47 protein-coding genes, 1 tRNA gene and 1 pseudogene (1 of these 49 cut by a window edge) are annotated in these 52,104 nt (G+C 66.9%); 22 read left to right on the top strand and 27 right to left on the bottom strand.

Features of this window, described 5'->3' with window-relative positions; all coding sequences use genetic code 11:
• Positions 1–65 precede the first annotated feature (65 nt).
• On the bottom strand, positions 66–491 hold the full coding sequence (locus tag AC0L6G_RS16485; protein ID WP_473252677.1) for a CBS domain-containing protein: 426 nt from the start codon (positions 489–491) through the stop codon (positions 66–68).
• A gap of 108 nt (positions 492–599) precedes the next feature.
• Positions 600–1,229, bottom strand: coding sequence for a rhomboid family intramembrane serine protease (locus AC0L6G_RS16480; RefSeq protein ID WP_473252676.1), 630 nt, complete (start codon positions 1,227–1,229; stop codon positions 600–602).
• Between the two features lie 177 nt (positions 1,230–1,406).
• On the opposite strand from AC0L6G_RS16480, the gene hfaA reads away from it, so the two are divergent.
• The 4 genes from hfaA to AC0L6G_RS16460 all read left to right on the top strand — a co-directional run bounded on the left by hfaA (position 1,407) and on the right by AC0L6G_RS16460 (position 7,042).
• Entirely contained in the window at positions 1,407–1,847 is a 441-nt protein-coding gene (hfaA, locus tag AC0L6G_RS16475; RefSeq protein WP_291535706.1) for a holdfast anchoring protein HfaA, read from the top strand.
• Positions 1,844–2,860 carry a holdfast anchoring protein HfaB gene (gene hfaB / locus AC0L6G_RS16470; RefSeq protein ID WP_473252675.1) on the top strand — a complete coding sequence of 339 codons (1,017 nt, stop codon included), beginning with the start codon at positions 1,844–1,846 and terminating at the stop codon, positions 2,858–2,860. Before hfaA ends, hfaB begins: the two co-directional genes overlap by 4 nt.
• The gene (gene hfaD / locus AC0L6G_RS16465) at positions 2,787–4,046 is read left to right on the top strand and encodes a holdfast anchor protein HfaD (RefSeq protein WP_473252674.1); all 1,260 of its coding nucleotides are present in this window, start codon (positions 2,787–2,789) and stop codon (positions 4,044–4,046) included. The genes hfaB and hfaD overlap by 74 nt, the downstream gene beginning before the upstream one ends.
• Before the next feature lie 107 nt (positions 4,047–4,153).
• Entirely contained in the window at positions 4,154–7,042 is a 2,889-nt protein-coding gene (locus AC0L6G_RS16460) for a M16 family metallopeptidase (RefSeq protein ID WP_473252673.1), read from the top strand.
• A 128-nt stretch (positions 7,043–7,170) separates the two neighbouring features.
• Here AC0L6G_RS16460 and AC0L6G_RS16455 read toward each other — a convergent pair whose 3' ends face one another.
• Positions 7,171–8,070, bottom strand: a complete 900-nt coding sequence (locus AC0L6G_RS16455; protein ID WP_473252672.1) for a hypothetical protein — start codon at positions 8,068–8,070, stop codon at positions 7,171–7,173.
• Positions 8,071–8,385: 315 nt separating this feature from the next.
• Between AC0L6G_RS16455 and ileS the strand changes: the two genes are divergently transcribed.
• Positions 8,386–11,316: an isoleucine--tRNA ligase gene (ileS, locus tag AC0L6G_RS16450; RefSeq protein WP_473252671.1), complete on the top strand. Its 2,931-nt coding sequence runs from the start codon at positions 8,386–8,388 to the stop codon at positions 11,314–11,316.
• A gap of 389 nt (positions 11,317–11,705) precedes the next feature.
• Here ileS and tipF read toward each other — a convergent pair whose 3' ends face one another.
• Complete coding sequence (tipF, locus tag AC0L6G_RS16445) at positions 11,706–12,980, bottom strand: flagella assembly cyclic-di-GMP phosphodiesterase TipF (protein ID WP_293828211.1); 1,275 nt, start codon at positions 12,978–12,980, stop codon at positions 11,706–11,708.
• Positions 12,981–13,090: 110 nt separating this feature from the next.
• On the opposite strand from tipF, the gene AC0L6G_RS16440 reads away from it, so the two are divergent.
• Together AC0L6G_RS16440 and AC0L6G_RS16435 are read left to right on the top strand one after the other, a co-directional pair.
• Positions 13,091–13,861: an SDR family NAD(P)-dependent oxidoreductase gene (locus AC0L6G_RS16440; protein WP_291535696.1), complete on the top strand. Its 771-nt coding sequence runs from the start codon at positions 13,091–13,093 to the stop codon at positions 13,859–13,861.
• A complete protein-coding gene (locus tag AC0L6G_RS16435) occupies positions 13,851–14,807 on the top strand; it encodes a lysophospholipid acyltransferase family protein (protein ID WP_473252670.1) in 957 nt (318 codons plus the stop codon). The genes AC0L6G_RS16440 and AC0L6G_RS16435 overlap by 11 nt, the downstream gene beginning before the upstream one ends.
• On the opposite strand, the gene AC0L6G_RS16430 is transcribed toward AC0L6G_RS16435, so the two are convergent.
• From AC0L6G_RS16430 to AC0L6G_RS16400, 7 genes are all read right to left on the bottom strand, one after another.
• Positions 14,744–15,250 carry a response regulator gene (locus AC0L6G_RS16430; protein WP_473252669.1) on the bottom strand — a complete coding sequence of 169 codons (507 nt, stop codon included), beginning with the start codon at positions 15,248–15,250 and terminating at the stop codon, positions 14,744–14,746. The two genes, AC0L6G_RS16435 and AC0L6G_RS16430, sit on opposite strands and share 64 nt — an antisense overlap.
• Before the next feature lie 66 nt (positions 15,251–15,316).
• Positions 15,317–16,177, bottom strand: coding sequence for a M23 family metallopeptidase (locus tag AC0L6G_RS16425; RefSeq protein WP_473252668.1), 861 nt, complete (start codon positions 16,175–16,177; stop codon positions 15,317–15,319).
• Entirely contained in the window at positions 16,174–16,374 is a 201-nt protein-coding gene (locus AC0L6G_RS16420) for a DUF2093 domain-containing protein (protein WP_291535692.1), read from the bottom strand. Before AC0L6G_RS16420 ends, AC0L6G_RS16425 begins: the two co-directional genes overlap by 4 nt.
• A gap of 40 nt (positions 16,375–16,414) precedes the next feature.
• Complete coding sequence (locus tag AC0L6G_RS16415) at positions 16,415–17,668, bottom strand: cation:proton antiporter domain-containing protein (protein WP_291535690.1); 1,254 nt, start codon at positions 17,666–17,668, stop codon at positions 16,415–16,417.
• 233 nt (positions 17,669–17,901) lie between these two features.
• The gene (murG, locus tag AC0L6G_RS16410) at positions 17,902–18,990 is read right to left on the bottom strand and encodes an undecaprenyldiphospho-muramoylpentapeptide beta-N-acetylglucosaminyltransferase (protein WP_473252667.1); all 1,089 of its coding nucleotides are present in this window, start codon (positions 18,988–18,990) and stop codon (positions 17,902–17,904) included.
• Between the two features lie 151 nt (positions 18,991–19,141).
• Positions 19,142–20,776, bottom strand: a complete 1,635-nt coding sequence (locus AC0L6G_RS16405) for a TonB-dependent receptor (RefSeq protein WP_473252666.1) — start codon at positions 20,774–20,776, stop codon at positions 19,142–19,144.
• Positions 20,694–23,192, bottom strand: coding sequence for a TonB-dependent receptor domain-containing protein (locus AC0L6G_RS16400; RefSeq protein WP_473252665.1), 2,499 nt, complete (start codon positions 23,190–23,192; stop codon positions 20,694–20,696). The genes AC0L6G_RS16405 and AC0L6G_RS16400 overlap by 83 nt, the downstream gene beginning before the upstream one ends.
• 515 nt (positions 23,193–23,707) lie before the next feature.
• Between AC0L6G_RS16400 and AC0L6G_RS16395 the strand changes: the two genes are divergently transcribed.
• On the top strand, positions 23,708–25,186 hold the full coding sequence (locus tag AC0L6G_RS16395) for a S10 family serine carboxypeptidase-like protein (RefSeq protein WP_473252664.1): 1,479 nt from the start codon (positions 23,708–23,710) through the stop codon (positions 25,184–25,186).
• Positions 25,187–25,268: 82 nt separating this feature from the next.
• Here the strand turns inward: AC0L6G_RS16395 and AC0L6G_RS16390 are convergent, their stop codons facing one another.
• Positions 25,269–25,997, bottom strand: coding sequence for a TetR/AcrR family transcriptional regulator (locus AC0L6G_RS16390; RefSeq protein WP_473252663.1), 729 nt, complete (start codon positions 25,995–25,997; stop codon positions 25,269–25,271).
• Positions 25,998–26,116: 119 nt separating this feature from the next.
• On the opposite strand from AC0L6G_RS16390, the gene AC0L6G_RS16385 reads away from it, so the two are divergent.
• On the top strand, positions 26,117–26,986 hold the full coding sequence (locus AC0L6G_RS16385; RefSeq protein ID WP_473252662.1) for an NmrA family NAD(P)-binding protein: 870 nt from the start codon (positions 26,117–26,119) through the stop codon (positions 26,984–26,986).
• 186 nt (positions 26,987–27,172) lie between these two features.
• Here AC0L6G_RS16385 and AC0L6G_RS16380 read toward each other — a convergent pair whose 3' ends face one another.
• From AC0L6G_RS16380 to AC0L6G_RS16370, 3 genes are read right to left on the bottom strand one after another with little or no spacing between them, the layout of a single operon-like run.
• Positions 27,173–28,396 (bottom strand): class I SAM-dependent methyltransferase, encoded by a 1,224-nt coding sequence (locus AC0L6G_RS16380; RefSeq protein WP_473252661.1) that lies wholly within the window; start codon positions 28,394–28,396, stop codon positions 27,173–27,175.
• Between the two features lie 36 nt (positions 28,397–28,432).
• Complete coding sequence (locus AC0L6G_RS16375) at positions 28,433–29,236, bottom strand: DUF1365 domain-containing protein (RefSeq protein ID WP_473252660.1); 804 nt, start codon at positions 29,234–29,236, stop codon at positions 28,433–28,435.
• Entirely contained in the window at positions 29,233–30,570 is a 1,338-nt protein-coding gene (locus AC0L6G_RS16370; RefSeq protein WP_473252659.1) for an NAD(P)/FAD-dependent oxidoreductase, read from the bottom strand. Before AC0L6G_RS16370 ends, AC0L6G_RS16375 begins: the two co-directional genes overlap by 4 nt.
• Positions 30,571–30,733: 163 nt before the next feature.
• Here AC0L6G_RS16370 and AC0L6G_RS16365 point away from each other — a divergent pair, with 163 nt between their 5' ends.
• The 3 genes from AC0L6G_RS16365 to AC0L6G_RS16355 are packed head-to-tail and all read left to right on the top strand — an operon-like array spanning position 30,734 to position 32,747.
• On the top strand, positions 30,734–31,312 hold the full coding sequence (locus AC0L6G_RS16365) for a sigma-70 family RNA polymerase sigma factor (RefSeq protein WP_473252658.1): 579 nt from the start codon (positions 30,734–30,736) through the stop codon (positions 31,310–31,312).
• Positions 31,309–31,947: a cadmium/peroxide/UV radiation responsive anti-sigma factor ChrR gene (gene chrR, locus AC0L6G_RS16360; protein ID WP_473252657.1), complete on the top strand. Its 639-nt coding sequence runs from the start codon at positions 31,309–31,311 to the stop codon at positions 31,945–31,947. The genes AC0L6G_RS16365 and chrR overlap by 4 nt, the downstream gene beginning before the upstream one ends.
• Complete coding sequence (locus AC0L6G_RS16355) at positions 31,908–32,747, top strand: DUF1295 domain-containing protein (protein WP_473252656.1); 840 nt, start codon at positions 31,908–31,910, stop codon at positions 32,745–32,747. Before chrR ends, AC0L6G_RS16355 begins: the two co-directional genes overlap by 40 nt.
• A 6-nt stretch (positions 32,748–32,753) precedes the next feature.
• On the opposite strand, the gene AC0L6G_RS16350 is transcribed toward AC0L6G_RS16355, so the two are convergent.
• The 4 genes from AC0L6G_RS16350 to AC0L6G_RS16335 form a co-directional block, all read right to left on the bottom strand.
• Positions 32,754–33,161 carry a DUF2177 family protein gene (locus AC0L6G_RS16350; RefSeq protein WP_473252655.1) on the bottom strand — a complete coding sequence of 136 codons (408 nt, stop codon included), beginning with the start codon at positions 33,159–33,161 and terminating at the stop codon, positions 32,754–32,756.
• A gap of 246 nt (positions 33,162–33,407) precedes the next feature.
• A complete protein-coding gene (locus AC0L6G_RS16345; protein WP_473252654.1) occupies positions 33,408–34,883 on the bottom strand; it encodes an alginate export family protein in 1,476 nt (491 codons plus the stop codon).
• A 118-nt stretch (positions 34,884–35,001) separates the two neighbouring features.
• Positions 35,002–36,273, bottom strand: a complete 1,272-nt coding sequence (locus AC0L6G_RS16340; protein ID WP_473252653.1) for an Nramp family divalent metal transporter — start codon at positions 36,271–36,273, stop codon at positions 35,002–35,004.
• Between the two features lie 174 nt (positions 36,274–36,447).
• Entirely contained in the window at positions 36,448–37,398 is a 951-nt protein-coding gene (locus tag AC0L6G_RS16335; RefSeq protein ID WP_473252652.1) for a dihydrodipicolinate synthase family protein, read from the bottom strand.
• Between the two features lie 170 nt (positions 37,399–37,568).
• On the opposite strand from AC0L6G_RS16335, the gene AC0L6G_RS16330 reads away from it, so the two are divergent.
• Positions 37,569–38,564 carry a LacI family DNA-binding transcriptional regulator gene (locus tag AC0L6G_RS16330; protein WP_473252651.1) on the top strand — a complete coding sequence of 332 codons (996 nt, stop codon included), beginning with the start codon at positions 37,569–37,571 and terminating at the stop codon, positions 38,562–38,564.
• Positions 38,565–38,622: 58 nt separating this feature from the next.
• On the opposite strand, the pseudogene AC0L6G_RS16325 reads toward AC0L6G_RS16330, so the two are convergent.
• The 4 genes and pseudogenes from AC0L6G_RS16325 to istA all read right to left on the bottom strand — a co-directional run bounded on the left by AC0L6G_RS16325 (position 38,623) and on the right by istA (position 42,152).
• Positions 38,623–39,305 (bottom strand): annotated as a pseudogene (locus AC0L6G_RS16325) (IS6 family transposase).
• Between the two features lie 160 nt (positions 39,306–39,465).
• Entirely contained in the window at positions 39,466–39,768 is a 303-nt protein-coding gene (locus AC0L6G_RS16320; protein ID WP_473252650.1) for a DDE-type integrase/transposase/recombinase, read from the bottom strand.
• A gap of 157 nt (positions 39,769–39,925) precedes the next feature.
• Positions 39,926–40,654, bottom strand: coding sequence for an IS21-like element helper ATPase IstB (istB, locus tag AC0L6G_RS16315; RefSeq protein WP_003170613.1), 729 nt, complete (start codon positions 40,652–40,654; stop codon positions 39,926–39,928).
• The gene (istA, locus tag AC0L6G_RS16310) at positions 40,641–42,152 is read right to left on the bottom strand and encodes an IS21 family transposase (protein WP_164952576.1); all 1,512 of its coding nucleotides are present in this window, start codon (positions 42,150–42,152) and stop codon (positions 40,641–40,643) included. Before istA ends, istB begins: the two co-directional genes overlap by 14 nt.
• A 170-nt stretch (positions 42,153–42,322) precedes the next feature.
• Here istA and AC0L6G_RS16305 point away from each other — a divergent pair, with 170 nt between their 5' ends.
• Positions 42,323–42,661 (top strand): hypothetical protein, encoded by a 339-nt coding sequence (locus tag AC0L6G_RS16305; protein ID WP_473252649.1) that lies wholly within the window; start codon positions 42,323–42,325, stop codon positions 42,659–42,661.
• Positions 42,662–42,813: 152 nt separating this feature from the next.
• Positions 42,814–42,954 (top strand): hypothetical protein, encoded by a 141-nt coding sequence (locus tag AC0L6G_RS16300; RefSeq protein WP_312782109.1) that lies wholly within the window; start codon positions 42,814–42,816, stop codon positions 42,952–42,954.
• Positions 42,955–43,009: 55 nt separating this feature from the next.
• On the opposite strand, the gene terL is transcribed toward AC0L6G_RS16300, so the two are convergent.
• From terL to AC0L6G_RS16285, 3 genes are read right to left on the bottom strand one after another with little or no spacing between them, the layout of a single operon-like run.
• Complete coding sequence (terL, locus tag AC0L6G_RS16295) at positions 43,010–44,482, bottom strand: phage terminase large subunit (protein WP_473252647.1); 1,473 nt, start codon at positions 44,480–44,482, stop codon at positions 43,010–43,012.
• Positions 44,479–44,886, bottom strand: a complete 408-nt coding sequence (locus AC0L6G_RS16290) for a DUF5681 domain-containing protein (RefSeq protein WP_473252646.1) — start codon at positions 44,884–44,886, stop codon at positions 44,479–44,481. The genes terL and AC0L6G_RS16290 overlap by 4 nt, the downstream gene beginning before the upstream one ends.
• Positions 44,887–44,898: 12 nt before the next feature.
• Positions 44,899–46,317 (bottom strand): site-specific DNA-methyltransferase, encoded by a 1,419-nt coding sequence (locus tag AC0L6G_RS16285; protein ID WP_473252645.1) that lies wholly within the window; start codon positions 46,315–46,317, stop codon positions 44,899–44,901.
• A 309-nt stretch (positions 46,318–46,626) separates the two neighbouring features.
• Between AC0L6G_RS16285 and AC0L6G_RS16280 the strand changes: the two genes are divergently transcribed.
• From AC0L6G_RS16280 to AC0L6G_RS16270, 3 genes are read left to right on the top strand one after another with little or no spacing between them, the layout of a single operon-like run.
• A complete protein-coding gene (locus AC0L6G_RS16280; RefSeq protein WP_473252644.1) occupies positions 46,627–46,878 on the top strand; it encodes a DUF3489 domain-containing protein in 252 nt (83 codons plus the stop codon).
• Entirely contained in the window at positions 46,875–47,306 is a 432-nt protein-coding gene (locus tag AC0L6G_RS16275) for a DUF2924 domain-containing protein (RefSeq protein WP_473252643.1), read from the top strand. The genes AC0L6G_RS16280 and AC0L6G_RS16275 overlap by 4 nt, the downstream gene beginning before the upstream one ends.
• Complete coding sequence (locus AC0L6G_RS16270) at positions 47,303–48,940, top strand: recombinase family protein (RefSeq protein ID WP_473252642.1); 1,638 nt, start codon at positions 47,303–47,305, stop codon at positions 48,938–48,940. Before AC0L6G_RS16275 ends, AC0L6G_RS16270 begins: the two co-directional genes overlap by 4 nt.
• Before the next feature lie 407 nt (positions 48,941–49,347).
• Here AC0L6G_RS16270 and AC0L6G_RS16265 read toward each other — a convergent pair.
• Positions 49,348–49,437: transfer RNA gene (locus AC0L6G_RS16265), tRNA-Ser, on the bottom strand.
• A gap of 139 nt (positions 49,438–49,576) precedes the next feature.
• Between AC0L6G_RS16265 and msrA the strand changes: the two genes are divergently transcribed.
• From msrA to AC0L6G_RS16245, 4 genes are all read left to right on the top strand, one after another.
• On the top strand, positions 49,577–50,227 hold the full coding sequence (msrA, locus tag AC0L6G_RS16260; protein WP_293825302.1) for a peptide-methionine (S)-S-oxide reductase MsrA: 651 nt from the start codon (positions 49,577–49,579) through the stop codon (positions 50,225–50,227).
• 72 nt (positions 50,228–50,299) lie between these two features.
• Positions 50,300–51,622: a 2-oxoadipate dioxygenase/decarboxylase HglS gene (gene hglS / locus AC0L6G_RS16255; RefSeq protein ID WP_473252641.1), complete on the top strand. Its 1,323-nt coding sequence runs from the start codon at positions 50,300–50,302 to the stop codon at positions 51,620–51,622.
• A 71-nt stretch (positions 51,623–51,693) separates the two neighbouring features.
• On the top strand, positions 51,694–51,981 hold the full coding sequence (locus tag AC0L6G_RS16250) for a type II toxin-antitoxin system RelE/ParE family toxin (RefSeq protein WP_293825306.1): 288 nt from the start codon (positions 51,694–51,696) through the stop codon (positions 51,979–51,981).
• On the top strand, positions 51,981–52,104 hold the start of the coding sequence (locus AC0L6G_RS16245) for a HigA family addiction module antitoxin (protein WP_291535622.1). It continues 176 nt past the right edge of the window; only the first 124 of its 300 coding nucleotides appear in the window; it begins with the start codon at positions 51,981–51,983; its stop codon lies off the right edge, out of view. The genes AC0L6G_RS16250 and AC0L6G_RS16245 overlap by 1 nt, the downstream gene beginning before the upstream one ends.

Genomic DNA, 52,104 nt, shown 5'->3' with positions numbered 1-52,104 from the left:
AAAACTGGCGGCACAACGGTCGTCAAACCGTCATGCATCGCCCCGGCCGCCCTGGGCAGCCTGCCTCAACCGGCGATATAGGATCGCAGACTGTCGGCTTCCTGGGCGTGTTCGGCGATCTGGCATTTCACGACATCCCCGATGGAGACGACGCCGATCAGGCGCTGGCCTTCCAGCACGGGCAGGTGACGGATGCGACGGTCGGTCATGCGCGCCATCAGGGCGGACATCTCTTCGCGGGGTTCGGCGAAGATCACCTTGGCGGTCATATAGTCGGCGACCGGGCGCGCCAGGGCCGCGGCGCCGTCGATGGCCAGGGCCCTGACTACGTCCCGCTCGGAAAAGACGCCGGCGACCAGATCGCCGTCGCAGACGACCAGTGCGCCGACGCCCTTCTCGTCCAGCGTCCGGCACGCATCGGACACCGTCGTTTCCGGCGCGATGGCGAAGACGGCGTTTCCCTTGGTCTTGAGGATTTCGGCGACGAACATCGCGGCTCCTTCTCTGGGTTTCAGAGACGACCGCAGGGCCGGGATGGCGACAGGGCCGCATCTCGAAACCGATGATCGCTCATACGCGCCCTGCAGGCAATGTCGCGGTCAACCTCGGGCCGGCGCCCGCGCCGCCGGGCGGCCGAACGCCCGCGCCAGGGGACCGATCGCCAGTATGCCGACGACGAAGCCCGCCGCATGCGCCTCCCAGGCGATGCCCGCCCCGTCTGCACCGGGAACGTAGCCGATCAGGCCGGTCACGGCGTTGACGCCCATCCAGGCGATCGAGGCGGCGACCACCCGGCGATCGGTCAGGGCCAGCACCGCGCCGCCGGGCGCCACCCCCATCAGCCGGGTCGCCGCGCCGATCAGGCCGAACACCGCGCCCGACGCCCCCACCATCGGCGCAGTGGATCCCCAATGGATCAGCCCATAGCCCAGCGTCGCCAGGGCGCCGCACATCACATAGAAGAGCAGATAGATCGTCGGGCCGATGCGGTCGCCGAACAAACGCGCGACCGGCGCGCCGAAGGCCAGGGCGCCGATCGCATTGACCCAGGCGTGGGTCCAGCCGCCGTGCACCAGCATGGCCGTGAACAGCCCGCTCCAGCGCCCCACCTCCAGATCGGCTGGGGCGAAGGCCAGGCTCATTCCCATATCGGGCAGGTCGCGCTGGAACAGATACAGCAAGGGGATTGACGCCGCGATCAGCAGCGCGGCCACCGGCGCGTTGAACATCCGTTCTTTGGGCGGCTTCCGGGGCGGCGGAGCTTCGAATCGACCGGGCGCGTCTGACATGACCCACAGATGCGCAAGGGATTCCACGACATCAAGCGCTTCTTAATAACCTTAATGCAAGGGTGAGCTGCGGATCGCCGAACAGGGATCCGTCATTCGCCTGCGAGGAACCGACCCGTGCCCGTCAAGAGGCTGCTTTTTCCAATCGCTGTCCTGGCCGTCGCGGCCCTGGCCAGCATCCCGGCCGCCGCGCAATCGACGGGATCGGGCGGCGCGTCCCGCTTTCAGCAGGGCTATGGCGGCGCCCGCTCGGCGGCGGCCAATGCGACGACCGGCTCCACCCGCGACGCCAACGGCAACCGCCTGATCGTCAACGGCATCATCCAGTCGGGCGCCTCATCCTATTCCAGCCAGTCCGGCGGCGTCGCCTCGGCCTATGCGGGCGCGGGCGCGTCCGGCAACAGCGGCTCGACCATCGGCGGGTCGACCGCCATCGGCAATCAGCTGAACGTGGTGGTGCAGGGCAGCCGCAACACCGTGATCGTCAATTCTAACCAGACCAACACCGGCGCCGTCAACGCCGGCACGGCCTTGAACGGGAACATCAACCTGCCATGAGCCGTCGCTTCCTCCTTCGCGGGTCCGCCGCCGTCTCGGCCGCCGCCCTGCTGCTGGCCGGCTGCGTCAGTCCGGTCGCCGGGCCGTCGGGCCAGTACGCCGCGCCCATCGGCAATGCGCCGGTGACGGCCAATCCCACGCCCTATTCCGCCGCCCTCTATTGCCTGGCCGACTACGCCCGTCGCTACAACCTGCCCTCGCCGCGCATGGCCGTGGGCCGGATCAGCGACTATACCGGCACCGTCTCGTCGGACGGCGGACGCCAGATCACCGGCGGCGCCTCCCTGATGGCGACCTCCGCCCTGGCCAAGGCCGGCGCCCAGATCGTCGAACGCTACGACACCTCGGTCTCCGAGCTCGAACTGCGCTACGCCAACAACAAGCTGATCGGCGATCGCGCCCCGGACGCCCAGGGTCCCGAAGACACCCAATACCGCCGCATCCTGGCCGGCCAGGTGCCCGGCTCGGACTTCTATGTCGTCGGCGGCATCACCGAGGTGAACTACAACATTCGCTCCGGCGGCATCGACATCGCCGGCGGCGAGGTCGACAGCAACCGCCCCGGTTCGGGCATTCTGAACCACCGCGTCTATGTGATGAACATCGCCATGGACCTGCGCCTGGTCCAGACGACCACGCTGGAGGTCGTCGATGTCGTCTCCTATCAGAAGCAGATCATCGGCCGGGAGATTTCGGCTGGCGTGTTCGACTTCCTGAACGGCAACGTCTTCGACATCTCGGCCGGGTCGGGCGGGATGGAGCCGACCCAATTGGCCGTCCGCGCCCTGGTCGAGCGGGCTACGGTCGAGTTCATGGCCAACCTCTACGGCGCGCCTGGCCCCGAAGTCTGCCTCAACGCCGCCAACGATCCGCTCGGCGATTCCACCGTCGGTCCCACCGGCGGCTATTATCCGGCCTACCCCACTCAGGATACGAACAATGGCCAGACACGCGCCGATCCGTCTCGCTGGCATGATGGCCGCGACGGCGACATTCGCCGTTCTCGCCACTGAGGCGAGCGCCCAGGCGACCCCGGCCTGCGATCCGGCGCTGGGCGAGGCCTGTTTCAGCCGCCAGACCCAGTCCGGCGACGTCACGGGCCAGGTCGACCTGAACCTGACGGTCGATCAGCTGACCGTCAGCACCAGCGCCCAGGGCAACGCCCTGGCGGGAGGCGTCACCGACGCCTCCGCCGGCCTGGTGTCGCGCCAGACCATGACGGGCTCGGCCCGCGCGGGCAGCACGGCCGCTCTGAACGGCGAGGCCGACGGCCAGATCAGCGTGACCACCCAAGCGGGCGGGAACTACCTCGGCGTCACCACAGACGGCGCGACCTTCGCCGTGGACGCCGCGCAATCCGCCACGGGCGATCAGGTCCGCGCACAAAGCGTCGTGCGCGCCCCGACCGGCCGCATGCTCCAGGGCGGGTTCGCCAACAGCGTCGCGGCCGCCAACACCGCGGCCCTGAGCGGTCCGTCCTCGTCCCTCACGGGCGTCATCGACCAGCAGGCCCAGACCACCGTCTTCTCCGAAACGGTCGCGGACATCCAGTACATCCCCGCGCCGGCCGTCTTCGCCGCCCAGTCGACAGCCAACGTCGTACAGACCAACACCACCGGCGCCTCGCACCAGGATCTGGCCGTGCGCCAGTCCAACGCGCCCTCCACCGTCGAGGCCCGCACCGACGTCTATGTCGACAACGCCTGGGACCTGACCGCCAGCGCCAACGCCGGCGCCAACCAGGCGATCATGACCAACGCCGGCGGCTCCATGCTGGTGAACGTGGACCAGGCCAACGCCGGGCGGGTCCGTGCCGACGCGCGCGTCCAGACCAACCTTCAGGGGCAGACCGTGCTGGCGGCCCGCAGCGTCGCAAACGAGACCGTCGCCGGAAACAACGACATCTATCTGAAGCTGGACAACACCCAGCTCAACACCGGCGGGGTCGAGGCCGACGCGACCTATATCGGCGTCAACGGCTATGACGCCTATGTCGGCGCCGATGCGGTCGGCAATGCGGTGACGGGCTACGCCTGCTCGCAATGCGGCGGCGACGTCAACATCAACAACAATCAGACCAATAGCGGCAATGTGACGGCGACCACGAACGCCACGGTCGGGGCCGGCCGCGCCGCCGTGGTCGGCGCCAACGCCGTGGGCAACACCGCCAGCTTCTACATCAGCCGCCCCGGCGGCTGATCGAAGATGACGAGTCCGTAAGCTCGCCCGACCGCTTGTCGAAAAGGCAAGCTCGCTTTACACATCCGGCATCGCGCCGTCGAGAGTCGCGGTTTCGGAGTGATTTCATGCGTTCTGCGCGCCATCTGCTGTTCGTCGCGGTCTCTGGACTGGCCCTGACCACCGGGGCTTTCGCGGCCCCCGCCCTTGCGCAAACCGCCGCGCCCGCAGCGGCCTCCCCGAACGCCCAGGTCGCCCCGTCCGATCCCTGGGCCCAGGCGGCCAGCGACGTTCCGGCCGATCCCGCCGTCCGTTACGGCCTGCTGCCGAACGGGATGCGCTACGCCCTGCTGCACAATGCGACGCCTCCGGGTCAGGCCTCGTTCCGCCTGCGCATCGACGCCGGCTCGCTGATGGAGCGCGACGACCAGAAGGGTCTGGCCCACTTCATGGAGCATATGGCCTTCAACGGCACCAAGGACGTGCCGGAAAACGAGATGCTGCGCATCCTCGAACGCCTGGGTCTGGCCTTCGGCGCCGACACCAACGCTTTCACCAGCTTCGACCAGACCGCCTATATGTTGGAGCTGCCCAACACCAAGGACGAGACGGTCGATCCCAGCCTGCACATCCTGCGCGAGATGATGTCGGCGGCCATGATGGCGCCGGACGCCATCGATTCCGAGCGCGGCGTCATCGTCGGCGAGGAACGTACCCGCGACACGCCGCAACTGCGTGTGCTGAAGACCCAGCTCGGCCTGCTGGCGCCCGGTCAACGTCTGTCGGAACGCCTGCCGATCGGCGACCTCGACATCATCCGCACCGCGCCGCGCCAGCGCTTCGTCGACTTCTACGACGCCTACTATCGCCCCTCGCGCGCGACCTTCATCGCCGTGGGCGACTTCGACGTGGATGCGATGGAGGCCAAGGTCCGCGCGGCCTTCGGCGACTGGAAGCCGACCGCCGCCGATGGTCCGGAGCCCGACCTGGGAACCGTCGCCCCGCGTCAACCACAGACCAGCATCCTGGTCGAGCCGGGCATCCAGTCCTCCATCCAGATCAACTGGATCAAGGCCCCGGACCTCAGCCCCGACACGGCCGCCGAACGCGCCGCCGACGTCCGTCGCGGCCTGGGTCTGGCCGTGCTGAACCGTCGCCTGGGCGAGATCGCCCGCGCCGACAACCCGCCCTTCATCGGCGCCGGCGCCGGCTATCAGTCGCTGTTCGATAGCCTGGACGCCGGTACCCTGTCGGTCGCCTTCAATCCCGGCGACTGGAAGCGTGCGCTGGAAAGCGTCGAGCAGGAAAGCCGTCGTCTGGCCGAATACGGCGTCAGCGACGCCGAGCTTCAGCGCGAAATCGTCAACACCCGCACCGCGCTTCAGAACGCCGTGGCCTCGGCCGCGACCCGTTCGACCTCGACCTTGGCGAACGGTCTCCTGGGCGCCGTCAACGACGACCAGGTCTTCAGCGCGCCCCAGACCAATCTCGATCTGTTCAACAAGGCTGTCGAAGGCCTGACCGTCGACCAGGTCAATCAGGCGACCAAGGCGGTCTTCGAGGGCCAGGGCCCGCTGCTGCTGTTCAGCTCCCCCGTCCCGGTCGAGGGCGGCGAGGCCGCCGTCACCGCTGCGCTGGAGGCCTCGCGCAACACCCCGGTGCAAGCCCGCGCCGCCGAGGCCGAGCTGAAGTGGCCCTATGACAATTTCGGCGCCCCGGCCCAGCCGGCCGCGCGCAGCGAAGTCGCCGACCTGGGGGCGACCCTGGTCCGCTTCCCGAACGGCACGCTGCTGAACATCAAGAAAACCGACTTCCGCGCCGATCAGGTGCTGGTCAGCGCCCGCACGGGCCTGGGCGAATTGGGTCTGCCCGCGGACCAGCTGTCGCCGCTGTCGATGGCCAGCACCATCCTGACCGCCGGCGGCCTGGGCAAGCTCAGCCTGGACGAGATGAACCGCGTCCTCAGCGGCCGCACCTATGGCGCCTCGGTCAGTCAGGCGACCGACGCCTATGTCTTCTCCGGCGCCACCAAGCCCGCCGACCTGCAGTTGGAGCTTCAAGTTCTGGCCGCCTATCTGACCGATCCGGGCCTGCGCGCCGCGCCGTTCGAGCAGACCAAGGCCCTGTTCCCGCAGATCCTGGCCCAGATGGGCGCGACCCCGCGCGGCGTTTTCCAGCGCGACGCCTCGGGCCTGCTGGCCGGCGGCGACGTTCGCGAGACGACGCCGACGGCCGAACAGGTCGCCGCCATCCAGATCGAAGACGTGCGAAACGGCGTCCGTTCGGCCCTGGCTCAGGGTCCGGTCGAGATCACGGTCGTCGGCGACGTGGACATCGACGCGGTGATCGCCGCCGTCGGCTCCACCTTCGGCGCCCTGCCCGCGCGCGGCCCCCAGCCCACGCCGCCCGCCGGATCGACCGAACGACGTTTCCCTGCGCCGACCGCGGCGCCGGTCCAGCTGCACCACACCGGCCCGGCCGAACAGGCCCTTGGCTTCGTCGCCTGGCCGACCACCGACCAGGTCCGCGACCGCAAGACCGCCCGCCAGCTTTCGATCCTGGCGGACGTGCTGCAACTGCGGCTGAACGACGAGATCCGCGAGAAACAGGGTCTGGCCTATTCGCCCAGCGCCGGCTCCACGGCCTCCAGCGTCTTCCCCGGCTATGGCTATGTCGCCGTCACGGCCGAGACGCCGCCTGCTGCCCTGCCCAAATTGTTCGAGACGGTCGACGCCATCGCCGCCGACCTGCGCGACAATCCCGTCAGCGAGGACGAACTGAACCGCGCCCGTCGTCCGGCGGTCGAGCGCCTTCGCCGCAACATGGCCGACAACGGCTATTGGCTGACGCAACTGTCGCAAGCCCAGTCCGACCCGGCCGGCCTGGACCAGACCCGCAACCAGCTCTCGACCCTGGAAGCCGTCACCGCCGCCGACCTTCAGGCCCTGGCGCGTCAGTATCTGAAGTCCGGCTCCGCCTGGCGCGCCACGGTCACGGCCCAGCCTGCGGCTCAATAATTCAAAAAACCCCGGCTCGCATCGTGCGGGCCGGGGCCAGTCTTTTCAGGATCGCCGACGGAGAGCCGACGATCCCTTGTCTCTCATTGCGCCTGAGCGGCGGCTGAACGGCCCGGTTCGGCTCCCGTTCAGAACACCCGGCCGCCGACGCCGCCGTCCAGGGTGATCGCCCCGGTCAGCACCGTCGCGCTTTCGACCTGTTCCTCGCGGTATTCGGTATATTCCTCTTCCCGGTACATCGTCAGGATCTTGATCCCGGCGCCGTAGCGCCGCAGCAGCGAGCGCTCGTTGCAGTCGCGCTCCGGCTTCTCGGGCCGGCATTCCAGCCGGCCGCCGTTCCCCAGCCACAGGGCCTCGTGCTTGCGGCAGGTCATGGTCGTGCCGTGGTCGAAGCTGACGTCGCCGTCGTAGTCCGCGATCGTCGCCTGCAGCCACGTTCCGGCCAGGCAGCGATAGATTTCGCCTTCGAAGCCGTCGGCGATCTCGCGGTCCGGCCGCACCTGGGACGCAGGGTGCGGCGTCTGGCGGTCGTCGATGCAGACGGCCTGGATGACGACCCGCTTCATCATGCTGCGGAAGGCGCTATAGGGCGTGCGCACGGTCTGGGCGACCATGCCCTCGACGGCCAGGCCCTGGATCGTGGTCGGATAGGGCTGGTCCACGCTGATGTAGGCCGCCCCGCCGCCCCCGCCGTAGCCGCCCGAAAAGCCGCCGGCCCGCGCGTTCAGATACGACCGCGCCCCCACGTTGGCGCTGGCGTTCGCATTGGCGTTCGCGCCGACGTTCACGTTCACATTGACGTTGGTGTTGACGTTGTTGTTCCAGCCGCCGTAGCCCCCACCGCCGCCGCAGTTTCCGCCGCCGCCGCCGCCGCATGACGGAGGCTCGGGCGGGGGCGGCGGCTCGCACGAGGTGCACGGCGGCGGCTCGCAGCCCGATCCGCATTGCGCCAGGGCCGCGCCGGCGCCGGCCGAGACGGCCAGTCCGGCCGCCAGGCCCAGCATCCATTTCGTGATCCGCAGCCGCATCGGCGGGAACTCCCAAGCGAATATCGTGTCGGCCGAACGGGATTTCGGCCGATCCTGCCGTCACAAAACGGCAAAAGCCTTTCGTTTCCGTTGATGGCGACCACGCTTCGGGATGGCGCGATGCCGCATCGGTCTGCTAGACCGCCCGCTCAATGACCGTCCGCGTCTTCCTTCGCCCGATCTCGATTAGCCGCCCGGCGTAGCGCCTATGGGCCATCCGGCCCCGTGCACGCCGGGATCGACAGCCCTCACGCAGCGCGACGCGCGATAGGGCGAACAGAAAAGCGAACGACAACCCAGACGCCGAGACGACCCATGGCCGACGCCGACACCCAATCTTCCGCTCGCGACTATCGCGACACCGTCTTCCTGCCAGAGACGCCGTTTCCCATGCGCGGCGGCCTGCCGCAGAAGGAGCCGCTGATCCTGGAGCAATGGGGCGACCTCTACGGGCGGCTGCGGGCGCAGCGGCAATCCGAAAACGCCCCCCTCTACGTCCTGCACGACGGCCCGCCCTATGCGAACGGCGACATCCACATCGGTCACGCCCTGAACAAGACGCTGAAGGACTTCGTGATCCGCAGCCGCTTCCTCTTGGGCTACGACGTCGATTACGTCCCCGGCTGGGACTGCCACGGCCTGCCGATCGAGTGGAAGATCGAGGAACAGTTCCGCGCCAAGGGCCGCCGCAAGGACGAGGTCTCCAAGGCCGAATTCCGCGCCGCCTGCCGCGACTACGCCGGCAAATACATCGACCTTCAGCGCGACCAGTTCAAACGCCTGGGCGTCACCGGCGACTTCGCCAACCGCTACGCCACCATGGACTTCTCGTCCGAGGCGGCCATCGTCGCCGAGTTCCACAGGTTCAAGAACTCGGGCCAGCTGTATCGCGGCTCCAAGCCCGTCATGTGGTCGCCGGTCGAGCGCACGGCCCTGGCCGACGCCGAGATCGAATACCACGATCACGTCAGCCCGACGATCTGGGTCAAATTCCCGGTCACGGCCATGTCCGACGACCACCCCGACGACCTGCTGGCCTTCCGTAATCCGACGCCTTCGATCGTCATCTGGACGACCACGCCCTGGACCATCCCGGCCAACCGGGCCATCAGCTACGGCCCCGAGATCGCCTACGGCCTCTACGAGGTCACGGCGATGGAAGAGGGTCTGGAATTCGCCCCCTGGGCCAAGCCGGGCGACCGGCTGATCCTGGCCGACAAACTGGCTGAGGACGTGTTCAAGGCCGCCAAGGTCGCCGCCTGGACCCGCGTCTACGACATCGATCCGTCCGGCCTGGAGACCGCCCACCCGCTGGCGGCGCTGGACAGCGGCTACGGCTTCTCGGTGCCCCTGCTGGCCGGCGACCACGTCACCGACGACGCGGGCACGGGCTTCGTCCACACGGCGCCCGGCCACGGCGCCGACGACTTCGAGGTCTGGAAGGCCCATGGTCACCACGAGGTGCCGGACACCGTCGATCCGGACGGCGCCTATTACGACCACGTCCCCCTGTTCGCCGGCCTCAAGGTGCTGGAGACCGAGGGCAAGAAGACCGGTAAGTTCGGCCCCGCCAACGGCGCCGTGATGGAGAGGCTGATCGAGGCCGGAAACCTGCTGGCGCGCGGTCGGATGGAGCATTCCTATCCGCATTCGTGGCGCTCCAAGGCGCCGATCATCTTCCGCAACACGCCCCAGTGGTTCATCCGCATGGACACGCCGCTGGATGGGCCGCTGAAGTCCGGCGACACCCTGCGAGAGACGGCGCTGAACGCCATCGACGACACCGCCTTCCACCCGGCGGCGGGCAAGAACCGCATCCGTTCGATGGTCGAGGGCCGTCCCGACTGGCTGGTCAGCCGCCAGCGCGCCTGGGGCACGCCGCTCGCCATGTTCGTCGACAAACAGACCGGCCAGCCTCTGCACGACCCCGAGGTCGACGCCCGTATCGTCAAGGCCGTGGCCGAACACGGCGCCGACATCTGGTTCACCGCCCCCGACGCCGATTTCCTGGGCGCCCACGACCCGGCCCGCTACGAAAAGGTCGAGGACATCCTGGACGTCTGGTTCGACTCCGGCTCGACCCACGCCTTCACCCTGGACCCGCGCCTGCCGGAAAACGGCTATGCCGGCGACCGTCCCGCCCACTGGCCCGCCGACCTCTATCTGGAAGGGTCGGACCAGCACCGCGGCTGGTTCCAGTCGTCGCTGCTGGAGGGCTGCGGCACACGCGGGCGGGCGCCGTTCAAGGCGGTCCTGACCCACGGCTTCACCCTCGACGAGAAGGGGGAGAAGATGTCCAAGTCCAAGGGCAACACCACCGATCCCCTGACCATCATCAAGGAGAGCGGCGCCGATATCTTGCGCCTGTGGGTGGCCTTGGTCGACTATTCCGAGGACCAGCGGATCGGCAAACAGATCCTCCAGACCACGGTCGACGCCTATCGCAAGCTGCGAAACACCGTCCGCTATCTGCTGGGCGCCCTTTCGGACTTCGACGAGGCCGAGCGCCTGACCGACTACGACCAGTTCCCGCCGCTGGAGAAATTCGTCCTCCACCGCCTTCACGAACTCGACGCCCAGGTCCGGGCCGCCTACGCCGATTACCGCTTCCAGGATGTCGTGCGCCCGGTGCTGGAGTTCTGCGCCGGCGACCTGTCGGCGCTATATTTCGACATCCGCAAGGACGCCCTCTATTGCGACCGGCCCGACAGCCTTCGCCGCCGCGCCGCCCGCACCGTGATGGACGCGGTCTTCATGCGCCTGACCGCCTGGCTGGCCCCGCTGACGCCGTTCACGATGGAAGAGGCCTGGACCACCCGCTTCCCCGAGGCGGGAACCAACTGCGCCCGCGTCATCCCGGACACACCTGCGGAATGGAACAACCCGGCCGAAGCCGAGCGTTGGGCCGCGATCAACACCGTCCTGGAAGTCGTCAATGAAGCGCTGGAAGTCGCCCGTCGCGACAAGCTGATCGGCGGCGCCCTGGACGCCTGGCCCACGGTCTCGGCCCCGGCTGGAACCTTCGCCCCGTTCGAGGGCCTGGACGCCGCGGAAATCTTCCGCACGTCGGGCGCCGAACTGGCCGAGAGCGGCGACGCTGTTGCGGTCACGGTCGCCCTGGCGGACTATCCCAAATGCGCCCGCTCCTGGCGCCGCGTCCCCGATGTCGGCTCCGACCCTGCCTACCCCGATCTCTCGGCCCGCGACGCCGACGCGGTTCGCTATTGGGACCAGACGCACGGCTGACATCAATGCCCTCTTCTTCCCTTGCGGGAGAAGAGGGTCAAACTGTGGCCCGACAATCGGGCTACGCGGTCAGTTACAGGGGCCGATTATGCGTCCGTCAGCGAACTTCATTCGGATTTCGGGGTCTGCCCAGGCCTCGACACCATCGCCACGGTAGTAATCCTCAGAGATCCACCCGCGAACGAACTGTAGCCGGGTCGGCTTCAATGCGAGGCCGCTGAACTCTAGGGCTTTCCCGTGATCAGATGTTCTCAGCGTCAGACTCGTTGTCGTATCGGATTGGCATTCCAGAGTTCGGGACGTGCTTGATCGCAGGAACGTCGGCTCTGAACTGCAAGCGGACATCAACAGACACCCAACGAACGAGCCGGCAATCCGCAGAGGCGTGATCAGCTGAACCGCCGGCGCTGTTCTGCGCTGCGCAGGGTCGAGCGCAGGAACTCGGCCGGGGGATCGGTCTCGGCCAAGACCTGTTCCTTGATGGCGCGGGGTTCGCCGAACAGGTGGCCCTGACCCATGGCGACGTCCAATTCCAGGATGTCGACGACCTGGCGTTCGTTCTCGACCTTCTCGGCGATGACCTCGACGCCGTAACGGCGGGTCAGGGCGGCGAAGTCGGCGGCCTGGATGTCGGGCATGGAGCGCAAGGGCGCGCCGCCGTCCAGGTCCAACAGCTGTTCGATCATCAGATCGGCCGCGACCTTGATGAACTTGACGTCCGAGCGTTGCAGATCGGCGAAATCGAGATCCAGCGTCTGCACCTTGTCCAGCGAGAAGCGGAAGCCCAGGTCGGCCAGCTTGGCCATGTTGCGCGCCTCGACCGCGCCGCGCGCGTCGAACGTCGCCTGGCCCAGTTCGAAGATCAGCGCCTGGTTCAGGTCGCGATTCTCGGACAGGAAATCCAGGAACTGCGGAAAGAAGGTGTCGTCGCCCAGCGAGGTCAGGGCCACGTTGCAGAAGACGCCGACCTTGCGATCCTGACGCGCCAGACGGCGCACGATCTGGGCGCAGCGGAACAGCAGGAGGTTGTCGATGGCCGGGACCAGACCTTCGCCCTCGGCCAGGGACAGGTATTCCGCCGGCATCATCACCCGGTCGGTGGCGTCGCGCAGCCGGGTGAAGCTTTCATAGAAAATGGTCCGGCGTTGCGGCAGGGAGACGACGGGCTGCAGATACAGGTCCACCCGCCCTTCGCTCAGCGCCTCGTGGATGGTGCGCAGCAGGACGTTGGACTGGGCCTGGCGACGGCCTTCGAAGGTCTCGACGCCGATGTGGGGCGCAGCCGACAGGCGCGCGTCGATGCTTTCGCTCATCTGCTGGACCAGGGATTCCAGCATCCGCACCTCGCCGGTCAGGGCGTCGGTGTCGGACAGGACGCCGCTTTCGATGGCATGGGCCAGTTCGGTCAGGGCGCCCTGGGTCGATTCCATCGCATCAGCCAGCAGGCGGTGCGCCTCGCGGACCTGGGCGATCTCCTTCTTGAGCGCACGGCGCTCGGCGATCCCGGTGACGATGCCGTGGAAGGCGCCCAGCAGTCCCAGCGCGCCCAGCGTCCCCGCCACGCCCGCCCCGACGCCTAGCCCTGCGCGCCACAGAAAGGCGCCCACGGTCATGCCGAGGAACAGATAGGCGAAATAGAGAAAGCCCGTGGTTACGTTGCGCATCGGCTGGCGGTCGGCCACTCCCGGATGGAATCGCCCGAGTATCAGGCTATCAATGTCATTCGGCTAGAGCGGGGCGATAAATATCCCCGCAGAATCACATGGGAAACGCAATGGAACTGTTCGATCTGACCGGCAAGGTCGCCATCATCACCGGCTCGTCGCGCGGAATCGGCAAGGCCATCGCCGAACGGCTGGCCGAACACGGGGCCAAGGTCGTCATTTCCTCGCGCAAGGCCGGGCCTTGCGAAGCGGTCGCCGCCGAGATCAACGACAGGCACGGCGAAGGCCGCGCCATCGCCGTTCCGGCCAACATCGCCTCCAAGGACGACCTGCAGCGGCTGGTGGACCAGACGAACGCCGCGTTCGGCCGGATCGACATCCTGGTCTGCAATGCGGCGACCAATCCCTACGCCGGACCGATGGCCGGGATCGCCGACGATCAGTTCGAGAAGATCCTGCAGAACAATGTCATCTCCAATCACTGGCTGATCCAGATGGTCGCGCCGCAGATGCTGGAGCGCAAGGACGGGGCTGTCCTGGTCATCTCGTCCATCGGCGGCCTGAGAGGCAATGCGCTGATCGGCGCCTACAACATCTCCAAGGCGGCGGACATGCAGCTGGTGCGCAATCTGGCGGTCGAATGGGGGCCGTCGAACGTGCGGGTCAACTGCATCGCGCCGGGCCTGGTCCAGACCGACTTCGCCAAATATCTGTGGGAGAACCCCGAACTGCTGAAGACCGTGACCGAGCCGGCCCCGCTGAAAAGGATCGGCCAACCGGATGAAATCGCGGGCACGGCGGTCTATCTGTGCAGCCCTGCCTCGGCCTATGTGACCGGGCAGACCCTGGTGGTGGACGGCGGATTGACGATTGCCTGGTGAACGTAAGGACTGGAAACAGGACTGGGTGTGGCGGCTGGAGGCCTTCGGCTTCCGGGCCCTGTTCGGCCTGCTGCGGCTGCTGGGCATCGAGCGGGCGTCGGGGCTGGGCGGCTGGCTGCTGCGCACCCTGGGGCCGCTGACGGGGACGCAGAAGACGGTGATGCGCAATCTGCGCATCGCCTTCCCCGACATGGGCGAGGCCGAGCGCGACGCTCTGGCCCTGGCCCAGTGGGACCAGACGGGCCGCACCTTCGCCGAACTGGCCGTGATGGACCAGTTGACGCCCGAGGGGGGCCGCGTGGAGGTGGTCGGGATGGAGCGGCTGCACGCCCTGCGCGACAGCGGCAAACCGGCCGTGCTGATCTCGGGTCATCTGGCCAATTTCGAAGTCATGGCCGCGGTCATCATGGCGGCGGGCGTGCCGTGCCAGGTCACATATCGCGCGGCCAACAATCCGTATGTCGACGCCCTGATCCGCCAGAGCCGAGAGCGCTACGGCATCCGTTTGTTCGCGCCCAAGGGGGACGGCACGCGCGAGTTGATGGCGGGGATGAAGCGCGGCGATTCCATCGCCCTGCTGGTGGACCAGAAATACAATCAGGGGCCAGAGGTCCAATTCTTCGGCCAGCCGGTCAACGCCTCGCCCGGCGCGGCGAGGCTGGCGCTGAAGTTCGACACGGTCATGCTGCCGCTGTCGGTGGTGCGGTTGCCGGGCGTCCGGTTCCGGGTGACGGCGCACGAGCCGATCGCCCTCGGCCGCAGCGAGGACAAGGCGGCCGACATCCTGGCGGGGGTCCAGGCCGCAAACCGCTTCGTCGAGGATCGGGTTCGCGAACATCCGGTGGACTGGTTCTGGGTCCACCGGCGCTGGCCGGACAAGGTCTATGCGGCGTTGGATCGCCCGGCGTCGGTCGAGCGGCGGAACGGCCCTTCGTACTCCGGCTGATCGCGGCGGCGGCGGCACGGGCCGACATAACTGTCGCAACGGATGAAGGCGCGCGGCCTCAGGATGACGGCGTTGATCCGGTCCAGCACGGCCTTGGCGGTGATCGGCTTGACGACGAACTCGTTCACCCCGGCGTCGCGCGCCTCATAGACGCGGGTGCGTTCGGAATGGCCGGTCATCATGATGATCGGCAGATAGATGTTGGGGCTGTCGGGGCCGGTGCGGACCAGGCGGGTGAATTCCACCCCGTCCAGCGGGAACATGTTGAAGTCCACGATGGCCAGGTCGATGGGATGGCGGCGCAGCAGGCTTAGGGCGGTCGCGCCCTCGGCGGCCTCGTAGACATTGCGAATGTCGGCCGAATGCAGAACGGCGGCGGCGATGGCGCGCATGTTCTGATTGTCGTCCGCCAGCAGGACGTTCAGCGATTTCAGAGAAGACATCAGACCCCGACCGATCGAAGCCAGACGCTAGGAGCATGTCCGCAAGCTCGCAAGCGGAGCCTTGGTTCAAGCGAGCGCATTCGGCGCCTGGGCGCCCACCATCAGCGACGGATCCAGATTGCGGTCGCGCCATTTCATGCGCCAGCACAGGTGCGGCCCTGTCGCGCGGCCGGTCATGCCGACGCGGCCCAGCGGATCGCCGCGCCGGACTCGCTGGCCCAATTCCACGTCCAGCCGCGACTGGTGCAGATAGCCGGTGATCAGCCCCTGGCCGTGGTCGATCAAGGTCAGGCCGCCTTCGAAATGCATGTCCGGGCGCACGAAAACGATGCGGCCGTCGGCGGGCGCGCGGATCACGCTCCCCTGCGGCGCGGCCAGATCGACGCCATAGTGCGGACGGGCCGGGGTTCCGTTCAGGATGCGCTGCGCGCCCCACGCGCTGGAGATGCGGTAGGCGTCCAGAGGCCAGATGAAGCCGTCGCGAAAGTCGTCGGCGTCGATACGGCTGGCGAATCCCTCGGTCTTCAGGGCGAGCTCGCGCTGGATTCGGTCCAGCAGCGCGGGATCGCTGGGCTCGACGGTCGCGGGCGGCAATCCGTCCACGCGGGTCGAGGGGAAGGCGAAGGGGGCGATGTCCAGAATGCGCCGGGCCGAACGCCCGCCGCCGCGGGCCTCGATGCGGGCGCTGGCGCCGGCGTCGCGGTCGAAGCCGATCACGAACAGGCCGGCGGCCGAGGCGGTGGTCAGGGCCTCGCCGTCGACGAAGATCAGGGCGCCCGGCGCGGTGCGCCCAAAGGCGTAGCCGCCCTGACGCCAGGCCCCGTTCAGAGCCAGGGCCAGCGTGTCGCCGCCTCGAGCGAAGGCCTGCCGCCCGGCGACCAGCCCGGCCCCCGCCCCAGCCAGCAGGGCGCGGCGCGTGGCCCTCACTTCGCTTCCGTCAGGGCTGCGATGAACTCGGCCGGGCCGAAATAGGGCTGCTGGCGGGTCGAACTCCAGTAGCGCAGGATCTCCAGCGGGATCGGCTTGTCCGTGACCGCGCAGCGCACGTAGCGGCCCGGCTTCAACACCGCGAACTCGCCGTCGCCATAGTGAAGAACGGCCTGGTCGGAAGCGGTCATGTCCATTGCCCGACGATAGTCCTGGCGCGCCCCGGCGAAAAGAGGGTCAGGCCGAGGCGACCGCATCCGTGATCGGCCCGTCGGCCGCAGGGGGACGGATCGCGCCCGCCGGCGGCGGCTTGGGCCGTCCGCCCATCCGGTCGGTGAACAGGAAGACGAACGGATTGAGCGAGATCGACAGCAGGGCGGCGGCCAGGATCAGGTCGTGGGTCTCGCGACTCATGGCGCCCAGGGACACGCCTAGCGCCGCCAGGATGAAGGAGAACTCGCCGATCTGGGCCAGGGACGCCGCCACGGTGAAGCCGGTCGGCCGGTCCAGTTGGAACGACCTGGCGATGACCAGGGCCGCGACCGACTTGCCGACGATGACGATGCCAAGAACGCCCAGCACCGCCCAAGGCTGACGCACGAGGATCATCGGGTCGAACAGCATCCCCACCGAGACGAAGAACAGGACGGCGAAAGCGTCGCGCAGCGGCAGCGACCGCTCGGCCGCATTGTGTCCCAGGGGCGAGGCGTTCATCACCAGCCCCGCCAGGAAGGCGCCCAGCGCGAAGGAGTGGAACAGGAAATAGGCCAACCAGGCGATGCCGAGCGCGATGGCCAGCACCCCAAGGGTGAACAGTTCGCGCGACTTGGTATGGGCGATGCGGATCAACAGCCAGGGAATGACCTTGCCGCCCACCACCAGCATGCCGACCACGAACAGCACCACCTTCACCAGCGTCAGGCCGACATTGGCTCCCAGCGCCGCCAGGTCCGCCTGGCTTCCCGCCGGGACCAGGATCATGGGCAGCATGACCAGGGCGATGACGATCACCAGGTCCTCGACGATCAGCCAGCCCACGGCGATGCGGCCTATCTCGCCCTTGACCTGTTTGCGCTCCTCCAGCGCGCGCAGCAGGACCACGGTGGAGGCGACGGACAGGGCGAACCCCATCAGCAACGCCTCGACATCGCCCAGGCCCAGCACGAACCGGCCCAGCCCCCAGCCCAGGACAGTGGCGACGACGATCTGCACCAGGGCGCCGGGAATGGCGACCTTGCGCACCTGCATCAGGTCCTTGGGCGAGAAGTGCAGCCCGACCCCGAACATCAGCAGGATGACCCCGATCTCGGCCAGTTGCGGCGCCAGTTCGGTGTCGGCCACGAAGCCGGCCGTATAAGGCCCCACCACGATGCCCGCGACAAGATAGCCCACCAGGGGCGACAGCCTGAGCCGATGCGCCAACATCCCGAACACGAAGGCCAGGACGAACCCCCCGACCAGAGTGAGGATCAGGCTGTCGGCATGGGGCATCAGGGCTCCTGTCGCGGGTGGGACCGGGTTTTGGATCAGGCTTTGCAGTTGGGGCGCGAGGGCGGGTTTGACAAGATGACGCAGTGTCGCGCGACGCGGAAAAACCCAGACGCCCTCGCCCGATCGCTCCGAAATTCACAGGCTGGACGCGCCGCGCCCTCGGCGTCGTGACGGCTGCGCGCAGCAGACGACCAGCGACCCGATGACCGGCTTGAAAAGGCGAGTAACCGGACTCAGCGCCCCGCCGTCGCCTCGGTCAGGTCAGCCAGGCGGCGGGCCGCGTCGGGGATGGCGACGGTGCGGGCGGCGGCGGACATGGCCGACAGGCGCGCCGGGTCGGACAGGACGGCGGCCAGGGTGGACGACAGGCGCTCCACGGTCAGGTCGTCTTCCAGCACCACCTCGGCCGCACCCGCGTCGGTCAGGGCCTTGGCGTTCAGACGCTGGTGGTCGTCGGTGGCGATCTTCAGCGGGACCAGGATCGACGGCAGGGCCGCCACCGCCAGTTCGGCGCAGGTCGAGGCCCCGGACCGGCCGACCACCAGATGGGCCTTGGACAGCCGCTCGGCCATGTCGCGGAAGAAGGGCGCGACCTCGGCCTCTATCCCCGCCTCCAGATAGATCTGGCGCGCGGCCTCCAGCGTTTCAGGCCGGGACTGCTGCTGCACTTTAAGACGGCGGCGCAAGACTTCGGGCAGGGCCGCCAGCGCCCGGGGCGTGGTCTCGGACAGGATGCGGGCGCCCTGGCTGCCGCCTGTCACCAGCACATGGATGGGGCCGTCCTCGACCGGCGCGACATAGGTCCGGTCGAACAGGGCGCGGATTTCGGCGCGGACGGGCGAACCGACGACGTGCGCCCGCCCCTGCACCTTGGCTGGCGCGCGCTCCAGCGTGGGAAAGGACGAGGCGACCTGGTTCACATAGGGGGCCAATATGCGGTTGGTGCGGCCGAGGACCGCGTTCTGCTCATGGATCACGGTCGGCCGCCGCGCCGTCACGGCCGCGACCAGGGCCGGAGCGGACGGATAGCCGCCGAACCCCACCACCACGTCCGCCCCCAACCGTTCGAAGGCGGCGCGCGCCTGCATCACCCCTTTGAAGATGGCGACCCCGGCCTTGACCAGACCCAGCGGCCCCGCGCCGGTGGCCGCATCCAGAGCCAGCCGCTCGTCGGCCGGAAAAGCATGGGCGTATTGCTCGCCCCTGCGGTCTGTCGCCAAAACGACGCGCCAGCCGCGCGCCGACATTTCGCGCGCCAGCGCCTCGGCTGGAAACATATGGCCGCCAGTGCCGCCGGCGGCGACGACGCAAAGCTTGGACATTCGAGGGCTCCAGATTATCCGGCCCTGAATAGTCTGAAATCAGCCGATTTATAGTCTGAAATCAGCCGATTTCAGAAGTCGCCGCGAAAGAAAAACGCTCCCGCCGCCCGGCCCGGACGAAGCCGCTGCGGCTCCGCCCGGACGGCCGCGATCAGAACCGCTTCGTCAGTTGCACGCCATAGGTGCGCGGCTCGTTGACGAAGGCGGTCAGGTTGTTGAAGTCGATCCCGCCGATGACGTTCTCTTCGTCGGTGATGTTGCGGACATAGGCGGCCGCCTCGATGCCGCGGTTCAGATCGCGCCAGCCCGCGCGCAGCCCGCCTTCGAACGCCGTGTCCTGCATGAACTCGACCGATTCATAGAGGAACAGGTTGAAGTCCTTCTGCAGCACCCAGTCGGTCGTGGCGAACAGCTCGGTGTCGTTCCCCAGCGCGCGGACATAGTTCAGCGTCAGATTGGCGGTGTACTCCGGCGCCTGCGGGAAGGGATTGCCGTCGATATTGGCCCGACTGGTCGCGCCCACAGTGACGATCGGGTCGGTGACGGTGCAGTTGGCGCCGCAGATGGCCACCAGCAGATCGCCGTCCTTGATCTCGGTATGGTTCCAGGCGGCGCCGGCGGACAGGCTGAAGCCCGCGCCCAGATAGAGGTCGCCGTCCAGTTCCAGGCCGTACCCCTCGCCCTTGTCGGCGTTGATCAGGCGGTTGGAGTTGTCGGCGCCGCCGATGGCGGTGAACTGCATGTCGCTGACCTCATAGACATAGGCCGTGGCGTTGAACCGGGCGCGGCCGTCCATCATCCGCGCCTTCAGGCCGGTTTCGTAGGACATGACGGTCTCGGAATCCGCCGTGGTCAGGACCGGCAGGTTGCGCCCCTGGATCGACGGGCCGCGATACCCCTTGGCCACGCGCGCGAACAGGTTGATGTCGTCGTTGACCTCATAGACGGCGCTGACGTCCCAGCTGACCTGTTCGTCGCCGACCGAAACGGCCCCCGTGCCGCCGGCGCCGGTCCCCAGAACGATGCGGCCGTGATAGTCGCGATTGTCGTCGGTGTAGCGGACGCCCGCCGTCACCTTGAAGGCGTCCGTGAGGCTGTAGCTGCCCTGGCCGAACACCGACCAGGAGTCCGACTTCTGCACGATGTCCGTCACCCGCGTCGGCGCCGGGGCGCCCGTGCCGTTGAAGGTGCCGGACACCAGGTTGATCCGCTCGTCCCAATAAAAGGCCCCGACCTGCCAGCCCAGCCGGCCGTCGCCGTTCGACGCCAGGCGCAGCTCATAGGTGTTCTGCAACAGGTCGCTGGACAGGGTGCCGGTCTCGGAGTTGAACGGCGTCTTGTAGGGCGCGGTCGCCGGGGCCGAGGCCACGCCGCCGTCGATGTCGCCGTCGCCCTGCGACCAGCCGTGATACGAACCGACGATGCCGGTGAGGGTCGCGGGACCGAAGTCGTAGGCGACCTGCAGCGATTCCGACGTGGTCTGTTGCTTCTGGAAGTTGTTGCGGCCGCCGTCGTAATAGACGGTGTCGCGGTCGAAGTTGCCGTTCAGCTTGTTGGAGCCCTTGGTCAGGACGTTGGCGCGGTTCATCGTGCCTGTCCCGTCATAGTCGCGGGCCTGCAGGGTCAGCAGGGTCGACAGCCGATCCGTCGGCCGCCAGGCCACGTGGACGCGGGCCGCGATATCGTCGAAACCGCCTAGATCGTCATCGCCGGCCTTGGCGAAGGATGGGTTGTAGGCGTTGTCCACCCAGTCGTCGCGGTGGTTCCACAGGATGGCGCCGCGCACCTGAAGCGTGTCGGACGCCGGCAGGGTGACGGCCGCCTCGGCGCGCGTCGAACCCAGGTTGCCATAGGTCAGCGAACCGAAGCCGGTGAAATCGTCGGTCGGCGACGATGGTCAGGCCCGGAACGAAGGTCGGCTGGATCACGACGCCGAAGGTGGTGGTGTCGGATAACTCGTTCTTCAGATCCGGGTTGCCGCCCGTCGTGATCAGGACATTGTTGAAGTTCTCGCCCGGATCCTGGAAGCCCGCCAAAGCCCCCCAGCCTGGATTGGCGGCGAACAGGGTCTGACAGTTGGCCAGGCGCACGGCGGGATTGGGCCCGCTGTTGATCCGGTCCGCGTCGCACGGGTTCTGGGCGATCGATCCGAGCGCCGTTGTCGAGGGGGCGAACAGCTGGTCCAGGGTCGGGGCGCGGAAGTTGCGGCTGCGCGAGGCGCGGAAAGTCAGCCCGGTCACGACCTCCCACCGCAGGCCGGCGCCCCAGACGTCTTCCTTGCCGGCGATGGAGTTGTCGACGATGCGATAGGCGCCGTCGACTTCCAAAGTCTTGACGAACGGCAGGGTGAAATCGCCGCCGAAGACCGGAACCAGCACCTCGGCGGAAAACTCGTTGGTGTTGTAGGCGCCGCTGGTGGCCACCGTCGCGACGCCTGATCCGACCAGACCCAGTCGATTGGCTTCGAACGGATTGAACTCGGCCTTCTCGCGGCGGTACTCGTAGGCCACGCTGAAGCTGGCCGGGCCGGCCGGCAGCTGTAGCAGCTCGCCGCCGAGGGTGGCCAGGATGTCGTCCTGGGTGTTCTCGAACTTCTCCCCGACCGGCACGGCCACATAGGCGCGCATCTCATCGGTAATCGTGCCGGTGCCGAAGATGTTGACCGGCACGCAGGCGGCGTCGTCGTTGGTCGTCGAAGCGTCGGCGTTGATGGCGCAGACGGCCTGGCCGCCGCTGCTGACCGCATTGACGGCGTTGGTCAGCCGCGACGTCCAGGTGTCCCAACCTGACCGTTCGCCCTTTGTCACGCCCCGACTGGCCGACAGACTCCAGTAGAAGTTGCGGTCCGCCCAGTCGAAATCGCCTTCCAGCGCGATCAAGCCGCGCCACACGTCGGTTTCGTTGACGAATTCGCGGGTCGGCAGCACGTCCGCGAAACTCTTGGACAGCCACAACGGCGCGCCGGCGGCAAAGGCTGGGTTGGCCGCGCTCAGTTGCGCCAAAGCTGTGGAACTAAGAAAGGGGTTGGTACGGTAGAAGGCGATGGGTCCGGCGCCCGAGGCCGCCGAGTTCAGCACCGTGCGTGTCGAGCCCTGGGTGCCATAGGGGTCGCGGCCCTCGGTGTTCGCATAGAGCAGTTCACCCTTCAGCTTGATCCGGTCGGTCAGGTCGTAGCGGCCCAGCAGGTTGACGTTGAACCGTTCGACGCCGGAATACAGCGCCGCCAGGTCGCGATAGTCGAAGCCGTCCCCGCCCGAGGCGAAGGGCACGCCCGCGACGGCGCCGGTGTCGTAGTTGACCAGGCTGGTCCCATCTGCCGAGAACTGCTGGGCCACGCCGCCCGAGCGAACCAGAAAGGCCGAGACGGGCGCCGGGGTCGAGAAGATCACGCCATTGGTGTTGAACGGCCAGAAGTGGGCGTCCAGCAGTTCCCGCACGGCCGGCACGCCGTCGGTGGCGCTGGTATTGGCCGAGTTGGACACCGTCAGGCGCGACAGGTTCGAACGCGGCCGGTCCTGGCCGTACAGCGGGTCCGACTTGGACCATTCGACATTGGCCGCCAGATTGGCGCGCCCGTCGAGGTAGTTGTCGCCCAAGGTCATGCGCAGACTGGTCTGCGGATAGTCGTCGCGCGACGAAATCCCGTACTGGGCGTCGACCTCCAGCCCCTCGAAATCATCTTTCAGCACATAGTTGATGACCCCGGCGATGGCGTCCGAGCCATAGACGGCGGCGCCTCCGGCCTGGACCACGTCGACCCGCTCCAGCAGGCCTGTGGGGATCAGGTTGGTGTCCACGACCCGATCGCCCATGCCGGACGAGGAGGTCACGAACCGACGACCGTTCACCAGCGACAGGGTGCGCCCCGCCCCCAGGCCGAACAGGTTCGGGAACTGCTGACCCGAACCGGCCGCGGAGCCCGACCCACTGGCCAGCGGGGCCGAGGGCGCAGCCGACGTGATCTGGTTCAGCGCCTGGCCGACCTGGACGAAGCCTCGCTCGGACAGGACTTCCGCGTCGATCACCGACACCGGCGCGGTCGTGGTGGTTTGCACGCGCCGGATGCGCGACCCGGTGACGACGATGTCGTCCACGGCGGTGGTTTCGGCCTGGGTCCCGGCCTCGGCCTCCAGCGCGATCTGCGCCGTCGCCTGGCCTGCGGCGCCCAGCAAAAGGGCCGAACCCGCCATCGTCGTCGCCATCAGGCGACCCTTAATCGACATCCGCTTCATCGTATCCCCTCGATCGCGTTCATGACCACGAAGACGGCGTCCCCCGTCATCTCGCCTCTGCCGAAAGGCTACCTCCGCCTGATCCGCACATTCTTTTCTATTTCGGCCCCACCCCCGTCCGTCACACAACATTCATGCACTCGACTCAAATCCGACGACTGAAAAAACCCCGGCGCATTTCGCCTGTCCGCGCTCTGCTTGCACCGCGCATCGGACCAAGGCGGACTTCGTTTCCTTTCATTGCGGCGGATTATTCCCGGACGCCCACGGAGAGACGACGGGCCGCAGAGCGCGGACCGCGTCAAAAACCCGTCAGACGCGCGCATAGATATTGCCGACGACAACCAGTCGCCTGCGCCACACCTATGCGTCACGGATCGCATGGACCCCGGATTCATGCCCCCGATGCGGGGCGCAACGCCAAGTTTGCATAACCCTTTCCACGCGCGCCGCTTACGCTGTCGGTCCAGAAGAGGAGTGGCGCCATGGGTTTTCGCGCAAGGATCAGCGGCGTCGCGATGATCGTGTCCCTAATAGCCGGCGCCGCCTTCCCGGCCCTCGCCGGCGACGAGCCCGCGCCGGTGGAGACCGCTCTATCCATCCGGCTGGCGCACGGTCGTCTGGATCATGTCGCCGAGGTCGGCCGCGTTCCCATTCGAGACGTCGAGACCGCCGAACCGCTTGGCTTCATGGGATATGTCGCCTATCGCGTGCCCAGCTCTGAACCGCGGCCCCTGATCTTCGTCTGGAATGGCGGCCCTGGCGCCAACTCCGCCACGCTTCATTTCGAGGTCGCCGGCCCCCGTCGCGGCGAGGGCGACCACCTGGTCGACAACGCCGAAACCTGGCTGACCAGCGCGGACCTGGTCTTCGTCGATCCGATCGGCACGGGCTTCAGCCGCCCGACCAGCAAGGCCGCGGCCGACGAATTCTACGGCACGGTCGGCGACGTGGCCTCGGTTGCGGAATTCGTTCGCGCCTGGCTGCTGCTGCACGACGCCCAGGACCGTCCCGTCTTCCTGGCCGGCGAGAGCTGGGGCGCCGGTCGCGCCGCCAGCGTGGGCTACCGGCTGATTACGCAGGGCGTGCCGATCAAGGGGCTGATCCTGATCTCTGGCGGCACGGGTCTGAACACCGTCCGCCTGCCGGCCGAGACCGCCGCCGCCCTGCACGTCGCGGACCTTGCTCCGATCACCCTGTTCCACGGCAAGCTGCCCGCCGAACTGGGCGCCACGCCCGAGGCCGCCCGCGCCGCCGCGGACCGCTGGGCGCGGACCACCTATGCCCCGGCCCTGGCGCGCCGCGCCGAACTGTCGGATGCAGAGCGTGACGCCGTCATCGGCCAGCTATCGCGTTTCACCGGCGTTCCGGTCGACCAGATCGACCGCGCCTCCCTGACCTTCACCCCGCGCCAGCACCTTCGCGGCCTGCTTCAGGATCAGGGCAAAATCCTGAACATCTTCGACATGCGGTTGACCGAAAGCCCGCGCAACGGCTTCACCAAGGCCATCGACCGTTATCTGCGCCGCACCCTGAACTATGTGACCGACCTGGCCTATGTCGGGCTGGAAGACGTGCAGGTCGGCTACGCCCCCTACGACCGGTTCCCCGCCAGCGTCGGCGCCCGCTGGAACTACGCTACGCTCGAGAACCCCAGCCCCGAGGCGGTTCAGGCGGCGATCGGCGAGGCTGTTCGTCGCGGGGGCGGCCCGCCCCGCATCGGCCCGGCCCTTCCCGCCGCCGAGGAAGCCCTGGCCCTGTCGCCGACGCTGAAGATTCTGGTGACTTCAGGCCGATACGACTCGCTCGCCAGCTGCGCCGCCGACGCCGCGCTGGAGCAGAGTCTGCCCGCGCCGCTCCAGGTCGCCATGACCTTCCGATGCTACGAGGGCGGGCACATGTTCTACCGGGACGCCGCCTCGAGACTACAGTTCAGCACGGACATCGCGAACTTCGTAAGATAACTGAGCAGCGCTGGGTGTGCACATCGGGGCCAAACCATTGGCTGATCCGCATCGCAGCCATCGGCCCGGTGGGGCGGAATGCTCAAGCGCCTGCCGCTGCGATACGGTCGAGCAGTTCGCCAAGCAGATGCCGCTCGCCGGGTGACAGGCCGGCGACGCCATCCAGCGCGGTGCGCAGCTCGGCCGCCGCGGATTGGGGGCGGCGCTCACCGGCGGACGGGCCATCATCGGCGGCGCGAGTGATTGCGCCGATCGCGGTGTCGCGCGCGAAGGCAGACATGCCAGGATCGCGCGCTGTCTCCGGCTGCTGAAGCAGGGTGAGCACTACGCCCGTCGCGGTCGAATGCACAAGGGCCAGCGCCCGCTCCTCGCTCGTCGTCAGGCGGCCGGATTGCGCGATCCGCCGGATCGTCCGGCGAAGAACCTCCCGCCCCCATGCCGCAGCCGCCGAGCCGCCGGTCGCAATCGCATCGCCGATCAGGATGGCGAAAAGGCCGGGATTGGAGAGACAGAAGGCCACATGGGCGTCCCAGCCCTGCCGCAGCTGCTCGACGGGATCGGGATGCGGGGCGTGGTTCTCCTTTCCGGCGACGTACCGGGCCAGTTCATATTCCGCCGTGGCCGACAGGAGGCCGCGCTTGTCGCCGAAGAAGCGGTAGATAGTGGGCGCCTGTACTCCGGCCGCCGCCGCAACGGCCCGCGTGGTCGCCGCCTCGCCGCCGCCTTCGGCGATCAGGCGGGAAGCCGCCGCCAGGATGCGGCCGCGCATGTCGGAGACTTCTGCGGAGTGGTCGATGTCGTTCGCCGTCATGGGCGCATCATAGGCCGGAGGTGTTAACGGCGATATCAGTATCTTGCTATCGGCAATTATCAATGTTAATCTGTTTGCAATATCACTGATAATGCCTTCGCGGCAGAAAGGATTCTCCCATGATCGTTGTCACCGGCGCCACCGGCAAGCTCGGCCATGCCATCGTCAAGGCGCTGCTGTCATCCGTGCCCTTGGGGCAGATCACGGCGAGCGTCCGCGACCCGGGCAAGGCCGCGGACCTGAAAGTCCTGGGCGTGCGCGTCGTCCAGGCGGATTATGGCGAGCGCGACAGCCTGCGCCGCGCCCTCGAAGCGGCGGAACAGGTGCTGATGATCTCGTCCAACGCAGCCGCGCAGGGGGGCGACCCACTGGCGCAGCACGCCAACGTCATCGACGCCGCCCGGGCGGCCGGTGTCGGGCGGCTGGTGTACACCAGCCATATGGGGGCCAGCGCGACATCGGCCTTTCCGCCGATGCACACCCACCACGCGACCGAGAGGATGCTGGGCGAGAGCGGCCTGGCATGGACCGCCCTGCGCGACGGCTTCTATGCCCGCAGCATCGTGGACATGGTCCGCGACGGGATCGAGGCGGGAGTCCTCGCCTTTCCCGAGGATGGCGAGGTTTCGTGGACCGCCCACGCCGACCTCGCCGAGGCCGCCGCCGCCATTCTTGCCCGGCCCGGCCGGTTCGAGGGTCCGACCCCGCCGCTGACGGCGCAGGAGGCGCTGGACCTCGACGACATCGCCGCCATCGCCGGAAAGATCACCGGCCGCGCGATCCGCCGCGAACGAATCTCCGACGCCGAGATGGAGGACAGGCTGACGCGCCGGGGCCTGCGGGCGCCCGCCGTCAGGATTTCCCTCGGCATGTTCCGCGCCAGCCGCGCCGGCGAATTCGGTGCGGTCGATCCCACGCTTCCCGCGCTGATCGGACGGCCGGCGACCAGCCTGAGCCAGGTGCTCGCGGAGGAGTTCGGGGGGAAGTGAGGGCCTACGATCGCCTCAGATAAATGCAACCGAGAGGCATTGCGCCGCACTATCGTCAAATAAAGCTAGGTGTTCGGTCCTGGCATCTGGCGGATCGGATCGAGCTCCAGGAACTCCCAGGCGGTTGGCGTATCCGCCTTGTCGATCAGTTGGGTGACAGCAGTCAGGGTAAGTAACACGCGACGGCTAGTCGCGGGTCAGGCTCATCTGGATCACATCGGTCCGACCCGACCGGAAGCCGGCCTCGCAGTAGGCGAGATAGAAGCGCCAGAGACGGCGGAAGCGCTCATCAAACCCTGCATTGCTTCGGACGATATCGTTCCAGGCGCCCTCAAAGCGTCGCGCCCATTCGGCCAGGGTGTCGGCGTAGTCGCCGCCGAAACGCTCGACGCCTATCTCGCGCAGGCCAGCCTGCGCCAGCACGGACGCCAGCCTCGCCTCGGACGGCAAGCTGCCGCCGGGGAAGACATACTTCTGAATGAAGTCCGTGCGGGCGTCGTACTCCTCGAACAGGTCGTCCTGGATGGTGATGATCTGAAGACCCGCGCGGCCGCCGGACTTCAGAACATCGTGGACCTTTTGGAAATAGGTCGGCCAGTATTCGCGCCCGACCGCCTCGAACATCTCGATGGAAGCGACACGGTCGAACCGGCCCTGGATGTCGCGATAATCGATCAGCCGGATGTCCACCCGGTCGGACAGGCCCGCCTCGAACAGGCATCGACGCGCATAGTCGTGCTGTTCGCGAGAGATGGTGACACCGGTGACCACGGCCCCCACCTCTCGCGCAGCGAACTCGGCGAAGCCACCCCAGCCGCAGCCGATCTCCAGCACGCTGTGGCCCGGCTGCAGGTCCATCATCCGCGCCAAAGCGGCGTACTTGGCGCGCTGGGCGTCCTGCAACAGCTGCCCCGACGCCTCGAAACGCGCCGAGGAATAGGTCATCGAAGGGTCCAACCACGCGCCATAGAAGGCGTTGCCCAGGTCATAGTGGGCATGGATGTTGCGGCGTGATCCACGGCGGCTGTTGCGGTTGAGCCGATGCCCGATCCCGTTGACCAGCTTCATCAGCGGGTTGCCGTCGAACAGGCGTCGAATATGGTCGTAGTTGTTGACCAGGGTCTCCAGCAGCATCGCCAGGTCGGGCGTGTCCCACTCCTCAGCCATATAGCCTTCCGCAAAGCCGATATCCCCGTTCTTCAGAACGCGGGCGGCGCAGCGAGGATCGCGGATGGTCAGGAGGGCGGCATGACCGGACGTCTGGCCCGCCAACTGATGACGGCTGCCGTCCGGCAGAACGAGGGTGAGCCGTCCCCAGGTCCAGTTGGCGGACAGAAGACGCACAAGCACACCCAGAACCGGAGACGCTGTCCGCTGGTCGTTACGCTCGCCATAGAAGGTGGTGGTCATGTCGTCGTGCGACCTTGTGTTTGGGGCGGCGGATGTTCAACGCGCGAGATGGCTCTCTCGCGCCCGCCGCTGGATTGTGACCGGATCGCGGGCCGGCGGCGGCTGGCGCGTCAGGCGAACGCCCTTGAGCCAGAGCTTCAGCGCCTCCCAATGAATGGCGGCCACGACCTTGAGGGTCATCAACGGGAAAGCCAGGACGGCTGACCACAAGGTCCTGTCATCGAGAGAACTACGGTCGCCGAACATGGCGGCGTTGATCAAAATCCCATCGGCGTCCACGCCGTCGATGGACATGTCCAGCCGGTCGCCTGGCGCGTGCCCGCGAAAGACGTAGTCCATCTGCATCTCCATAAAGGGCGAGACATAGAGGGCCTTGGCCGCGCCCTGCCGGATCAGGCCCGCTGCTCCGTCCGTCTCCGGCACCGGAATGACATAGGCGTGCCGTACGCCGAATGTGCTGGTCACCTCATAGACCATGGCCGCCAGACGACCATCGATCTGATGGCAGTAGTAGAGGCTGATCGGATTAAAGACATAACCCAACACGCGGGGCATCGTCAGCAGGCGCACAGGCCCCTCGCCGATGTCGACACCCGCGCGTTTGAGGAAGGCCACGATCTGCGCCCGCAGCGCCACATCGGAGCCATCGCCGTAATCCCGGTCGTGGAAGGACAGCAGGTTAAAACGGTTGCGCGAGAACAGGCGCAGCCGCCGGTCCAATTCGTCGATCTCCGCCATATCCAGCAGCATCCAGAACACGCGATAGTTCAGGCGATGCGCCCTGGGTCGCAGCCGCTGATGCATGACGCCGCCGCGATAAAGAGCGGAGGCCTGGGTCACGCCGCCCTCTCCATCATGCTGGCCGACGACGGCGACAGGTGGATGCGGCCGCTTTCATTCTCGACCGACCAAGGCCGCCGCACCCCGCCCAGCTGTTCGGCCACGGCGAGACCCGACTGAAGACCGTCCTCGTGGAAACCCGCCCCAAAATGGGCCCCGCAGAACCAGATCCCGCCCTGTCCCTGCAAGCTCCACAGCTGCTTCTGCGCTTGAACGGCGGCGGGGTTGAAGATGGGGTGTTCGTACAATTCACTGCGCAGCAGGGTATCAGGGCGCGGCGGACGCGGCGGGTTCAGGGTGACGAACAGGTCCTGCCCCGGCAGGCCCTGAAGCCTGTTCATCCAGTAGGTGACGCATAAGCCGTCGTCGGCGCCGATGTAGTTCCAGCTGGCCCAGGCGCGGCGGCGTTGCGGCATAAGGCCAGCGTCCGTGTGCAGCACCGTCAGATTTCGGCTGTAACGGAAGGCGCTCAGCACTTCCCTTTCGCGATCCGTCGGTTCGGCCAGCATGGCCAGGGCCTGATCGGCATGGGCGCCGATGACGACGTGGTCGAACCGTTCAACGCCGGCCTGGCTGTCATGGACCACCACCCCGTCATCGACCCGGCGCACCGCGGTCACGCCGTGGTCCAGCCGCACGTCGTCGATCTCACGCGCCAGCCGTTCGACATAGACCCGGCTGCCGCCCTCGATCGTGCGCCATAACGGACGCCCAACCAGCTTGAGCAGCCCGTGGTTGCCGCAAAACCTGATGAAGGCCTCCGCCGGATAGTCCATCAGCGTATCGGCGGGCGAAGACCAGATCGCCGCCGCCATCGGCAGCAGATGGCTGTCGCGGAAGGCTTCACTGAAGTTTTCGCGCTTCAGATAATCGCCTAGCGTCAGGTTGGGGTCGCTCAACCCGCCCAGATCAATCGGCGCCTCGCGGTAGAAGCGAAGGATTTCCCCCAACATGAACCAGAACCTCGGACGCAAGACGTTGCGGCGCTGGGCGAACAGACCGGGGGCGGCGTACTCAAACCGACCGTCGTCCAGCGACACGGCGAAAGACATATCGGTCGCGCGGGTCTTGACGCCCAGGTGCTCGAACAGGGCGATCAGATTGGGATAGGTGGCGTCGTTGAAGCAAATGAAGCCGGTGTCGACGGCGACAGTCCCGGTCGCCGCCCCTGCGGTCACAGTATGGGAATGCCCGCCGAGACGATCGGCCTTCTCGTAAATCGTCACCCTGTGGCGCTGCGACATAAGCCAGGCCGAAGACAGGGCGGCGACGCCCGAGCCGACGACTGCGATCTTGAGCGGGCCGTCAGACGGGCGGGCGGACGAATGCGGCATGACGGCTCCGAAACGCGCCCGCACGGTCGCTGCGGGCCTGGTCGGATTACGCAAAGACGTCGCGATCGGATTGCGAATGATCCAGACATTTTGCCGATGCGTATTAGGCTGCATGTATGTCGAGACCACCTTTTTCAAACCGTCCGACAAGACCCGGCGCCCCATGAGCGGGGACCGCCCCTCCCAGGACGCCTTTGCGCATGACCGGCTGATCGAGGCGGTGGCCTTGCGGCGAGATCGCGAAGCCTTCGCCCAGCTGTTCAGCCATTATGCGCCAAGATTGAAGGCCTGGCTGATCAAATCAGGCGCGCCCGCCGCCGCCGCAGAGGACTTCGCCCAAGACGCCATGCTGACGGTCTGGCGCAAGGCGGACCTGTACGACGCCCGCAAGGCCCGAGCGGCGACCTGGATCTTCACCATCGCCCGCAACCGCCGGCTCGACATGCTGCGCCGCGACGCCCGCGCCCTGCCGACGCCCGAAATCGCCCTGTTCGAAACCGAAGTGCAGAGACCCGACGATATCGTGTCCGCGTTACAGGACGCCGAACGCATTCGCGACGCCCTGTCGCGTCTCAAACCCGATCAGGTCGAGGTGCTGCGCCTCGCCTTCTTCCTGGACAGCCCTCATTCCGAAATCGCCCGACGGCTCGACCTGCCCCTGGGCACCGTCAAATCACGTATCCGCAACGCCATGATCAAACTCCGCCTCATCCTCGAACCATCCGAGGAGGCGCCCCGATGAACCCCAATCACAACCCGTCCGAAGAGCGACTGCTCGCCTACGCAGTCGGCTCGCTCAGCCCGCCCGAGGCCGTGGTCGTCGCCGCTCATTTGGCCCTGCGACCCGCCAACGACGCCTGGGTTCGCCATCTTCAGGCCGTCGGCGGTGAGTTTCTGGAGGAGACTGCGCCGATCGCCCTGTCCGCAGACGCTCTGGCCCGCGCCATGGCGCTGATCGAAACCGATGCAGGCGAAGCCAGGCCGCCAGCGCCGCTCAACGACATGCCCGAACTGCCCGAGCCGTTGCGGCGCTACGCCCTCGGGCCGTGGCGTTGGATCGGCCCGGGCATCCGGGCGCGCGACGTCCATGCCCCACGCGACGGCGCCTGCCGGGTCATCCTGCTGGAGATCGGTCCGGGGCGTGAGACGCCGCGTCACACCCATGGCGGGGTCGAACTGACCTGTGTCCTGTCCGGCGCCTACGCCACCGAGACCGAGCGCTTCGACGTGGGCGATCTGGAGGAAGCCGACCACGACGTCCTGCACCAGCCGCGCGTGGTGTCGGACATTCCCTGCCTCTGCGTCGTCGCCTTGGATGGCGAGATCCAGCTCGACGGATGGCTGGGACGGCTGATGCAGCCCTTCGTGCGACTGTGATCGCCCTGCTGCCGCTCTGGTTCGCGGCGGCGCTGTTTCTCGTTCTGGTCATGAGCGCGGCCTGGGCAGTTCAACGCTGCACCGGTCAGGGCGGCTGGGCCGACGCCTTCTGGTCCTTCGGCCTCGGTGCGGCGGGCGTCGGCGTCGCCCTGTTTCCTCTCGGCAGCGCGGCGCCGTCAGAGCGCCAATGGCTGACGGCCGTCCTGATCGGGCTCTGGGGACTTCGGCTGGGCTTGCACATCGCCCGCCGCGCCGCCAGCGAAACCGAGGACGCGCGCTACGCCCGGCTGCGCAGGGAATGGGGCGACGGCTTCGAGGCGAAAATGTTCGGCTTCCTGATGCTACAGGCCGGCGCGGCCGCCTTCCTGGCGCTCAGCGTCCTGTTGGCGGCGCGCAACCCGACGCCCGGGCTGGCCCCAAAAGATGGTCTCGCGACGCTGATCTTCGTGTCCGCCCTGCTGGGCGAAGGCATGGCCGACCATCAGCTAGCTGACTTCAAGCATGATCCCGCCAATCAAGGCGGCGTTTGTGACGCCGGCCTCTGGGCCTGGTCGCGGCACCCCAACTACTTCTTCGAATGGCTGGGTTGGTGCACCTGGCCGGTATTCGCCATTGATGTCAGCGGCGCCTGGCCCTGGGGTTGGCTGGCGCTGACAGGACCTATCTACATTTACTGGCTGCTGAACCATGTATCGGGCGTCCCCTTGCTAGAGGCCCACATGCGCCGCTCTCGGCCCGACGCCTTCGCGGCCTACGCCGCCCGGACTAGCCGGTTCTTTCTTCGCCCGCCCCATCGCTGATCAGCGCTAAGCCAGGCGCAGGACCCGCATGGCCAGGGCGCAGGCGATCGCTGAGGACCCGGCGCTGACGCAGACGCCCCAAGCCATGTCGATTAGCGACAGCTTGAAGCTCCAGCTCTTGAGCGTGGCCAGATTGGTCAGATCGTAGGTCCCATAGGCGAACAGGCCGAACAGCCCGCCCCACAGCAGCGCCTTCTTCCACCCGCCTTCGGCAAGGCCCGGCAAGACGGCAAAGAGCGTTAGGCCCGCCGCATACAGCGCATAGAAGGCGATCGCCGGCGCCAATCTGAAATTTTCCGCCAGCATGGAGCCGATCAGCGGTCGATAAAGCCGGTTCCCCATGCTGCCGAGCCAAGCCGTGTCGATCACGGCGAAGACGATGAGGGTCGCAATGTAAGGTGCAGCTATGTTCATGGCACAGTTCCATAAGCTTCTGCCCCATACGACCGGAAGGGACTGATGGATCGATCTCATGAACATAAATGACAGAACTGCGCCGATTTCGTTGAAAAGGCACAGCCGCCGGTCCGACCTGAGTTAACCAGGGCGGGGCCCTCATGCCACTTGCCAGCAACTGCCTTTTTCGACGGAATCCGCCATGAGCGGAACTCCGGCAGCAGCCGCTTCGAGCTCAAGCGTTTTTGACAACCTGATCCTCATTCAGAAGCGGAAGTTGACCCAGGCCGTCATATAGTTGGCGCTGTCATACCCAGCATCCGTCAGGGCCGGTCCGGCCGCCAGATGCTCGTAGCGGGCCAGCAGACTGGTGCGCGGCGACAGGGTATGGGCGACCTGCAGTCGATAGATCTCGCCGACGCGGCGGCCATCCACGTTCTGGGTGCCCGCATAAGGCAAATCCGTCGCGCGATAGACGGCGTCGCTTCGTGACGCTCGCCATGTGCCTTGCACCTCGGCCGTATAGGTGACGGGGCCGCGCCGAACGCTGACGCTGGGGGCCAGGGCGATCATGTTCACAGGGTTCAACACATTCTGGTAGCTGTAGAAAATCGGCACGCCCTGGGGCGTCACGGCGTTCTTCATCGGCCCGTCGTCATAGGCCCCGCCGCCCGAGCCGTAGTCGAAGCGCAGGCCCACGCGGGGCGCCGACTGCCCCTGCCCCACCGCAATGCTCTGCTGGGTGAAGAGATGCCAGGCGTCGATATCGCGCGATCCATAGCGCCCCGTCTGACGCGCCACGGCCCAGTCGATCGTCACCCCGGCCGCCTGACCCCACAGGCGCGCCCCATGATAGTCGCGATCCTCGGCCGCCGTCGTCGCGCCCCAGCGGCGGGCATCGCTTTCGTAGCGCCAGACGAAAGGATCGAAGAACAGTTCCGACCCTCCGAACCAGTCGCGCGGGACCGCGACGCTGGCCGTGACGCCGCTGAAACGTTCGGCGTCGTCTGCGCGGTCGTCGTCCAGCCCGCTCGTGCCTAAGCTGACGGTTTCGAAGTCGAAGACGTCGGCGCGCCAATAGCGCCCCCGCATCCAGACGCGCGTGCCCTGGAACGGCGTCAGCACCGTCGCGCCGTTCCTGGTGCTGACCATATAGGGCGAGCCGTCGGTGAAGAACTGGCGTCCGTGGCGGGCGCCGATCTCGTATCCGCCGACTTCGCCGTTCACGTCGACGAAGGCCTGGGTCGCGACCAGGTCGTTGCGGATGGCCCCGACCGGATTGCCGATATTGTCGCCGCCGGCGCCGGCATGGGTCATTTCGCCATAGAAGCGGACGTGCCGACCGATGCGCAGATCCGCCCCGCCCGTCAGACGCAGGGTATCCAGTCGCTGATCCGGCGCGTCACGCAGACCGGGGCTGGAGAACCAGGCGGTCCGCGCTCGCATCTCGCCCGACAGGCTCAGCCAGACATCTCCGTCGCCGGTCAGAGGGATGTATTTCAGGTCGTCGAGCCAGTCGTCGCGTTCTTCCGGATCGCGCAGGGCGGACCAGTTTTCGGCCCAACGGCTCTCGGCATAGCCGCCGATGACGGCGCCGACGCCCGTGGCCTTGCGGGGATAGGTTGTCGGAGCCGCCTCGGTCGGCGCGGCGGTCTGAGCGAGCGCAGAAGGGGCGATCAACGAGGCGCCGATAGCCGCCGCGGTCAGCAGGCGGCGACGGAAGGTGGGACGCAGGGTCATGTCATCTCGTCAAGAGATCTGCGCCCCCCCCCCCCCCCGTCCGCTTCGGTCTCCGTGAAGAGGCGGGAGCGGACGAGGGTCGTGGCGCGTGGGTGCAAGGGTGGGACGCCGCGAGGCGTCAGCGCGCGATCACGCCCGTCAGGGTGAGGATCAGCAGGCCGCTCGATGCGAAGATCGAGAGCAGGCCGACGGCGGCGAAAAGGTTCTGCCACCAGGTGTTCTTCAGATCGCCGAGCCGCTGGTTGTTCGCGGTCAGGACCAACAGCACGCCGAGCAGGGGCGCGACCAGCACGGTCATGGCCTGGGCGAGGATGATCAGTTGAACGCGGGATCCGGGCGCGAAGGCCACCACCGCCACGCCGAAGGCCAGGACGCAGGCGACCAGGATTTTGGTGCGGATGGAATCGAACGTTCCCCCCCATCCTAGGCCATCGGACAAGAGCGTGCCGCCCGCCGTGCAGTTGGCCAGCATCGAGGAGAAGGCCGCGCCGAAGAAGCCCAGCACGAAGATGTAGTAGCCCGCCTGGCCCGCCAGAGGCTCGAACACCCCGGCCAGTTGCGGCAGGGTTTCGACCCGCTGTCCCGTGTGACCCAGGACTGCGGCGGCCACCATGATGACCAGGGCGGTCATGATGCCGGGCGCCACGATGCCGGGAATGGTGTCCGACAGGGTGGTGTCGGCGTACTGGTCGCGCCGGACCTTGCGGGCCTGGGTCGCATAGCTGGTGAAGAAGGCCGCGTTGATCGAGAAATTGGTGCCGACCAGGGCGACGATCAGCAGTTCGGCGCCGGGCGGGAAGCTGGGCAGGTTGCCCATCATGGCTGCGCCCCAGTCGGGACGGGCCAGGAAGGCGCTGACGACGAAGCCGACAGCCATGATGGCGACGGGCGTCAGCAGAACCCGCTCGATGGTCCGATAGACGTTTCGGACCAGAAGGATGAAGGCGACGGCCAAGCTCATCACCACGGTCCACAGCACCGGATTGCCGCCGAACAACATCGACAAGGCAAGGCCGGAGCCGGCGGCGTTGCCGACGGAGAAGCACAGGGTGATGAAAAAGACGCCGAGCCCAGCCATAACGCCTACGGGCTTGCCCATTGTCTGTTTGATCGTGCCGATCATCGACACGGGCGAGGCGATGCCGACGCGCACGCTCATGTCGGTGAAGAAGATCATCAGCGCCGTCGAGACGGCGATGACCCAGATCAGGGCATAGCTGAAGGCGCTGCCAGCCTCGATGGCGGAAGCCAGATTGCCCGGCCCGAATTGCCAGGCGCCGGCGATGAAGGCGGGGCCCATCAGAGCCATCTTCGCCATCAGCGAGCGATTGGAGGCGGATTTCGCGGTCGCGGCGGCGGCCGCGCCCTCGGTCACGTCACGGTTCGACATGCCAGTCCTTTCAGGGGCGCGACGGTCCTCGGACCGGCCGGCTCCAGAGTGTTTCTCCCTTGCTCCGTGACTCTTCTGTGGTGTCATCGGAGCGGTGATACGCCCGTCCAGGCGGCGATGTCGCCATCCGAAAGGCGAAAGGTCCCCGCGCCCTTCGACGCGGGGACCCTCAGGTCATTCGGCGGCGATCGCGGCTTGCGAGACCGGGCCGATGCCGGCGGCGTCGAAGGCGGCGAAGATCTCGCGCTCGGCGGCTTCGCCCAGATCCTTGAGCGGTTCGCGGATCGTGGCGTGATCCAGGACGCCGCGCTTCACAAGACCCAACTTCAGGGCGACCGTGCCCTCCATGTGCGAGCCGCGGTGATACACGGCCTTGGTGACCGGCAGCAGCTGTTCGAAGATCTTGCGGGCGGCGGTGTAGTCCTGGGCCTTCCCGGCCTCGATAAGCTTGACCAGCAGCTCGGGCGCGATGTTGCCATAACCGACCAGCAAGCCGTCGACGTCGAACATGGTCGGCAGCAGCCACTCGTCATGGCACGACAGAACCTGCAACTCGGGCGCGGCCTTCTTCAGCTCGGGGATTTCGGTGTACCAGCGCTTCATGTTGCGCACGCCGTTCTTGGTGGCGACGACGCCGTCCTGCGTGGCGATGTCGATCTGGGTTTGCAGATCGTAGGAGGCCTTGGTGGCGTCCGGGTACTGGAACAGGATGCACTGCAGGCCGGACTCCTGCCAGATCGCCTTGTAGCGGTCTTGCGGCGCGCCCTTCTGGAAGCCGAAGCGCAGCCAGCCGTGGTTCGGATACACCAGCGCGCCGGTCGCGCCGGCGGCCTTGCACGCCTTGGCTTCCTGGGCGGCGACCCTGGTGCCCTCGCCCGTGATGCCGGCGATGATCGGCACGTCGCCGCCCACGGCTTCGGCATAGGTTTCGATCAGCTTCAGCCGCTCTTCCATCGTCAGGAAGGTGCCCTCGCCGGCATGGCCCAGAATGACCAAGCTCTTCACGCCCTCGATCGACACCAGCCATTTGGCCAGTTCGGCGTTGGCGGCGTAGTCGACCTCGCCATCGCGAGTGAAGACGGTGACGGGGGCGGGGCTGAGGCCGCGCAGGTCCATGACGCTCATTCGAATTTCCTCTCCAGGACAATTTTCTTGATGGGTACGAACCCACACGGGAACGATACCGGGAACGTTCCCACTTTACATTCGCTTCGGGCCGGGTCAAGCCCATGACAAAAGCGTGCATTGGGGAGCGTCGAACGCGGATGGCGGAGAGATCGGGTGACGGCGGCCGCGTGACCCTCCTCGACATCGCCCGGGCCACCGGCGTGTCCAAGAGCAGCGTGTCCCGCTTCCTCGACGAGCGCGGCACGCAGTCCAATCATCCTACCGCCATCCGGGTGCGCCGTGCGGCGACCGAACTGGGCTATGTGCGCGACGTATCAGCCGCAAATCTGCGGCGCGGCTCCACCGGAATGATCGGCGTCATCGTGCCGCGCCTGACCGACACCGTCATGGCCATGCTCTACGAGGCCCTGTCACTGGCGGCCAACCGGCGCCAACGTTTCACCATCGTCGCCACCACCAACGACGAGCCGGAGGCGAACAGGCGCGCAGTGGACATGCTGCTGGCCCGGGGGGTCGACGGTCTGGTGCTGGCCACCGCACGGGTCGACGACGGCTTCGCCCAGACGCTGACGAAACAGGGCGTGCGATTCTCCCTGGCGCTGAGGACAGACGACATCCATCCGTCATCCGTCGGCGACGACCGTCTGGGCGGGTTCCTGGCGACCCGGCACCTGATCGACCTGGGCCACCGGACTGTCGGTTTGATCGCCGGACCAGGCGACGCATCCAACGCCATCGGCCGGGTCGAGGGCTACCGCCAGGCCATGGGCGAGGCCGGGCTGGAGGTTCGTCCCGAATGGGTCGTCCCTTCCTCTTTCGGCCTGGAGGGAGGCCACGAGGCGGCGCGTCAGCTGATGATGCTGCAGGAACGGCCGACCGCCATCTTCGCCGTCAACGACAACACCGCCATCGGCGCCCTGTCGGCCCTGACGCAGATGGGCCTGTCGGTGCCGAGCGACGTCTCGGTCGTCGGCTACAACGACATCCCGATCGTCAGTCACCTGCCGACGCCGCTCACCACCGTGCGTATTCCATTTGACCAGATCGCGACGCGGGCGCTGGAATTGGTGACCGATGGCGTCGGCGACCAAGGCGACGTCGTCTTTCGCGCCGCCCCGACCCTAATCCCTCGCCGATCAACGGCGCCGCCGGCTCATCGGTAATCCGCAGGGTGCTGTCAGCTTAACCGCCAGCGTATGAAGTCCGCCCAGCCGGCCCCGATCAGGCGACCGCCGCCGCCCAGGCGGCGCTGGCCTCGTCGCGAAAGCGACGAAGGGTAGGGCGGCTGATCAGATGACGCTGGACGTTGAAGGTGTTGTAGATCGCGGCGTGGGTGGTGAGGAATCGTTGCGCGGAGGCCTGGGATTTGAAGCCCTGCTGCTGTCGTTCTCGTCGTCGGATCGGAAGGTGCGAGTTCTCGACCCGATTGTTCTCGCGAAGCCGTCCCGGTCGGTGAATTTCGGTCAGGCCGAGCTGTCGAAGGGCCGATCCGTACGACGCCAGACCGTCAGTCGTGATCTGTTCCGGCTCAACGGGTTGGTTACGCAGCAGGCGACCGAGCAGCTTCAAAGCCGCCTCCGTATCCCGTCGTCTCTGGGCGACGAGATCGAGCACTTCGCCTTCGTCATCGACGGCGCGCCACAGATACATCCGCCGGCCGACGATCCAACAGACCATTTCGTCGAGATGCCAGCGTGGCGACGGCGCCGGTCGGCGCTTCTTCAGCCGCCGGGCGATCAGCGGGCCGAACTTCTTCGTCCAGCAGCGGATGGTTTCGTAGCTGACGTCGATGCCGCGTTGGGCCAGCAGTCCTCCACGTCGCGTAAGCTCATGCTGAAGCGGAAATACAGCCAGACGGCATGGCGGATCACCTCCGCCGGGAAGCGGTGGCGCTTGAACGACAGCGGTTTCCTGAAAGTCGTCTCCGGTCAGCCATTTACGGCGGCCCTCAGTGGAGGCAAGTTAGCGTTAGACTGACAGCACCGCCACCCCGTCCTCCGCGGTGCTGTCAGTCTAACGCTAACTTGCCTCCACTGAACGCACCCCTCCCCTACTCTTTGCTCTTCACCCGGCGAGCGCCTGCCACTCGGCGATGGTAGCCGAGCGTCGGGCTTCGAAGTGGTCTCTGCTGATGAGGTGACGATCCTGATTGAAGTGGTTGTAGAAGGCGGCGTGGACCGCGCTGAATTTCTGCAGTGTCTTTATCTGGCGGAACCGCTGCATGGCCCGCTCTCTTCGTCGGAACGGCAGATGTGAGTTCTCGACGCGGTTGTTCAGCCAGCGGCCCGTTTCCTGTTTTCCGGCCCCGCCGATATCCTTCAAAGCAGCCCTGTAGGATCGCAGTCCATCGGTGACGATCGCTGTCAATCGGCGTCTAAAAGGGACCCCCTATCGGCGTGCAATAGGGACCCCCTTTTGAGGTTCGGGATGGACGTCACGAGCGCACCGCTTGCGAGGGTTGGGGCGTAGGGAGGGCGTAGCCCGACCGGAGGCTCAACCCTCGCCTGGCGTTCTTCGTGGAGGGTTAGCTGCGGTGTTTGAAGCGCCAGCTGTCGTTGCCGGTCTCGACGATGTCGCAGTGGTGGGTGATGCGGTCGAGCAGGGCCGTGGTCATCTTGGGATCGCCGAACACGGTCGGCCATTCGCCGAAGGCGAGGTTGGTCGTGACGATCACCGAGGTCCGCTCGTAGAGCTTGCTGATCAGGTGGAACAGCAGCTGGCCGCCCGAGCGGGCGAACGGCAGGTAGCCAAGCTCGTCGAGGACCACGACGTCGAGGCGGCAGAGGTGAGCAGCCAGCGCACCGGCCTTGCCCAGGCGGGTCTCCTCCTCGAGGCGGTTCACCAGGTCGACGGTGTTGAAGTACCGGCCACGCGCCCCGGCCCGCACGACGTTGGCGATGATGGCGGTGGCCAGGTGGGTCTTGCCCGTGCCGGTCCCGCCGACCAGCACGATGTTGCGCCGGTTCGCCAGGAAGGCGCCGCTGTGAAGCGAGCGCACCAGCCCCTCGTTGATCGGCGTGTCGTCGAACACGAAGGCGTCGAGGTCCTTCACGGCGGGCAGCCTGGCCGCCGCCATCCGGTAACGGATGGAAGCCGCATGCCGGTGGGTCGTCTCGGCGCGCAGCAGGTCGGCGAGGATCTCCATGGTCGTGCGCTTGCGCTGCAGGCCCGTGGTGACCGCCTCGTCGAAGGCTCCGGCCATGCCCTTGAGGCCCAGGCCGGTCAGGGCCGCCATCATCTCATGCCGCTGCATGCATGCCTCGCAAGCTGTCGTAGCGGTCGCAGTCCGCCAGAGGCGGATGCCGCAGCGCCAGGTCATCGGGCGTGACGATGCTCAGCGGCCGGGGCGGTTCGCGCCGGCGCGCCAGGATGTTGAGGATGACGTCGTCGCTGACGGTCCCGGCGGCGAGCGCCTCGCGCGCCGCGGCCTCGACCGGCTCCAGGCCGTCTTCCAGCACCGCCGCCAGAACCCGCACGAACCGGCGATCGGCTTCGTCGCCCGCACCCAGCTTGCGCCTCAGGCGGGCCAGCCCCGGCGGCAACTCCCAGTCCTGGAACGGCGCGCCATTGCGCAGGGCTCCGGGCTTGGTCGCCAGCACCGGGAGGTAGTGCCAGGGATCGTAGAGGGTCCGGTCACGACCGAAGAACCGGCGATGGTCGGCGACGACCTCACCCTCGCAGCGCACGACGATCCGGTCGGCATAGGCGCGGACCTGCACCGTACGGCGCCCGGCCTTCGCCATCACCGAGTAGCGGTTACGGTCGAAGCTGATCAGGCAGGTCCCCGTCACCGCGTGCTCGCTCTCGTGGAAGCCGTCGAACGGGCCCAGCATCGGCTGCAGCGCCGGCCGCTCGGCGGCCAGGGCCTGAGCAACCGTCAGCTCTTTCTGCTCGGGGTGCTGACGCAGCTCGCCCCAGCGCCGGCACTCCGCCTCCAGCCAGCCGTTCAGCTCCTCCAGGCTGGTGAAGCGCAGGCGCGGCTGGAAGAACCGTCCCCGGGCCGTCTGGACCTGGTGTTCGACCTGGCCCTTCTCCCAGCCCGCCGCCGGGGAGCAGGCCGTCGGCTCCACCATGTAGTGGCTCGCCATGACCAGGAAGCGCCGGTTGAACACCCGGTCCTTGCCCGTGAACACCGTCGTCACCGCCGTCTTCATGTTGTCGTAGATCCCGCGCGTCGGCACGCCGCCGAAGAAGGCGAACGCCCGCGCATGCGCGTCGAACAGCATCTCCTGGGTCTCGCGCGGATAGGCCCGAACATAGATCGCCCGCGAGGCGCACAGCCGCATGTGCGCCACCTTCACCCGCATCGGCTTGCCCGCGATCTCCACGTCCTCGTGGCTCCAGTCGAACTGGTAGGCCTCGCCCGGCCGGAACATCAGCGGGATGAACGATGGCGCGTCCGCCACGCCCCGGCGTCGCTTCAGCCGCCACCCCGCCGCGTAGCGCCGGACCGCGTCGTACGACCCGTCGAACCCCTCGCGCACCAGCAGGTCATGAACCCGCGTCATCCGCAGCTTCTCGCGCCGCGGCCGCGCCTCGTCCTCTTCCAGCAGCTCATCGAGCCTGGCCTGGAACGGCGCCAGCCTCGGCAACGGCTGCACCGCCCGCCGATAGGCGAACTCCGCATCCGGCTCCCGGATCGCCTTGCGCACCACCTTGCGCGACAATCGAAGGTCACGCGCGATCGCCTTGATCGCCTTCCCGGACGCAAACTCGCGCCGAATCCTCAACACCGTCTCCAACACCAACATCCCGAACTCGCCGCCTGACATCCGCCAAGCCGCCACCGTTAGACCTCAGGAATGAGGGGTCCTTATTCGACGCCGATCACACCGCTAACGGGGTCCCTTTTCCACGCCGATCCACAAATGTTGAAGGCGCGCCAGCGGCACAGAGCGCGGGGCTCTTCTCGGATGCTGCGGTGGATCTCGAAATTGAACTGACGCGGTCGTGGCTGGAGCTGTCTCTGGTTGATTATGAGAGCGCCAAATTTCGAAATGTCCGGGTGGTGCTGACGCCTGTAAATCGACGGAACCCACGCGAAATCGGCCTGGCGGTTTGCGGCCTCGTCAATGCCCGAAACCGAATGGGCGGCTACAACGGCTTCAAGGCTTTTTACTTCAGCAGCCGTTTTCCCGAAGCGTTCAGAGGTGGGATCGAAGGTTTCGCGGATACGGTCTGCGGGCGGGCTAACTCGCTGAATGCGACGGATTACACCGACCGATTGGTTGCGGGCGATGCAGTGGAGACGGCACGATGATTAGGTCATGTGCGATCATTCTAGTCGGCGGACTTATGGCGGCGGCTTGTAGTTCTGTACCGTCTTACCGTCCGGCACCGCTTCAAACGGCGTCAGGTAAATTAGGCTTTTCCGTTTCGGGAATTGCGTCATTCACGCGGGACGAGGCGAAGGTGACGGAAGAGGTTCGCGCGATGCTGGAAAAATCGTGCGGCGGGGAAGTCGAGCTGCAGAGTATCGTGTTTGCCGACGCCACAAGCCGCGGCGGCGTTCCGCATCTGGCCTATACGGCGCAGGCTGAATGTAAGAGCTGAACGCCCCAGAGGACGGGTCACAGCGACGTCCCGGAGGGGCACCGCTGTTTTCCTTCTAGGCCGGCCTGGGCCCGTCGCGACGCGCATGACCGCGGAGCGTGTTCCGCCCACCGCGACCGATGGCCCAATTGAGGAATTGGCTGACACTATCCACCTGGTCGTCGTGCTTGGCGTTGGGGAAGGTCAGCATTTCGCGCCGTAAATCCTCCAGCCAGGGCGCGTCCCGGGGGAGCTTGGCGAACCCCGAGTAGAGCCGCTCCACCGAACTGTAGAGGCGTTCCGCCTTCGGCAGCCGGGCGTCCGCTCCAAGCCGCATGCAAGATGGGGCGTGGTGGGCTGGGGCGCCTATGCAGCGCATATCCCGCCCAAGGTCTTCCAGGAGGGCGGGGCCTAGCGAGGACTTCTCGACCAGGATGACATCGGCGCGCCAGCGCTTCCGCTCCGAGCGGACGCGATCGAGGAGGTCGGCATAGGCCAGCCGGACGCGGATGACGTCGAGCAACAGCCAACTGGCGCCGTCATGGCCCCAGACCGTACCGACAGAATAGTCAGCGGACGGGTCGGTGGACGCCGCTGGATCCCAGCTGTGCACGACCTTATGCAGGCTGTGCCGTTCCGGACCCTCGTCATAGAACTGGATCCGGTCCCAGCGGACGTAGTCGCCTTCGGTCGGGGTGGGGTTCTGCTGGTACTGGGCCTCGAAGGCGCGGCCGCCCATTTCAGCACGGATCCGCTCCAGCACCTCGCGGGATTCCCGGGCCGGGTTGAGCACGTCTCCGATCCGCCGTGCATGGCTGCGACCATGGGTGAGCGGGATGAGCTCATCGCGGACGGCGATGGACGGTAGGTCCAGATGGCGAAAGCCGCCTTTGGCGGAGAGGTGGGCAGAGACGTCGTCCTCATGCAGGCGCTGCTGAATGGCGATGATGGCGCCGGTCCTCTTATCGTCCAAACGGCTGAGGAGGGTCTCGTCGACGAACCTCTGGGCCTTGGCGCGGGCCTCTGGGAAGGAGGCGTCCTGGGCCTTCATCAGGTCGTCGATGATGATCAGGTCGGCGCCCAGGCCGGTCACCGTGCCGCCAACCGCGGTGGCGTAGCGATAGCCGCCCTGGCGCGTGGCCAGGTCGGCTTCGGTGTCGCGGACGATGGAGCGGGCGGTCTCGGGAAAGACCTGTGCATACCAGGCCGAGTTGATCACCTTGCGGAAGTTGCGTGACAGGGCGGCCGAGAGGTCCTGACCATAGCTGGCGCAGATGATCCGTGTCTCTGGGTGGCGTCCCAGCAGCCAGGCGGGGAAGGCCACTGTCGTCATCACCGACTTCAGATGCCGCGGCGGTACGGTGATCTGAAGGCGGCGGTTAGTACCGTCGGCTATGTCCTCCAACGCCCGCACCATGGCCGAGAGGTACCAGCCGCGCGCGAGGGGCGTGCCGGGATTGAGGGTGGGGAAGACCAGGTCCAGAAAGACGCTGAAGTCCCGTCGCGCGAGGGCGTGGACCATGGCGTCCGCCGGCAAGGGAAGGGTCATGCTGCTCTCCCTTCGCTGAGATCCGCGATGTAGCGGGTGATGATCTCGTCGTACTCGGCCGGCTGAAGTTCGCTCGCTGGCGCCGCTGCCTGTTCCCGGGCCACGGCCGCAGCATCCTCCTGGGCGTATTTCATCAGGGCGGCGAAGGCCTTGGCGTCGCCCTTGGCGGCCTTGTCGACCTGCTGGATGACCGCGACCCGAGCCTTGGACATCATGCGCGTTCGGCCGTTCTGAGTGACAGGGACGGGGCGCTCCAGTTCTTCACGGAACAGGGTGACGAGGTTCTTGGCGCCTTTGGGCCGGCCCTTGGGGTTACCGGATTGGCCGGGCTTGAACTGGGCCGCCTGAGGAGGCCGGCCGTAGCCGACCTCGTAGTGGCGTGGAGACTTGGGAGGTTTGGACATGGATCATCCCCCTCAAGCGGCCGCACGCGTGCGCACACGCGCAGCGGGCAGGGTGATGACGGGCGACGCGGCTGCAGGTGGGGCTGAAGTCGCTTTCAGCCGTTCCGCACGGACCTGGCGGAAGGTCTGGCCGGTAGAGGCCAGGCGCGCTTCTCGGCCTGTGAATTCCTGCCAGCGGATGACGCCGACATCGACGTATTGCGGGTCGAGTTCCGTGGCGCGGCCGCGCCGCTTGCTCTGCTCAGCGGCGATCAAGGTGGTGCCGCTGCCGCTGAACAGGTCCAGCACGACGTCGCCTCGCGCCGAGCTGTCGAGGATGGCGTCGCGGATCAATGACAGCGGTTTGACCGTGGGATGCATCTCCCGAGCCTTGGCCTTGGCGGCGCCGAAGCCGTTGACGCCTTCATAGGTCCAGACGTTGGCGCGGTTGCGGCCATGGACGCCCAGCTCCACCCGGTTGAGGTGCGGCGCGCCGGCCTTGCGGAAGAGGAAGATAAGCTCGTGACGTGAGCGATAGAAGCTGCCCATGCCGCCGGCGGTCTTGTCCCAGACGATCAGGTTGAGCAGGTCCAGCTTGGCGGCTGCAGCGGCCGTGAGCGTGTGGCTCATGTGTCGCCAGTCCATGCAGTAGTAGCAAAGGCCGCCGTCCATCAGGGTCTCGGCGATGCGCATCTGCACCTGGGTGTTGAAGCCGGTGAACTCGTCGTCGCTCATTTCGCCGGACGCCATGACGAACTCGCCGTGTTTGCCGCCGCTGGTGACATGGCCGGCCACGGCGACATTGTAGGGTGGGTCGGTGACCACGACCCGGACCTTCTCGCCTTCCAAGAGCACGGCAAAGCTCTGGGGATCGGTCGCGTCGGCGCACAGCAGCCGATGATCCCCGAGCAGCCAGAGGTCGCCGACCTGGCTAACCGGCGTGTCGGCCAGATCCGGTAAGCGATCGCCCTGGTCGTCGCGGTGGCTGTCGCCGCCGAGAATGATGGCGTCGATCTTGGCGGGGGAGAAGCCGGTGACCTCCAGGCTAAAGCCGAGGTCGAGATTCGACAGCTCCTGCAGTTCGATCTTCAGGGTCTCGGCGTCCCAGCCGGCCAACTGACCCAGCTGGTTCTCGGCGATGGCGAAGACGCGCAGGGCGTCGTCGTCCAGATGGCTGACGCGGATGCAGGGAACGTCGGTCATGCCAAGCTGGCGGGCCGCTTCGACCCGACCGTAGCCGGAGATGATCTTGTCCTCGGCGTTGATCAAGACCGGGACGAGGAAGCCGAACTGCCGAATGGCGCCGGCCAGGGCTGTGATGGCGCTCTTCTTGTGGATGCGCAGTTTGCGAGACAGGGGCGCCAGACCCGCGATCGGTCGGTTCTCGATCGCCAAGGCGAGGGCAGGAGGCAGTTGCGGCGTCGGGGACGCAGTGGAGTTGTCAGAGGCCATGTCGGCTCTCCTTCTAACTGGGCGTGCGGGTGCGATCGCGGGACGCGTTCGGCGGCAGCCGTGAGTTGATGGAAAAGCCGTTGAATGCCCTGCGAGCCTATGGGCTCTGTGTTCTGCCAACGGTGTCGATCGCTCGACGGAAGGCAGGTGGGCGTCGTACGGCCGCCCTGCAAGGCGACGCTTCGAATATTCCGATGAGCGGCTGGACTTGCGCAGCATTCGAAGCGGTAGTGATCTCGTTCCCGCCCGGCCTTCCGGGCTCAGGTCAGTAGGGCGCAAGCCGCGCTCGCTGACCTGAAGGAACTCCCCATGTCATCATCCAAGACGCCGGCTACCGCTGCGGCGCCCGCCCCGACCTCCAAACTCGATCGTCTGATCGCCCTACTGCAACAGGCCGACGGCGTGAGCATGCCGGCCATGATGACGGCCACCGGCTGGCAAGCGCATTCGGTCCGCGGCGCCCTGGCAGGCGCTTTGCGTAAGAAGGGCCATGCGGTTCGAAGCGAGAAATCGGAAGGAGGCCGCATTTGGCGCATCATCCAGGCGGAGCCGCAGGCGTGAGCGCCGAAATGACGCAACTGCTGGCGGCGATCCAGGACATGGGCGTGGACGGCTTGAGGTCGGTCTGGAGGGAGCGGCTCGGCGAGCCGCCCCCGATCCGCTCGCGCGACATCCTGCGCAGGGCGCTGGCGGAACAGCTGCAGACGACGGCTGCGGGTCGGGATGCAGTGCTGGATCGGCGGCTGGCCAAGGTCGCCGCCCAGCATCGCACCGGATGCAAACCCAAGGTGCGGACGACAACCTTCAAGCCGGGTTCGACCTTGGTGCGGGAATGGCAGGGTGAGCGCCACCAGGTCGAGGTGGCGGCCGACGGCTACATCTGGAATGGCCAGAAGCACGCCAGCCTGTCCAAAGTCGCGCGCTTGATCACAGGCGTGCGTTGGAACGGGCCTCGGTTCTTCGGCCTGCGCGAGGGCGAAGCCGCATGAAGACGCCCGCCCGTCCAATCCGCTGCGCCATCTACACCCGCAAGAGCACCGAGGAGGGGCTGGAGCAGGACTACAATTCGCTGCACGCCCAGCGCGACGCCTGCGCCGCCTACATTCTGTCCCAGGCTGGCGAAGGCTGGACCCTTTTGCCTGAGGTCTATGACGACGGCGGATTCAGCGGCGGCAATATGGAGCGGCCGGCGTTGAAGCGGCTGATGGCGGAAATCGAGGCGGGTCGGATCGACGTGGTCGTGGTCTATAAGGTCGACCGTCTGACGCGGGCGCTGACCGACTTCTCTCGGATCGTGGACGTCCTGGACAAGGCTGGGGCCAGCTTCGTCAGTGTGACCCAGGCCTTCAACACCACCACCTCCATGGGGCGGCTAACCCTGAATGTGCTGCTGTCCTTCGCGCAGTTCGAGCGCGAGGTCACGGGCGAGCGCATCCGCGACAAGATCGCCGCCAGCAAGAAGCTGGGCATGTGGATGGGGGGCGGGGTCCCGTTTGGCTACGATCCGGACGGCCGCACCCTCAGCATTAACCCCGCCGAGGCCGAAACGGTAGGCGGCATCTACCGTCGCTACCTGGAGCTGGGCTCGGTGCACCTGCTATGCCGTGAACTGGCCGACCAGGGCGTTCTATCGAAGCGAACCGTCAGCAAGGCCGGCGTGGTGCGAGGCGGCGTGCCGATCGAACGGGGGGCGTTGTTCCATATCCTGCGCAACCGCATCTATATCGGCGAGATCCCTCACAACGGCGCCCACTACCCAGGTCAGCATCCGGCCATCGTCGATCGCGACCTGTTCGACGCCGTTCAGGCCAAGCTCGGTGAGAAGCAGCGTCGGCCACGAGCGAAGGGGCAGCCACGCCGCTCCCATACGGGCGCGCCCCTGACGGGCTTGATCTACGACAGCGCCGGCAACCGCATGTCGCCCGTCAGCTGCTCGCGCAAGAACGGCGCGACCTACCGTTATTATGTTTCAACCGCGATCCAGTCAGGAGCGCCGGATAAGGCGGGCGCGTGTCCGCGGGTGTCGGCACCGATCGTGGAGCAAGCCGTTGCGGACCACCTCCAGAATTTGGGGCTCTGCCGACCGATCGACCTTGCGCCCGATTGGCCTCGCGTCCGCGACCTGGTTGATCGCGTAGAGGTCTGCGCCGAAGCCCTGACGGTCGTGCTCGATGCTGAGAGGCTCGATCTGGCGACGCGCGATCTCCAGGGGCGCGAGCGCGTTGTTCTTGAGCAGCTTGAACGGCGCGACGACGGGGTCGTGATTACCATCCCGATGCGCATCCAGAGGCGCGGCGGAAGCAAGATCGCCGTCGGCCCTCAGGGTCAGTCCCCTTTGCATAAGGCGGCGGTGTATCCCGCCTTGAGCTCGGCCCTGATCCGAGCGGAATCCTGGAAGCGCAAGCTGCTGGTCGGCGAGGCTTACAGCCTTGAGAGCATCGCTAAAGCCGAGGGGGTAAAGGCCGCTTACGCCGCGCGCCTGATCCGAACCGCCTTCCTGGCGCCGGATCTGAAGCAGGCCATCCTTGATGGCGATCAGCCTGAGGGCCTGACCCTGCAGAGGGTGATGACCCAGGACGTTCCGCTCGACTGGGAAGCGCAGCGGCGGTTCTATCGCGCCTGATGCGTTCGACGCCCTCGATCCCTGTTTAGGGCGAGGGCGTTCCCTGTTTTGCAGATTATTTTCCCTGTTACGTCGTTTTGAATTCCCTGTTCCTGCCGCGGGAATTCGAGGCCTAGGATATCTGCTGTAGCCCGCCGCACCTGGGTTTGCGCGGCGGTTCTTTCGTTGCGGCGACCACGAGAACTGAAGCGATTCCCTGTATTTCCCTGTAAACAGGCAAGCGCCTTTGTCGGGCGCAAACCCAACCGACCATCGGCAAACGGAGACGGGGGCGCGATAATGGCCGCTGAACAGGCGCGTTCAGTCGCGGCGGAGACGCCAGAATCGTCTCTGCTTCCGTGCAGGCCACGGTAATGTCGGGGTAATTTTCAGAAAAACAGCGAACCGTCAGTCAGCGACTGACGGCGTGGCGGACAGAGAGGGATTCGAACCCTCGGTAGGCTTTCACCTACACACGCTTTCCAAGCGTGCGCGATCGACCACTCCGCCACCTGTCCGTTTCACGCCAGTTCGTACGCGCCGCCGGAGGTCGATCCGGCGGGAGGCGGGCCTGATAGAACACCCTCGCCTCCTCGGCAAGCGCCTGTCGCGTCCCCATATGGCGATCAAAGCCATTTTCCGACGAGGGATCCGCAAATGTTGTTCAAGAAAAGCGCCGAACTGCCCACGCCCGAGACCGCTTTGCCTGGCCGCGCCGAGCCGCTGGCCACCGACGCGACTCATTTCGTCAGCGGGAATCCGCTGAAAGGCCCCTATCCCGAGGGGTTCCAGACGGCCATCTTCGGCATGGGCTGTTTTTGGGGGGTGGAGCGCATCTTCTGGCGGACGCCGGGCGTGTGGGTCACGTCGGCCGGCTATTCCGGCGGGATCACGCCCAATCCGACCTATGAGGAGACCTGCACGGGCCGCACGGGCCATACGGAGGTGGTCAAGGTGGTGTTCGACCCGTCCGTCGTCACCTACGCCGAACTTCTGAAGATTTTCTGGGAGAACCACGACCCGACCCAGGGGATGCGCCAGGGCGCCGACGTGGGCACCACCTATCGCTCGGCCATCTATACGTTGAACGCCGAACAGCAGGCCGAGGCGGAAAGCTCGCGCGACGCCTATCAGGCCGCCCTGACCCAGGCCGGCCGCGGCGCCATCACCACCGAGATCGAGCCGGCGGGCGAATACTATTACGCCGAGGGCTATCACCAGGGGTATCTGGCCAAGAATCCGGCCGGCTATTGCGGCATCGGCGGGACGGGCGTGGTCTGCCCCATCGGCGTGGGCGTCGCGGCCTGACGCCGGGATGCGGCTGCCGGCTTTCGCACGCGACTGCGTCGGCCTATGACCGACGAAAACTCGGGAGCAGCCATGTCCGCCTTCGTCCATCCTGACGAGATCCGCAGCCAGTTCTCGGCCGCCCTGTCGGCCATGTACCGGGCCGAGGTGCCGCAATACGGCGACCTGCTGACGCTGGTGGCCGACATCAATGCGCAGGTGTTGAAGGCGGATGCGGCCCGAGCGGATCGGCTGGCGGCGTCGGGCGAACTGGCCCGGCTGTCGGAGGAGCGCCACGGCGCCATCCGCGTCGGCGCGGCGGAGGAACTGGCGACCATCGCCCGCGCCTTCGCCGTCATGGGGATGGCGCCCGTCAGCTATTACAACCTTGCCCCGGCCGGGGTGCCGGTCCATTCCACCGCCTTCCGCCCGGTCGATCCGGCGGCCCTGGCGCGCAATCCGTTCCGGGTCTTCTGCTCCCTGCTGCGGCTGGAGCTGATCGAAGACGAGGCGCTGCGGGCCGAGGCGGCCGAAACCCTGGCCCGACGCGACATCTTCACCGCCGCAGCCCGCGACCTGATCGCAACGGCCGAGGCCCAGGGCGGGCTGGACGAGGATCAGGCCGACCGCTTCGTCGCCGAACTGCTTGAAACCTTCCGCTGGCACGCCGAGGCGACGGTCAGCGCAGCGACCTACGACCGCCTGGTCGCCGCCCACCGTCTGATCGCCGACGTGGTCAGCTTCAAGGGGCCGCACATCAACCATCTGACGCCGCGCACCCTGGACATCGACGCGGCCCAGGCGGCCATGCCCGCGCGCGGCATCACGCCCAAGGAAACCATAGAGGGGCCGCCCGCCCGCGCCTGCCCAATCCTGTTGCGCCAGACCAGCTTCAAGGCGCTGGAGGAAGCCATCGCCTTCCCGGGCGAGGACGGGACCACCGCCGGGACCCACACCGCCCGCTTCGGCGAGATCGAGCAGCGCGGCTGCGCCCTGACGCCCGCCGGCCGCGCCCTCTACGACCAGGCCCTGGCGACGGGCGACTTCTCGGCCCTGCCCGACGACTGGGACGCGCTGCGCCGAGGCGAACTAGCCTGGTTCCGCTATCGCGCGACGCCCCAGGGTCTGGCGATGCGGGTCGAGACCGCCGATCTGGACGCCCTGATCGCCCGGGGCCATGTCGCCGCCGAGCCGATCACCTACGAGGATTTCCTGCCCGTCAGCGCCGCCGGCATCTTCCAGTCCAATCTGGGCGCCGAGGCTCGCCAGAGCGCCTACGCCGCCGATCCCGCCCGCGCCGCCTTCGAAACCGCCCTGGGCCGCCCTGTCCTGGACGAAATGGCCCTGTACCGCACCGAACAGGACGCCTCCATCGCCACGACCTTGAAGGCGCTGGGCGTGGCCGAGACGGTGTGATCTTCGATCTCGCGACCCAGATACGTAAACCGTCGCTTGACACTTGTCATTCTTGACGCGACACTGGGCCGGTGGAGATCGCCAGCATCAGGCACAAGGCGTTGCGCCAGTTCGCCGAAACAGGCCGGACCAAGGGCCTGCCGGCCGCCCTCATCGGGCGTCTGACCAATATTCTGACCTATGTCGACGCCATAGCCGAGGAAGACGAGCTGTTGAGTCCGCCCAATTTCGGCGCACATCGACTAACAGGCGACCGCGCGGGATTCTGGTCGCTGACCCTGACACGCAACTGGCGGCTGACCTTTCGCGTCACCCCGTCCCTCGAGATCGAGGATATGGATTTGGAGGATTATCACTGATGGCCATTCGTCTTCATCAGACCTTCGCCGTTCACCCCGGTCCTTGGTTGCGCGATGAAATCGTGACGCCCAAGGGACTTGGCGTCACCGCCCTGGCCGAGGCCTTGGGCGTCACTCGCCAGG

Source organism: Brevundimonas sp. D3-1P (assembly GCF_055809335.1).
Note: the sequence above shows the minus strand (reverse complement) of the source record. Positions and strands in the feature narration are given on the sequence as shown.

Bases quoted from the DNA above. Each gene is read 5' to 3' on its own strand.
- murG (WP_473252667.1), bottom strand. From the start codon at position 18,990: ATGTCCAAGCTTTGCGTCGTCGCCGCCGGCGGCACTGGCGGCCATATG.
- AC0L6G_RS16420 (WP_291535692.1), bottom strand. From the start codon at position 16,374: ATGGACATGACCGCTTCCGACCAGGCCGTTCTTCACTATGGCGACGGC.
- AC0L6G_RS16280 (WP_473252644.1), top strand. From the start codon at position 46,627: ATGTCATCATCCAAGACGCCGGCTACCGCTGCGGCGCCCGCCCCGACC.
- AC0L6G_RS16390 (WP_473252663.1), bottom strand. From the start codon at position 25,997: ATGACGGCGAACGACATCGACCACTCCGCAGAAGTCTCCGACATGCGC.
- AC0L6G_RS16350 (WP_473252655.1), bottom strand. From the start codon at position 33,161: ATGAACATAGCTGCACCTTACATTGCGACCCTCATCGTCTTCGCCGTG.
- AC0L6G_RS16480 (WP_473252676.1), bottom strand. From the start codon at position 1,229: ATGTTCAACGCGCCGGTGGCCGCGCTGCTGATCGCGGCGTCAATCCCC.
- istB (WP_003170613.1), bottom strand. From the start codon at position 40,654: ATGCAGCGGCATGAGATGATGGCGGCCCTGACCGGCCTGGGCCTCAAG.
- AC0L6G_RS16365 (WP_473252658.1), top strand. From the start codon at position 30,734: ATGAGCGGGGACCGCCCCTCCCAGGACGCCTTTGCGCATGACCGGCTG.
- msrA (WP_293825302.1), top strand. From the start codon at position 49,577: ATGTTGTTCAAGAAAAGCGCCGAACTGCCCACGCCCGAGACCGCTTTG.
- hglS (WP_473252641.1), top strand. From the start codon at position 50,300: ATGTCCGCCTTCGTCCATCCTGACGAGATCCGCAGCCAGTTCTCGGCC.
- AC0L6G_RS16485 (WP_473252677.1), bottom strand. From the start codon at position 491: ATGTTCGTCGCCGAAATCCTCAAGACCAAGGGAAACGCCGTCTTCGCC.
- hfaD (WP_473252674.1), top strand. From the start codon at position 2,787: ATGGCCAGACACGCGCCGATCCGTCTCGCTGGCATGATGGCCGCGACG.
- AC0L6G_RS16380 (WP_473252661.1), bottom strand. From the start codon at position 28,396: ATGACCACCACCTTCTATGGCGAGCGTAACGACCAGCGGACAGCGTCT.
- AC0L6G_RS16370 (WP_473252659.1), bottom strand. From the start codon at position 30,570: ATGCCGCATTCGTCCGCCCGCCCGTCTGACGGCCCGCTCAAGATCGCA.
- hfaB (WP_473252675.1), top strand. From the start codon at position 1,844: ATGAGCCGTCGCTTCCTCCTTCGCGGGTCCGCCGCCGTCTCGGCCGCC.
- AC0L6G_RS16455 (WP_473252672.1), bottom strand. From the start codon at position 8,070: ATGCGGCTGCGGATCACGAAATGGATGCTGGGCCTGGCGGCCGGACTG.
- tipF (WP_293828211.1), bottom strand. From the start codon at position 12,980: ATGCGCAACGTAACCACGGGCTTTCTCTATTTCGCCTATCTGTTCCTC.
- AC0L6G_RS16385 (WP_473252662.1), top strand. From the start codon at position 26,117: ATGATCGTTGTCACCGGCGCCACCGGCAAGCTCGGCCATGCCATCGTC.
- AC0L6G_RS16395 (WP_473252664.1), top strand. From the start codon at position 23,708: ATGGGTTTTCGCGCAAGGATCAGCGGCGTCGCGATGATCGTGTCCCTA.
- AC0L6G_RS16355 (WP_473252656.1), top strand. From the start codon at position 31,908: ATGGCTGGGACGGCTGATGCAGCCCTTCGTGCGACTGTGATCGCCCTG.
- AC0L6G_RS16400 (WP_473252665.1), bottom strand. From the start codon at position 23,192: ATGGCGACGACGATGGCGGGTTCGGCCCTTTTGCTGGGCGCCGCAGGC.
- AC0L6G_RS16285 (WP_473252645.1), bottom strand. From the start codon at position 46,317: ATGGCCTCTGACAACTCCACTGCGTCCCCGACGCCGCAACTGCCTCCT.
- chrR (WP_473252657.1), top strand. From the start codon at position 31,309: ATGAACCCCAATCACAACCCGTCCGAAGAGCGACTGCTCGCCTACGCA.
- ileS (WP_473252671.1), top strand. From the start codon at position 8,386: ATGGCCGACGCCGACACCCAATCTTCCGCTCGCGACTATCGCGACACC.
- AC0L6G_RS16415 (WP_291535690.1), bottom strand. From the start codon at position 17,668: ATGCCCCATGCCGACAGCCTGATCCTCACTCTGGTCGGGGGGTTCGTC.
- AC0L6G_RS16345 (WP_473252654.1), bottom strand. From the start codon at position 34,883: ATGACCCTGCGTCCCACCTTCCGTCGCCGCCTGCTGACCGCGGCGGCT.
- AC0L6G_RS16335 (WP_473252652.1), bottom strand. From the start codon at position 37,398: ATGAGCGTCATGGACCTGCGCGGCCTCAGCCCCGCCCCCGTCACCGTC.
- AC0L6G_RS16430 (WP_473252669.1), bottom strand. From the start codon at position 15,250: ATGTCTTCTCTGAAATCGCTGAACGTCCTGCTGGCGGACGACAATCAG.
- AC0L6G_RS16440 (WP_291535696.1), top strand. From the start codon at position 13,091: ATGGAACTGTTCGATCTGACCGGCAAGGTCGCCATCATCACCGGCTCG.
- istA (WP_164952576.1), bottom strand. From the start codon at position 42,152: ATGTTGGTGTTGGAGACGGTGTTGAGGATTCGGCGCGAGTTTGCGTCC.
- AC0L6G_RS16340 (WP_473252653.1), bottom strand. From the start codon at position 36,273: ATGTCGAACCGTGACGTGACCGAGGGCGCGGCCGCCGCCGCGACCGCG.
- AC0L6G_RS16290 (WP_473252646.1), bottom strand. From the start codon at position 44,886: ATGTCCAAACCTCCCAAGTCTCCACGCCACTACGAGGTCGGCTACGGC.
- AC0L6G_RS16270 (WP_473252642.1), top strand. From the start codon at position 47,303: ATGAAGACGCCCGCCCGTCCAATCCGCTGCGCCATCTACACCCGCAAG.
- AC0L6G_RS16460 (WP_473252673.1), top strand. From the start codon at position 4,154: ATGCGTTCTGCGCGCCATCTGCTGTTCGTCGCGGTCTCTGGACTGGCC.
- terL (WP_473252647.1), bottom strand. From the start codon at position 44,482: ATGACCCTTCCCTTGCCGGCGGACGCCATGGTCCACGCCCTCGCGCGA.